This is a genomic window from Nostoc sp., assembly GCF_036917375.1.
GTDB lineage: Bacteria > Cyanobacteriota > Cyanobacteriia > Cyanobacteriales > Nostocaceae > Nostoc.
The window spans coordinates 1-57,671 of sequence record NZ_JBALDN010000031.1; the positions used below are offsets into that span (position 1 = coordinate 1).

Annotated in this window: 13 protein-coding genes and 2 pseudogenes (1 of these 15 running past the window's edge); 6 read left to right on the forward strand and 9 right to left on the reverse strand. The window is 45.3% G+C overall.

The annotated features are described in order from the left end of the window. Positions 1 to 317: 317 nt before the first annotated feature. On the reverse strand, positions 318 to 2,207 hold the full coding sequence (locus V7K45_RS08065) for a glycoside hydrolase family 15 protein (protein ID WP_335002134.1): 1,890 nt from the start codon (positions 2,205 to 2,207) through the stop codon (positions 318 to 320). Positions 2,208 to 2,564: 357 nt separating this feature from the next. On the opposite strand from V7K45_RS08065, the gene V7K45_RS08070 reads away from it, so the two are divergent. Further along, positions 2,565 to 2,786 (forward strand): hypothetical protein, encoded by a 222-nt coding sequence (locus V7K45_RS08070; protein WP_335002136.1) that lies wholly within the window; start codon positions 2,565 to 2,567, stop codon positions 2,784 to 2,786. A gap of 94 nt (positions 2,787 to 2,880) precedes the next feature. On the opposite strand, the pseudogene V7K45_RS32920 reads toward V7K45_RS08070, so the two are convergent. The 8 genes and pseudogenes from V7K45_RS32920 to V7K45_RS08100 form a co-directional block, all read right to left on the reverse strand. Continuing rightward, positions 2,881 to 2,970 (reverse strand): annotated as a pseudogene (locus V7K45_RS32920) (IS1 family transposase); the annotation flags it as partial. A 21-nt stretch (positions 2,971 to 2,991) separates the two neighbouring features. After that, a pseudogene (locus V7K45_RS32925) lies at positions 2,992 to 3,060 on the reverse strand (transposase-like zinc-binding domain-containing protein); the annotation flags it as partial. Between the two features lie 289 nt (positions 3,061 to 3,349). Further along, the gene (locus V7K45_RS08075) at positions 3,350 to 5,077 is read right to left on the reverse strand and encodes an alpha/beta fold hydrolase (RefSeq protein WP_335002138.1); all 1,728 of its coding nucleotides are present in this window, start codon (positions 5,075 to 5,077) and stop codon (positions 3,350 to 3,352) included. Beyond that, positions 5,064 to 6,338 (reverse strand): diaminobutyrate--2-oxoglutarate transaminase, encoded by a 1,275-nt coding sequence (gene ectB / locus V7K45_RS08080; RefSeq protein ID WP_335002141.1) that lies wholly within the window; start codon positions 6,336 to 6,338, stop codon positions 5,064 to 5,066. The genes V7K45_RS08075 and ectB overlap by 14 nt, the downstream gene beginning before the upstream one ends. A gap of 222 nt (positions 6,339 to 6,560) precedes the next feature. Beyond that, on the reverse strand, positions 6,561 to 7,907 hold the full coding sequence (locus V7K45_RS08085) for an ATP-binding cassette domain-containing protein (RefSeq protein ID WP_335002143.1): 1,347 nt from the start codon (positions 7,905 to 7,907) through the stop codon (positions 6,561 to 6,563). A 27-nt stretch (positions 7,908 to 7,934) separates the two neighbouring features. Beyond that, positions 7,935 to 9,107 carry an ABC transporter permease DevC gene (gene devC / locus V7K45_RS08090; protein ID WP_335002145.1) on the reverse strand — a complete coding sequence of 391 codons (1,173 nt, stop codon included), beginning with the start codon at positions 9,105 to 9,107 and terminating at the stop codon, positions 7,935 to 7,937. A gap of 275 nt (positions 9,108 to 9,382) precedes the next feature. Further along, positions 9,383 to 10,678 (reverse strand): HlyD family efflux transporter periplasmic adaptor subunit, encoded by a 1,296-nt coding sequence (locus tag V7K45_RS08095; RefSeq protein ID WP_335002148.1) that lies wholly within the window; start codon positions 10,676 to 10,678, stop codon positions 9,383 to 9,385. Positions 10,679 to 10,695: 17 nt separating this feature from the next. After that, positions 10,696 to 12,456, reverse strand: a complete 1,761-nt coding sequence (locus V7K45_RS08100) for a carbamoyltransferase family protein (protein ID WP_335002150.1) — start codon at positions 12,454 to 12,456, stop codon at positions 10,696 to 10,698. Between the two features lie 434 nt (positions 12,457 to 12,890). On the opposite strand from V7K45_RS08100, the gene V7K45_RS08105 reads away from it, so the two are divergent. The 5 genes from V7K45_RS08105 to V7K45_RS08125 form a co-directional block, all read left to right on the forward strand. Beyond that, complete coding sequence (locus V7K45_RS08105; RefSeq protein WP_335002152.1) at positions 12,891 to 22,931, forward strand: SDR family NAD(P)-dependent oxidoreductase; 10,041 nt, start codon at positions 12,891 to 12,893, stop codon at positions 22,929 to 22,931. Then, positions 22,924 to 28,707, forward strand: coding sequence for a type I polyketide synthase (locus tag V7K45_RS08110; RefSeq protein WP_335002154.1), 5,784 nt, complete (start codon positions 22,924 to 22,926; stop codon positions 28,705 to 28,707). The genes V7K45_RS08105 and V7K45_RS08110 overlap by 8 nt, the downstream gene beginning before the upstream one ends. A gap of 19 nt (positions 28,708 to 28,726) precedes the next feature. After that, positions 28,727 to 41,575 carry an SDR family NAD(P)-dependent oxidoreductase gene (locus V7K45_RS08115; RefSeq protein ID WP_335002157.1) on the forward strand — a complete coding sequence of 4,283 codons (12,849 nt, stop codon included), beginning with the start codon at positions 28,727 to 28,729 and terminating at the stop codon, positions 41,573 to 41,575. Further along, positions 41,562 to 47,228, forward strand: a complete 5,667-nt coding sequence (locus tag V7K45_RS08120; RefSeq protein WP_335002159.1) for a type I polyketide synthase — start codon at positions 41,562 to 41,564, stop codon at positions 47,226 to 47,228. Before V7K45_RS08115 ends, V7K45_RS08120 begins: the two co-directional genes overlap by 14 nt. A gap of 94 nt (positions 47,229 to 47,322) precedes the next feature. Further along, positions 47,323 to 57,671: the 5' portion of a type I polyketide synthase gene (locus V7K45_RS08125; protein ID WP_335002161.1), read on the forward strand. Its footprint extends 2,038 nt past the window's final position; only the first 10,349 of its 12,387 coding nucleotides appear in the window; it begins with the start codon at positions 47,323 to 47,325; its stop codon lies beyond the right edge, outside the window.

Here is a 57,671-nt window from a genome sequence, read left to right on the forward strand (position 1 = left end):
GATCAACTTACACTTGAGCAGGTAATTTCTGTCTCTTCTTACAACTTTATCCTGGAAGCTTTATTTTATGCAGCTTCATATTAAATTGGTATTAGGCTGAAAACAAGGGAACCAGGTGTGGCACGATTAGCTCCAAAAGTATTAAATTTGAACGAGAGCGATCTTCCGTAGCGATCGCACGCAAAAAGGACTTATTCCTGCGATCGCAATAAAATTTAGAGTTTTTAGAAGATTACTAACATTTATAAACCCGACCATTATTAATATCTCTTTCAGGTGGAAAAATATTTTCAAAAACAATAGCATTGAAAATTGTCTTATGTTCTCGATCCACCGCCACCTCTTGATGCAGCATTTGCTGCATCAATATGCACCCGTTCAACTGTTCCGATATTACCTGTATGTGCTAAGGAAACGGCAACGTTAATTACGCCAATATGCGAAAAGGCTTGGGGAAAGTTACCAAGATGCGCCCCTGTCTCAAAGTCAATTTCTTCTGCAAATAGTCCCAACGAACTGCTTCGTGCCAGCATTTGCTCAAACCAAATACTAGCCTCTGTAGCCCTTTGAGCCAAGATAAGTGCGTTGATCAGCCAGAAGGTGCAAAGAACAAAGGATGCCTCTTTACCACTCACGCCTTCTGGTGCATCTCGGTAACGGTAACACAGTCCATTCTCAACTAAATGTTCCATAGTCGCATCAATTGTTGACACCATGCGCGGGTCAGTTCCATCAATGAAGCCAACACTAGACATTAGTAAATTAGAGGCATCAAGAGTTTCATCCTCGTAGGATTGCTTGAAGGCACCAAGTTTTTCGCTCCACCCTTTTTCAAACACTTCATTGCGGATTAGTTGCCGCTCCTGTCGCCAACGAGTAGTATCACCAGTTAGCTCAAGCGCCTCAGCCATTTCAATGCCACAGTCTAATGCCACCCACAGCATCACTTTCCCGTAAACAAAATGTCGCAAACCCCCACGCACTTCCCAGATGCCGCTATCTGGTTCGTGCCAGTGTTCAGCAGCCCAATCTACTAGTGGGCAGATGTGTTCCCAAATTGCAGTTGGATCGTACTTTCCAACCTTCCAGGCGAAATGTAAAGCACTAACCACCTCACCATAGACATCAAGTTGAACTTGTCCTGCTGCACCATTGCCGATCCGAACTGGCTGCGAGTCTCGATATCCCCGCAAGTGATCTAAGGTTTGCTCAACAACCTGTCCACTTGATGTAATCGGGTAAAGGATTTTGATTCCAGTTCCTTCCATCTTCACAGTCTCGGCGATCCAATTGAAAAACTGACACTCATCATCAAGATAACCTGCTAATAGCAATGCATAAAGAGTAAATGATGAGTCCCGAATCCAGGTAAAGCGATAATCCCAGTTCCGCTCTCCACCAATTTCTTCTGGCAACGAAGTTGTCGGTGCAGCTACAATTGCTCCTGAAGGAGCATAAGTCATCAATTGTAAGGTCAGCGCACTGCGAACAACCGCGTCTCGATACGCTCCTTGATAAGTACACTTATTCGCCCAACCCCGCCATTTGGCGCAAGTTGATGCCAAGGCATCCATTGGGTCTAGATTTGGCAGTTGTGCGTCCTCCTCAGTCAAAAGCGTGAACACCGCTCTTTCTCCAGCATGGAGGATTATGTGACACATAAATGTATTGCTTGTTGTGTCCAGATGCCATTCAACAGGTCCAGTAACGGTAAATGAATCAAACCTGACTTCGTTGCCAGATTTGACTAATTTGGGAATTGTGTGCCCATAGTCAGGGCGAGGAGAGCAAGTACTCATAATTTCAACTGTTCCTTCACTAACCTCGACAATTCGGATTAGCCTGCCAGGTGCTATTCGGCTTTGCTGCTGCTCCTGGTTGCTAATATCCATAAAATCCAGCACCGAAATTCGTCCTGACTCACACCTAAAAATTGTTTCTAGTACATTGGTTTCATTTAGGTACTGATGACTACTTGACCAAGCAGTGGCTGGCTGAATACTCCAGCTTCCACCACGTTCTAGATCCAAAATCCGAGCAAACAAAGACGGTGAATCGAAGCGAGGTAAGCAAAGCCAGTCAATCGAACCACAACTACTGACAAGAGCTGCTGTATGGCAATTGCCAATCACCCCATAATCTTCTATCGGGGGAAAGGATCGGGTTGGAGGCGTTGGGTGATTATTGGAAGCAGATGTAATACTCATTACCGTCTTTAGCTGCTGATAACCTTTTACGAACATCTTATTTGGAATTAGTAATTTTTTACAGAAATTACCATTGGGTTAAAGCTAAAACTCTTTGTCACAGTTAATTTTTTGAACGTAAGCTCTCCTGCGGCTTAAGGCATGGTACCGCAAAGAACTTTAGTTAAACTTTTATTATTTCATGTCAGGTTGACAGCGTTATGACAAATTTATGACGAAAGATTGGCTATTTTAACACATTGAAACTAGTGATTTGACACTGACTTCTTTATATGCCTGACGATAGAAGATTTGAGAACAAGAGTTAAGCTACTTTTTATATATGAAAAGCAAACAAATTAGAAAAATTAACGTCAAATGAATATCCAATTCCAAAAGTTGTTAATTCCATTAATGGCAACATCAATAGATGATTCATTAATTGATTGGCAATCAGAAAATATTTTAAAAATATTAACTTTTATATTTATATTTTTGATTGCAATGGCGATAAATATTATTAGTAGTAAAGTGGAACATGCAGTTATATTCGCTTTGGTATGCACGCTCATTTCTGGAGCTTTTCTGATAATTAAATAACAACCAATTTCAATATCCGGCGTTGCTGAATCAAAATATGAATCAGTGCGTAGGCGTAGCCCGTCGTAGACATCGCTGGAATAAGACTTGTACCTCACATCGTGAGCAGCACTGAACCATACTTGAGATAATGTATGACCAGTCGAATAGAGTGTCTCAGCATTTCTTCTGACTTAGAATAACAAAAACCAAATTTCACACAGATGTAATTTTGCTTACCTCTTTGTTTACCATTTTTGCGAATGTGGGTTGATGTACACCTTGGACATTCCATAGCGATGTCTACGACGGGCTACGCCTACGCACTAATTCATATTTCTATTCTGCAACGCCTAAATATTGTGCACGTCCCAATTCTCGCTTGAGGTTTGTCTCGTAGAATTCGGGTAGCATTATCATTAAATAGAGCTTGTTGCGAATGAATGCTCTTTTTCTTTTACCACAAATTGCTACACTCTTTGCAATATAAGCATTCTAAACCATTTTGTCCCCCCGCAAGCGTTTCTACAGGCGCTGAACCCTCGTAAATTGGCTACGGTATTGATTCCATCATCTATTTTCCTTTAATCAAGCAGTATTGAGATAGTTCCACAATCGCAATCGCCATTGTTGATTGCTGATTTTTCTTGCGGTGTTTCCAGAACTGTTTCTAGTGCTTGAACCAGATTTTTGACTAAAGGAGTTTGGACTATAGCGTAATGATTACTAGGAATTGTACAGATTTTCAGATGATTGATAATATTGTTCCAACCGTAATTTGCATCTTGAATCGGACGCTGATTGTTTTCGCTAGCACATATTAATAAAGCTTTGCCAGGGTAAGTTTTTAGTTGGTAATGACGGCAAGCCCTAAAATTTGCACAGAAAACATTCCATAATCTTTGTGCTTGCTGTATTTCGATCTCACTGGGTAGAATGCCGAGTTGTTGCCCCTTTTCAAGTAAGAGGTTTAATTGTTCGAGAGGGTCTAGTTGATGGAGTTCTTCCAAGGCGATCGCTAATTCTTTGCCATAAAGTCCACTTAACTCTTCGATCAGCATAGCCATGAGCCTATCCTCACCGATGTCCTCGTGTTGATCGGCCGCTGTTGGTGGATAACTATCAATTAACACTAAGGAAGCAACTTGATGCCCACTAGCTAATAACTGCTGCGCCATCTCAAAAGCGATGATGCCGCCGCTGCACCAACCAGCCAGATAGTAAGGTTCTTGGGGCTGAACTTGCCGTATAGCCTTGATATATTCATCCGCCATCTCTTCTACACTGGTTAATGGTTGGCGATCGCTCTCAAGACCAAGTGCTTGCAATCCATATACCGGACGAGTGGGAGATAGTTGCCGAGCGATTTCCACATAGCAAAAGACGTGACCGCCGCCAGGATGAATACAGAATAGGGGAGGAAGAGAACCTTGGGGCTGAATAGGGATTAGGGGGGAACCACTAGAAACTGTGATTGAAGCTTGCAGAAGGCTAGCTAGCTGTTCAATGGTTGGCGATTGAAAAAGTGTTGCTAAAGGCAGGTTTTTTTGGAACTTTTGCCCAATTTTGGTCATGAGGCGAACTGCAAGCAGAGAATGCCCACCCAAGTCAAAGAAATTATCCTTGATACCAAGGCGATCGACATCTAGCACCTCTGACCAAATCTGGGCAAGTTGGAATTCCACAACATTACGGGGAGGAATAAACTCACCCACCTGTTTAGTAGAATGGCTTGGAGATGGTAATGCTTGTCGATTAATTTTTCCGTTGGGAGTTAAAGGCATTTCTTCTAACATGATAAAGCTCGATGGCACCATGTAATCAGGTAGTTTTTGTTTGAGAAATTGGCGCAGTTGCGATTCCTTCAAGCAAGATTTTTTTGAAACTACATAAGCCACAAGTTGCTCTAGCTCCGATGAAGTTTGCCAGACGATCGTTAAAGCTTGTTGAATTTGAGGATGGGAAACAAGAGTTGCTTCAATTTCTGCCAATTCAATCCGAAAACCCCGAATTTTTACTTGATGATCGCACCGACCTACATATTCAATATTGCCATCAGGAAGGTAGCGAGCTAGATCGCCTGTTTTGTAGAGACGCTCATCTGTTTTTTTGCTAAAAGGGTTAAGAATAAACTTCTCTTGGGTCAGTTCGGGACGATTATGATAGCCTCTGCCTACACCATCTCCACCGACATAAAGTTCGCCAATAACGCCAATTGGAACTGGTTGTAAATATTGGTTGAGAATATAAATTTGAGTATTAGCGATCGGTCGTCCAATTGGAACAGTTTTAGCTCTGCTAGTGCTTTTCATATCCTGATAATTTAAGATTACTTGCTAGAGAAGAATCAATTGATTCTTCTATAATGGCTAATCCTTTATATAAAGCCTCATAACTGATTGTCAGAGGTGGCAACAGTTTGAGTACTTCATTATGCGAACCAGCAGTTTCGAGAATCAATCCTCGCTGAAAAGCTGTTTGCCTAATTTTGGAGGCAATTCCAGTTGACTGACAAGCAATTCCTTGAATCATGCCTCGACCCCGATGCTTGCCATGAAGCGCCGGAAATAAGTCTACTATTTGTTGGAGATTTTGGGTTAATATGCTGGACTTTTGGTTAATTTCTCCTAATAATTCATTATCTTGCCAATATTCAAGAATAGCAGCCCTAGCTGTTACAAAAGCTAGATTGTTACCGCGAAAAGTACCGTTATGTTCTCCAGGTTCCCAACAATCCAATTCAGGGCGAATCAGGAGTAAAGACATTGGGGTTCCATAACCACTAATTGACTTTGATAAGCAGACTAAATCTGGCTTTAATCCAAACTGTTCAAAGCTGAAAAAAGTTCCAGTTCTTCCACATCCTACTTGAATATCATCAACAATGAGTAAAATATCTTGCTTTTGAGTTTGTTGCCAAAGCTGTTTTAGCCATGATGCACTAGCAACATTAATACCACCTTCGGCTTGAACGATTTCTAAAATGACTGCGGCAGGTTTTTCACCAAGGAAGTTTAATTGCTCGAAAAATTTATCTAATTCTTGCCCATGTTCATGATGTTGGTTATTAAACGGAATTGAGTAAGAATTTCTGAGCGGAACACCTGAAGCATTTCTATATTTTTGATTGTCAGTAACTGAAAGTGAGCCTAGTGTCATCCCGTGAAAACTATTTTTACAATGAACAATGGTTGGTCTTCCTTTAACCTTGCGTGCTAGTTTTAACGCTGCTTCAACAGCGTTTGTACCTGTTGGCCCTGGAAACATTACTTTATAGTCTAGGTTTCTCGGTTTAAGAATCAGTTTTTCAAAAGCTTCGAGAAACTGACCTTTAGCTTGGGTATACATATCTAAACTATGGGTAATACCGTCCCCTTGAATATAGTCGAGCAGATATTGTTTAAATTTAGGGTTGTTATGTCCGTAATTCAACGCTCCAGCGCCACAGAAAAAGTCAATATAGCTATTGCCTTTGTCATCAAATATCTCATGCTCTATAGCTTTCACAAAAACAGTTGGAAAGTCTCTACAATAACTCCTAACATTTGATTCAATACGTGTAAAAATATCCATATTTTATTCTTTAAACTGTGGCATATTTAGAGGTTATTTGAAAAGCGTTTGCTGTTACCTTAGAAACTTTGAGATCCTCCCTAATATCGTTAAAAAGGGGGAAGAGTCAAAGTCCCCCAATTTATCGATGGATTTCGGGGTATCTCGAACGTTTTACTACTAAGAAGAGGACTTTTAAAATATTCTCTTAACTTACATATTTTTGATTTTGAGGAAAAAGCGTTAATCTTTCTCTCCTCCCGACGAGGATATTTGTTGGATATATAAAATACTGGTTTCCAGAATAACTCCTAAGGATTTAGTCAATAAAAAAAAATTTTGCTCATCTTCCCGATCAAAAGGTATATCATCAATTTTATTGAGGATTTGAGCTACAGCGAATACCTCCTGCTGAGAATTAAATATTGGTAAACATAAAATATTTTTTGTTCTAAAACCAGTTTCCAGATCAATTTTGCGATTAAATCTAGGATCGTTGTAAGGATCGGGAATATTAACACTTCTTCCTGTTGATGCTACATATCCAGCAATTCCGGTATTAAAAGGAATTCTGATACTAATTAATTCTTGGTTTAAACCTATAGCATTTTTAGACCAAAGTTCTTGGCGTTCGCTATCTACAATAAAAAATGTTACTTGTTCTGCCTTGAGAACTTGAGCAATCTTAAGTGATATAACTTTAATAATTTTATCTATTTTATTATTAAAAGAATGGTCTTGGAAAAGATGAACTGTTTGTAACAACTGTTTGAATTCTCGATTTAACTTATTCAGAAAATCCGCAAATTCTTGATTATTTAAATTTTCAATCATGCTATTGATTTGATTACTTTCGATATCATTAATTGCTGACATGAAATTACTGATATCAAGTAATAGTTCTCCCTTGGAGACGGATAAACGACCATCCTCTAAACTAATAATGCGATCGGCAATATTAAGAATGCGATTATCGTGAGTTACTAAAACTACAGTACATCCTCGCTGTTTCGCTAATCTTTGTATGATATCAACAACATCACGCCCACTGTTTTTATCCAAGGATGCTGTTGGTTCATCTGCTAAAACTATTTTGGGTTCTGTAACTAAGGCTCTGGCGATCGCGACTCTTTGTTTTTGTCCTCCAGAAAGTTGATTTGGATTTCGATACATGTGTTGTCCCAATCCAACTTCTTCTAAAATCATTTCTGCTTTTCGGCGAACTTCTTTTTTAGAAAGCTCTTTATTTAGTGATAGAGAAATTTCCACATTTTGAACAGCGTTTAAAAAAGGAACTAGATTATGATCTTGAAAAATATAACCAAGTTGACGACGTAGTTGTAAAAGTTTGTGATTACTTGCTTTGAATATCTCTGTCCCTAAAATTTTAATGCTTCCTTGTTGAATAGAACGTAATCCTGCTATCAATGTCAGCAAGGTTGTTTTACCTGAACCTGACGGCCCAGCCAGAATAATTATTTCTCCTGATTTAACTGTCAGATTTATATCAAATAAAGTCTGCTTGCGTAATGAACCTCTACCATAATAGTGGTTAACATTATCAATTTCAATAACATAAGGAGGTTCCATTTTCCGGTTCTTTAGCTTCTAAATAATTCATTGAAACAATTCTGCTGGATCTGCATCTTTTAGTTTGAATACACTCATCAATGCTGCAAAAAAACACATAAATATTGTTAAAGATATGATTACAATTACTTTCTCAATGGTTAATATCATTGGCAATCGAGTATGAAATTGAATATATTTATATAAGCCTAAACTGACCAGCAATCCGGGGATATAACCGATGATAGACATCAAAAATGATTGTTGTAAAACTAGAGCTATTATATAAAAATTTGTATATCCAATGGCTTTAAACGTTGCATATATAGATATGTAATCCGAAATTTGCGTGAAGATAATTTGGTAGACTATTACTGCTCCAAAGATAAAACCAACTAATGATAAAATATTGAATATTATACCTATGGGAGTTGCCTTTTGCCAATACAACTTTTCAGTTTTTATGAACTCTGCTTTAGTTATTACTTTAACTTGGTAAGGTAGCTTTTGATTAATTTTATTAATAATCTCTTCTGGAGATGCTCCTGGTGTTATGCTTATCAAGCCCAAATGTACTTTTTCTATAGGTCTTTTAAAAATACTGGCATAATTCAAGTCGCTAGTAATTAATAATCCATCGGCAGAAAATACTCCTCCTCCAATCGAAAAGAAACCGCCAATTTTAATTTGATTATCCAATAATTCAGTTACAACTGAACCTGGTTTTTTAAGTGCTTTAAATTTATCTACAATTCCACCATATTCAGGACGAGAAAGGCGATCGAATAAGAAACTTTCATTATTTCTAATAACTGATGTTTGCTGATTAATTTCAGCTAGATTAAAAGTCGGTTTGTCAGGGTTAAAAGCAACAACACCTATATTTTTTTTAGTCTTTAAGTCGGGATTTTTAAATCCGGCAAAAGCCACATAAAAAGGATTGATAGAAACTATACCATTAATGGCTGATAAACTATACATAATCCGGCGAGGAAATGGATTTGTATGTATTGTCCAAAATGACTGAAAATCAGCAGAAAGAATAATTAAATCAGCTTGGAGAGTTTTATGTATAGTGACAGAATCTTCAAAAAGTGCATCTTTTAATCCTGTAGTTGTAAACATCAAGGCTACAGAAAAAGCTACACCAATAATACTGATTATTAAGCGGGACTTTTTATGAATTAACTGAAGCCAAGCTAAAGAAATTGGTGGAAACATTAAAGGTTGTTTGAAAAGTGTTTTTCTGTGAATTTAGGCACTTTTAGATCCCCCCTAACCTCCCTTAAAAAAGGGGGAATCGGAATAGAAATACCCCAATTTATCGCGGTATTTAGGGGAATCTAAAACTTTTGATACCGACAAGAGGACTTTTCAAACATCCTCTTAAGCCTATATAGGAATCCGGTTTTATTCCCGAATTTACTTGTGTAAGAATGGAACAGGGATAGACACGTAGGGAGTCTTGTTAAAAAATAAAAGGTGAATCCTATATATTAAGAATTGGTATTGATGTTAACTTCTACTTGTAAATTAATTAAATGGGTAATTTTCTCAAGATAATCTGAATTTATTTTAATTTTAACCTCGAATATCCTAGCATCCATATCTAAACTAGGATCGTTATTGAAAACTGCTTTTTTGCCGACTTGTAAGCCAATTTGTTCTACTTGACCCTGTAATTCAAATGGTAAAGATTTACTAGAGATAGTAGCAATTTGTCCTAGCTTAATTTGTCCAATATCAGTTTCATAAACTTCTGCAACCACATACATTTCTTGAGTCTGTCCAAAATCAACAATTCCATTACTACCAATACTTTCTCCTGGCCAAGTGTGAATTTTGAGAATTTGACCTGGAAAAGGTGCTTTCACATACGCTAGTTCGAGTTCTGACTGAGCTTCACCGACTTCAGCGATCGCTTGCTTCAGTTGGGAGCGAGAAACTTCTATATCTACAGGACGAACTTCCTGAAGTTGGTCAAGAATAGCTTTAGCTTGGGCAATCTTTTGAGGGAAAGTTGACAAAATTTGTTTCATTGTGGACTCTGCTTCACTAATTTCTTGTGGCAAAGTTGTTACAACTTGCTCCTGGTTGGCTTCTGTTTCTTTAAGCTGTTGCAAAGCAGTTTTGGCTTCTAAACATTTACTATCACGAGTAGCATTACTGGTAGCCCCATCTTTAAATAGATTTTCATAACGTTGACAATCAATTTCTGCTTGATTCGAGTTTGCTTTTAAACGCATAATGGCTGCTGTGTCAACATTTTTTTGTTTCAGTAATTTAATTTTTAAACGAGCAATTTTAGTTTTTTGAGTAGCAATTTGACCTTGGAACTCAGCTTTTAAGCTAGCAACTGCTGCCTCTTGAGCAGCGATTTCCCCTTTTTTGGCTGTTCCAGCTAGCACTTGGTTAAGTTGCGATCGCGCAAGTTGAACTTTTTCCTTTGCTGCCTTTAAGGCTGCTTGCTGTTTATCAAAAATATCTAGAATGGCAATGACTTGTCCTTGCTTAACTTGCTCTTGTTCTTTAACTAAAATCTGAATTACCCGACCGCTATAAAGATAGGATGGCCCAGTTAATTTGATCACTGCATTCTTTGGTTCGATTCGTCCCAGCGCTGTCACACTGCTATCAGATGTCTTTTTGGCTGAGACATTTGCTAGGGTATTCTCTCTTTCCTTTGTGGTTTGGGTATTTAATTCCTTGGAGATGAATAAAGTAACACTAGCTAAAATTAATGTAGCGATCAAAGTAATAGTTAATGTGGATTTTAAATTTATTAATTTCATTAAGACTGACTATTGGGCTACTTTAAATAAATTTCATCTTCAATAACTAATACATCCATGCCTGTTGTCATAAAGACAGCGATCGCATCTTCCACAGTATGAATAATTGGTTTTCCCATCACATTGAAACTTGTGTTCAGAATTAGTGGAATTCCTGTTAGTTGAAAAAAAGCTGATATCAGATCGTAGAACCTGGGATTCCAATCTCGCTTAACCGTTTGAAGCCGACCTGTACCATCAACGTGAACTACACCTGGAACTTTTTCTGCTGCTTGTGGATGAAAGCGTAAAGCACGCTCCATATACGGAGTTTCTTGATAATTTTCAAAATATTCAGCACCATATTCATGCAAAATAGCTGGAGCAAATGGGCGAAATTCCTCCCGATATTTCACTTCTACATTCAACCGCAATTTAATATCAGGCAACCTGGGATCGGCAAGAATCGAACGGTTTCCTAAAGCTCTAGGGCCAAATTCTGCCCTACCTTGCATCCAGCCAATAATCTTACCCTCGGTTAAAAATTGTGCCGCCTTTTGGAAGACTGTTTCGCCACATTCCAACGGAACTTTTTTGAGTCGGCTATATTGCTCTAAATTACTCAAGGTTTTCACTGATATTGTTGAACCCAGGTAAGGTGATTGGAGCTTGGCAGGTTTATTCTGGGGAGGGCGATCGCTATAGTAAGCAAGTAGAGCTGCACCAATGGCATTACCGTCATCTCCGGGCGCAGAAAAAACATAACAACTCTTAAACTCAGGCACTAATTCTAGTACCTGACCATTAAAAGCTGAATTGAGCGCACATCCACCAGATAGCACAAGACGATCGGATGGACAAATCTTATATGCGCTTTTGAGCAAATCTGTCATTAATTCTGAGAAAACAAGTTGACCTGTATAGGCAAGATCGGCAGCATCGTAGGGATTTTTCCAATGCTTTGATATGTAATGATTTAATGTTGATTCATATTCTTGAATTAACTGTTTATTCTTGTATATAAATCCCCCATCTTTTACTTCCATTAGCCCTTTGAGTGAATGATAGAAAGCCTGATTCAGCTTGCCATAGGGTGCTAGCCCCATTACTTTCCATTCTTCCCCTCTGATAGAATCGAATCCACAAGCGTTACAAAGTTTAGCAAAGAAGATTCCTAAACTGGGTATGGAAGGCTTTATCCCTGGAATCGGCTTGAGAGTGCCGCGATCGTAGTGGAATATAGCAGTAGATGAACCTTCACCATAGCCATCAGCAATAACACATAATGCTTCTTCAAAAGGGCTGCTGTAACAAGCTGCCGCAGCATGGGTCAGATGATGATCGAATGCCTTCCGAGTCACCTGCAAATGAGAATTAATTTGAGGATTTGTTTGATTTTTTAAGAATAATACAAATTCTGTATTTAAGCCAGTATTTTTGGCAGTACCAGAAATTAATAACTTTAAAAGTGGTGCAGGTAAAGGTGTTTCACTAGTTAGTAAACCCAATAAAAATTGAATAACTGGATTTTGTATTAACGAATTAAAGTAAAAAAATTCTGCTTTACGGAGAGTAGATGGCTGCCACGTACTTGCTAAGACTAGATCGGCATCTTTGTCACAATAGGTGTTAAGCAACTCACCCATCCGGATCAGATCGTCTGGAGGGCTATACCATGCCCGTTTATTTTGCAGGTATCTTTCCGCAGCTTCGGCAAATACTACCTCTCCATCAGAGTTAACAATTGCCAAACTTGGATCGTGGCAACTACACGATAACCCAATATAGTTTCTAGGCATATAAATTTGCTTATAAACTCAGTATATTCGCGGATGCTTGAAAAGTTCGGAGGCTTGTAAAAAAGTTTTCCCAACATACTCTGTGAATAGACTTTCCGACCTAACTATTACAAAAATTTACTAAGTTTATAAATAAATATAGCCAAATATTTAGAGATTTATCTAAGTATTACGTTTGAGCAAAGTTCCTACTGATGAATAGAAAAGCAGAATATAACGAGGTTTGTGAATCTTAAGTTACTAATAATACACTTGTAACAATCTATATGACAGTAGTAACTCTGTTTTTAGGATGTAGTCAAGAAGCTTTTGCAGACAAAAATATTTATCCGAAAAAACAGCCTATTTATTACCATTAACCAAACAAGGTTAATGGTAATAAATAAGCTCGCTGCTAATTTAATGGTTTAATGGTTGCCTGGTGAACAGACTCAATGGCTTTTATCTCAGATGGCTTAAGCAGTTCTGAGCGTAAATCTTCTACTTTAGTCGATCTATTACGCTACAGAGCAGACGATCGCCCTAACCAAACAGCCTACACCTTTCTCGTGGATGGGGAAGCTGAAGAAGTTAGTATTACTTATGAAGAGTTAGATATAAAAGCACGGGCGATCGCGCAAGTGCTAATTTGTCATTTTGCAGACAAGCTCAAATCCTTGGTAGATACTAGAGAGCGGGTTTTGCTGCTGTATCCACCAGGATGGGAATTTATCGCCGCATTTTTTGGGTGTTTGTATGCAGGAGTCATCGCTATCCCCGCTTATCCACCCCGGCGCAACCAACACCTAACTCGGTTAAAAGCTATTATCCAAGATGCCCAAGTATCTCTAGCCCTTACCACTACATCGATTGCAGCTAACTGGGAAAGCTACCAAGCAGAACTCAAACCATTAAATTTACACTACTTAGTTACTGATAATATCTCTAACAATCTTGCAGATGATTGGGTTCCTCCCCAAATCAAAAGTGAATCACTAGCATTTCTGCAATATACTTCTGGTTCTACAGGCTTACCAAAAGGAGTGATGGTGAGTCATGGGAATTTGCTCTACAACGAAGAAATGATTAAGAGAGCAACCCAACATACAGAAAAAAGCATAATTCTAGGTTGGTTGCCACTGTATCACGACTTGGGACTGATTGGGAACGTACTCCAGCCATTATATATAGGTGTACCTGGCATTCTCATGTCACCTGTCGCATTCTTAGAGAAACCCGTTCGTTGGCTCTTGGCAATTTCCCGTTACAAAGCAACCACTAGCGGCGCTCCTAATTTTGCTTACGATCTGTGTGTTAACAAAATTACTCCCCAACAGAGAGAAAACCTGGATTTGAGTAGTTGGGAAGTGGCTTTTAACGGTGCTGAACCCATCCGTGCAGAAACACTAGACCGATTTGGACAAACTTTTGCGCCTTATGGCTTTCGCCCTGAAGCATTTTACCCTTGCTACGGTATGGCAGAAACAACTTTATTGGTTTCTGGGGGTCTGAAAAATGCTGCTCCGCTCGTCGTTACTATTGATACGACTGAATTAGCAAAAAATACTGTAAAAATTACCAATGAGGCAGAAAAAGCCAAAAAAATTGTTAGTTGCGGTCAGAGTTGGTTAGAGGAAAAAATAGCGATCGCTAACCCGGAAACGTTAACCTTGTGCCCACCTGGAACAGTTGGAGAAATTTGGGTAGCGGGGCAAAATGTCGCTGGGGGCTATTGGGATCGACCCGAAGAAACAGCAAAAATTTTCCATGCTTACACAGCAGATACTAATGAAGGGCCATTTCTGCGGACGGGGGATTTAGGATTTTTGCAGGACGGGGAATTATTTGTCACAGGTCGGATTAAAGATATCATTATCATCCTGGGACGCAACCATTATCCTCAAGATATTGAACAGACAGTTGAGCAAAGCCATCCAGCGTTGCGACCAACTTGTGGGGCAACATTTACAGTTGAAATTAACAGTGAAGAACAGTTAGTTATTGTTCAAGAAATAGAGCGAACTTATCTTCGTAAACTCGATCAAAATGAAGTTATCGGTGCAATTCGTCAAGCCGTATCCGAGCAACACGATTTACAGGTTCATGCAGTGTTGCTGTTAAAAACAGGCAGCATTCTCAAAACTTCTAGTGGTAAGATTCAGCGCAGTGCTTGTCGGTTGGCATTTCTAAATCATAGCTTAGATGTCGTAGCAGAATGGAGAGCAAATCTTGATCAGCCAAAAACATCTTCAGCAAATTATTCAAAACATTACAGCCAAAAAGATATCGAAGCTTGGTTAATTTTAAAAGTTGCAGAACAACTAAAAATTGCTCCCGAACAAATTGATATTCAGCAACCCTTAGCTTACTACGGTCTGAGTTCATTAGTAGCTGTAAGTATTGCCAGTGAATTACAAGAATTGTTGGAGCGACAACTTTCTCCTACCTTATTGTACGATTACCCCAGCATTGAAACCCTATCTCAACATTTAGCTTTGGACTTTCAAAGCGAAACCAATCCAAAATCTAAAATCGTTCGACTGAGCGTAGCCGAAGTCCAAAATCCAAAATCGGATGATAGTAATGCCATCGCTATTATTGGTATGGGTTGCCGTTTTCCAAAAGCTGAAAACCCAGAAGCTTTTTGGCAGTTACTACATCAGGGAATTGATGCTATTTCCGAAGTTCCGCGATCGCGTTGGAATGCCAATAACTTCCAAGTCCATTGGGGTGGTTTTCTCGAACAAGTCGATCGCTTCGATCCGCAATTTTTTGGGATTTCTCCACGAGAAGCCGAGAGCATTGACCCCCAACAACGGCTACTGCTAGAAGTAACTTGGGAAGCCCTAGAAAACGCATCTCAAGCACCAGAGCGACTTGCAGGAAGTCATACAGGGGTATTCATTGGCATCAGCAATAACGATTACTCCCAGTTAATATCAAATTACGGTGCAGATGGAAATACCTATTCTGCCACTGGTAATGCTTTGAGTATTGCTGCTAACCGCATTTCCTATCTATTAGATTTGCGCGGGCCTAGCTGGGCAGTAGATACAGCTTGTTCATCATCATTAGTAGCTGTTCATCAAGCTTGCCAAAGTTTAAATCAAGGGGAATGCCAGATGGCGATCGCTGGAGGAGTAAATTTAATCTTGACTCCCCAATTAGCGATCGCATTTGCTCAGGCAAACATGATGGCAAGAGATGGTCGTTGCAAAACCTTCGATGCTCAAGCTGATGGTTATGTTCGGGGCGAAGGTTGCGGAATCGTCATTCTCAAACGCCTTAGTGATGCCTTGCGAGATGGAGACAATATCCTAGCCACGATTCGAGGTTCAGCAGTCAATCAAGATGGTCGTAGCAATGGCATAACCGCACCTAATGGACTTGCTCAACAAGCAGTCATCCAGCAAGCTTTAGCTAACGCAGGGGTTTTGCCATCAGAAATTAGCTATGTAGAAGCTCATGGCACAGGGACATCTTTGGGAGATCCCATAGAGGTTAATGCTTTAAAAGCAGCACTGATGTTAGAGCGATTGCCAGATCGGGCCTGTTGGATTGGCTCGGTGAAAACTAATATTGGACATCTAGAAGCTGCGGCGGGAATTGCTGGTCTGATCAAGGTCGTATTATGCTTGCAGCACCAGGAAATTCCACCCCATCTGCATCTTAATCAGATTAATCCCCTGATTGCCCTAGCAGAAACACCCTTATCAATTCCACTCCAGCCTCAACAATGGGTGGAAGAGAAGCAGCCACGTTTTGCCGGTGTATCTTCATTTGGCTTCGGCGGTACGAATGCCCATGTGATTTTAGCAGCAGCACCATTAAAGGAGCAGGGGAGCAGGGGAGCAGGGGAGCAGGGGAGGAGTGACAATAATATTTCCCCTCTGCCCCTCTGCCCCCCATCCCCTCTGCCCCCCATCCCCTCTGCCCCCCATCCCCTCTGCCCCCCTGCCTCTTCTGAGCGTCCCCTTCATCTATTCACCCTCTCCGCCAAAAATGAACAAGCTTTGCGGGAACTGGTAGAAAGTTATCAAGTATTTCTCTGCTCAAATTCCCAGATATCCCTGGCAGATATTTGCTTGACAGCGAACAGTGGGCGATCGCATTTCGACTATCGTTTAGCTGTTATTGCTGAATCTGTGGTGCAGTTACAAGAGAAACTAAAAACGACGGAATTCGTAAACATCAAAGTACACAGTAAAAAGTCAGCCAAAATCGCTTTTCTCTTCACAGGACAAGGCTCTCAGTATATCGGTATGGGGCGCGAACTTTACGAAACCCAGCCAACTTTCCGCCAAAACCTTGATCGCTGCGATCAAATTCTGCGCCCCTATTTAGAAAAATCCCTACTCAGCGTCCTTTATTCTTCTCCAGATGAAACTTCTTTATTAGATCAAACCGCTTATTCCCAACCTGCTTTATTTGCCTTGGAATATTCCTTAGCCCAATTATGGCGATCGTGGGGGATTATTCCAGATGTCGTTATGGGGCATAGCGTGGGTGAGTATGTCGCTGCTTGTGTAGCTGGTGTTTTCAGTTTAGAAGCTGGTTTACAGTTGATTGCTCACAGATCCCGCCTCATGCAAGCATTACCTGATGCTGGAGAGATGGTTGCAGTGTTGGCTGATGAGAAATTAGTTCGCACAGTTATTCAACCTTATTTAGAAGAGGTGGCAATTGCCGCCATTAACAGCCCGAATAATATTGTTATTTCTGGAAATACCTCAGCAATTAGAGCAATATCTACCAAACTACACACACAAGGCATTGAGACTAGAAAGTTAAATGTTTCTCATGCCTTTCACTCCCCCTTAATGTCACCGATGTTGGCGGAGTTTGCACGGGTAGCCGCAGAGGTTAACTACTCACCACCAAGCATCAACTTAATTTCCAACCTCACAGGCATTTTCGTCACTGAAGAAATCCAAACTCCTGATTATTGGGTAAATCATATCTGTCAACCCGTCAGATTTGCCCAGAGTATGAACACTCTGCATCAACAGGGTTATGAAGTGTTTGTGGAAATAGGAGCCAAGCCCATTTTACTAGGGATGGGACAAGAGTGCTTACCAGCAGGAGTGGGAGTTTGGCTGCCTAGTCTGCGTTCAGGGCGATCGAACTGGCAACAGATGCTCGCCAGTTTAGCCGAACTTTATCTTCGGGGTGTAAAAGTAGACTGGCATAGCTTTGAGAGAGACTATCCACAGCGACGGAAAGTAGCTTTGCCGACTTATCCTTTTCAACGGCAAAGGTTTTGGTTGGGGTCAGTCTCCCAGCCAGCGACCCAAAATCAGGTTATTCACCCACTCCTGGGTCGAAGACTGCGCTCTGCGTCGAAAGACATTCAATTTGAATCCCAACTGAGTGCTGCTGCTCCAAATTACCTGGGCGACCATCGCGTTTTTAGCCAGCCACTTTTCCCAGCCACCGCCTATTTAGAAATGGCCTTGGCTGCTGGTGCTACTCTGTTTCAAACCCATCAGTTGATGCTTGAGGATGTGGTTATCCTGCAAGTGTTGGTGTTGCCAGAAACAGATTTGAAAACACTGCAAACTAGCAAGAAGGCAGAGGGCAGGAGGCAGGAGGCAGAAGGAAACTTACCACAAACAGATTTTAAAACACTGCAAACCATCCTCACTCCTTTAGAAACTGACGCTTATCAGTTTCAGATTTTTAGTCTAGAGTCTGAAGAAAATCCCGAATGGCTCCTCCACGCTCAGGGGAAAATTTGCCGAGCCACTGTTAAGGTTAGTGAATACATAAATATTGAAAAATGTCAAGCAAATTGTCAGCGATCGCTTGCAGTCGATCGCTTTTATGAAAATTTTCACCAGCGAGGGATTGATTATGGTGCTAGCTTCCGAGCCATCAAAGAGTTAGGTTGCGATGGCCAGCAAGCTTTGGGCGAAATTCAATTATCAGCAGAACAATTTGTAGAAGCAACCGATTATCAAATACATCCGGTACTATTAGATGCCAGTCTGCAAGTTATTGCTGTTTTTGGGCATGGGGAATGGGGCATTGGGCATGGGAATGAGGGAGATCGGGGAGATGAGGAGAGAATTTCACCCCACCATCCCAATGCCCAATACTTCGACTTCGCTCAGTACAAGTGCCCAATGCCCAATGCCCAATCCTCAAAAACTTATCTTCCAGTCGGTATCGATCGCTTGCAGGTTTTCCATCGTCCTAGTCAGCGCCTCTGGGCAATGGGATCGCTTACTTCAGAACAAACTGGTCAAGTCACCTTGTTTAGTGCTGAAGGAGAAACCATTGCGACTGTAGAAGGTTTGCGAGTCAAAGCCTTAGCACGGCTTGATACTCCACAAGAGGATATTACAGATTGGCTCTATCAAGTGGAATGGCGAGTCAGAGCCAGATTTGGCCAATGGCGATCGCTTAAGTCCTTACTTCCTCCAACATCTATTCAACAAAAACTGCAACCTAGCATCCCTCAATTAACAGCTAGAACTAACTGGGAGGATTATGGTAACTTCCTCAACCAGCTAGAGAACCTCAGCATTGACTTTGTGCTGCAAGCCTTTGAGGAGATGGGCTGGCTATGGCATCTAGGCGATAACTTTTCTACAGAAGCGATCGCCAAACGCTTAGGAGTAGTTTCGCAGCATCGGTTACTTTTACAACGCCTGTTGCAAATGCTCGCTGAAGTTGAAGTTCTACAGTTAGTTGCAGAGCGATGGCAAGTCATCCGCATCCCGGAAAAAGTCACTCTTCAAAATGCGATCGCCACATTACGCGATCGCTTCCCTGATACTGATGCAGAACTGACACTAATGGAACGCTGTGCTTCTCAATTAAGTGCCGTACTGCGAGGTGCTACCGATCCGGTGCAATTAGTGTTTCCAGGTGGAGATACGACAGCAGCGACTCGACTTTACCAGGATTCGCCTGGGGCAAAAGTAATGAATGGTTTGGTGGCAGAGGCGATCGCGATCGCTCTAAAACAGCTACCTAGTGATCGAGGAGTGCGGCTGTTAGAAATTGGTGCAGGTACGGGAGGCACAACCCACTATATTCTGCCGCAGCTTCATCCCGGACAAACCGAGTACGTGTTTACAGATATAGGGGCATTATTTACCAGTCAAGCCCAAGAGAAGTTTCGAGATTATCCTTTTATCCGCTATCAAAACCTCGACATCGAGCAGTTGCCATCTGAGCAAGGATTTGCCTCTCATCAATATGATGTCGTCATTGCTGCCAACGTCCTACACGCGACAACATCCCTTCGCCAAACCTTAGAACATATACGGCAGTTGTTGGCCCCAGGAGGGCAGTTAGTGTTATTGGAAGGGACTCGCCGCCAGCGATGGCTAGATTTAATCTTTGGACTTTTGGAAGGGTGGTGGAAATTTCAAGATTTTAATATTCGCCCCGACTATCCTTTAATCAATGCGAAACAGTGGCAACAATTGCTTGTTGAAAGTGGTTTTTCGCAGGTAGCAGTTCTTTCTGATATGGGAACTGCTGAAGTGTTTTCACAACAAGCTTTAATTGTGGCTCAAGTTTCAGAATCTCCCATATCTCAGGTTCGTTTCAAGCATCACAATTGGCTGATTTTCGCGGATCGAGGAGGTGTAGCTGAACATTTAGCCGCGCAACTGAAAGCGCAGGGAGACATCTGTACCTTAGTCTTTCCTGGAGAAAAATATCAGGAAATTGCACCAGCCACATTTGTAATCAATTGCGATCGCCCAGAGGAATTTGTGCAACTCATCAGCAGTCAGTCACAAGATATTTACGGTATTATCCAATGTTGGAGTTTGGATGAATCTGAAACACTAGCTTCCGAAAAGGGATGCAAAACGACTTTGTTCTTAATGCAAGCGTTAGGGAAAGCTGGATTAGCACAGTGCAGATTGTGGCTTGTGACTTGTGGAGCGCAACCAGTACCCACAGGTGATTCTCAAGATTATCCAGAAGTTTTGGCAGTCAGTCAATCTTCTGTGTGGGGGATGGGGAAAGTCATTACCCTAGAGCATCCAGAATTAAAGTGTGTATGTATCGATCTCGATCCCAAAGCACCCTCAGAACTGCAAGCACAAGCATTACAGGCGGAAATTTGCTCGGAAGATGTCGAAGATCGAGTAGCATTTCGGCGGGGATTACGTCATGTCACCAGACTAGCGCGATATCAGCAGTCAACAGTCAGCAGTCAACAGTTAGGGAAAATTTTCCGACTGACAATGCAGGAGCGAGGAATCCTCGAAAACTTAAAGTGGGAACCAACAAATCGCCGTCCTCCAAAATCAGGAGAGGTAGAAATTTGCGTACAAGCCGCAGGTTTGAATTTTTTGGATGTCATTGCTGCATTAGGATTGCTCCCTGAGCAAGTAGATGGTGTGTCTCAACAGCATTTGCTGGAAACAACAGGTTTTGGTGGAGAGTGCGCGGGTGAAATTGTTGCCATTAGCGATCGCGTTACCGACTTGGCAATTGGAGATCCAGTAATAGCGATCGCTCATGGTAGTTTCAGCCGCTTTGTTACGGTTGATGCAGCTTATGTGGTTGCCAAACCAAAGAACCTTAGCTTTGAGGCTGCTGCTGCCATTCCGGTTAATTTTTTGACCGCCTACTATGCGTTCCATCATGCCGGGAAAATTGGTAAAGGCGATCGCATTCTCATCCACGCCGCCGCCGGAGGTACTGGGATGGCTGCCGTGCAAATTGCCCAACAATTAGGAGCCGAAGTATTTGCCACTGCCAGCCTTCCCAAATGGCAAGCTCTCAGAAATATGGGCGTGCAGCACATTATGAACTCCCGTAGCAGCGAGTTTGTAGAGACAGTGCAGCAAATCACCCAAGGGCAAGGCGTTAATTTGGTACTTAATTCTCTTACTTCTGGGGATGCTATTGCCCATAGCCTAACGGTAATTCATCCCCACGGTCAATTTTTGGAAATTGGCAAACGGGGAGTTTGGGACTCTCAGCAGGTGGCACAAGTCAGACCTGATGTGGCTTACAAGGTGGTCGATTTGGTAAGTGTTTGTCAGGAGCAACCAGAATTAGTCCAGTCCATGCTGCGGGAATTAGTCGAGCAATTTGAAAGCGAGTTACTCCAACCTCCCCCAATCAAAATATTTCCGATTCAGGAAGTGGTGGATGCTTTTCGTTACATGCAGCAAGCCAAGCATATTGGCAAGATTGTTGTCAGGGTTGGGGGAATGGGGAATGGGGAATGGGGAACGGGGAACAGTGAGGATTTTGCTGATTCCTTCCTTCGATCCACTATTGCTTCGGAAGCTCCGTTACCTTTAAAAGAAATTCGGGTTGATAGCACTTATCTAATTACTGGGGGATTAGGAGGTTTAGGATTACTTGTAGCCCGTTGGCTGGTAGAGCAGGGAGCGAAAAACCTAGTATTAGTGGGGCGTAGCGGTGTTCGGGATGTGAATCAGATCGAGGCGTTGGAACAAGCGGGAGCTAAAGTTGTTGTTGCTCAAGCTGATGTGTCTGATATAACTGCTATGCAGCAATTGTTCTCAGAAATTGAACAGTCACTTCCCCCGTTGCGGGGTGTGATTCATTCCGCAGGTGTGTTGGCGGATGGAGTATTGCAACAGCTTTCTTGGGAACGGTTTGAATCGGTAATGGCTCCTAAAGTGCAAGGGGCATGGAATTTACATCAGTTGACTAAGCATCAACCATTGGACTTTTTCGTGTTATTTTCTTCTGCCGCTGCTTTACTGGGTTCTCCAGGTCAAAGCAACCACGCAGCCGCCAATGCTTTTTTAGATGCCTTAGCTGCTTACCGTCGGGCAAATGCACTGCCTGGATTGAGTATTAACTGGGGCGTGGTGGCAGAAATTGGCTCTGCTGCCCAACGGCAGGTAAACGAACGAGCGCAGCAGCGAGGAATTGGCACGATCGCTCCACAAAAAGTTTTAGCAGTGTTGGAACAACTCTTGCTGAATAGCTCCCGTGCCACGGTTGGGGTAGTGCCGATACACTGGCAAAAATTTTTAGAGCAGTCGCCTGATTCACCATTTTTTGCAGATTGGCGAGAAATATCTGAATTGCAACCGCATCTTACCTCTGCATTTCGTCAACAGTTAGAAGCAGCCGCTCCTAGCGATCGCCGAGAACTATTAGTTGCTCATATCCAGCGACAGGTAGCTCAGGTACTAGGTTTCCCATCATCCGCACCGATAGGCGTAGAGCAAGGTTTTGCGGAGTTAGGAATTGATTCTCTTACTGCTGTGGAATTGCGAAATCGTCTGCAAACTAGCTTAGAGTGCGCGATCGCCTCAACTGTAATGTTTGATTATCCCACGGTGGGAGCATTAGTTGATTATCTCATGGGGGAAGTTTTGCAATTAGAAACTGCTGATATTGTTCTTGACGAAGAACTCGAAGAGACTACAATGGAGCGGTCGCTTTTGGCTAGAACCCAAGAACTTTCGGAGGCGCAATTAGAAGAGTTCATCAACCAAAAGCTAGATCGGTTGATTCAGGAGAATGCCAATGGCTAAGATTTCATCCCAGAACATTGAAAATCTGACTCCCCTGCAACGGTCTTTTTTAGTAATTGAGCAGTTGCAAGGCAAACTTGACGCGCTAGCAGCCTCTCAAAAGGAACCGATCGCGATTATCGGTATGGGTTGCCGCTTTCCGGGTGGTGCCGATACTCCTGAGCTATTCTGGCAGTTATTACGCCAAGGTATCGATGCGATCGCCGAAGTTCCGCGCGATCGCTGGGATGTGGCAGCTTACTACGACCCCAACCCAGAAGCGCCAGGGAAAATGTCTACGCGCTACGGCGGCTTTATCGAAAATTTAAAGGCATTTGACCCCCAGTTCTTCGGCATTTCCCCTCGTGAAGCCCTCACCCTCGACCCTCAGCAACGGTTACTGTTAGAAGTAAGTTGGGAAGCTTTGGAAAATGCCGGATTAAATCCTCAAAACCTAGCTAAAACTCAAACAGGGGTATTTGTAGGCATTTCTACGAATGACAATTACCAGCGTTTATTGAGCCAAGATGTTACCGAGATAGATAGCTATCTAGCTACGGGCAATGCCCACAGTGTAGCCGCCGGCAGAATATCTTACCTTTTAGGCTTGACTGGTCAGAGCCTTGCTGTCGATACGGCCTGTTCTTCCTCGTTAGTGGCGACTCATTTAGCTTACCAAAGTCTGCGACAGCGAGAGAGCAATTTAGCGATCGTTGGCGGGGTCAATTGCTTGATTTCGCCAGAATTTACCATCAACCTTTCTCAAGCGCGGATGCTCTCAGGCGATGGTCGCTGCAAGACCTTTGATGCGCGTGCTAATGGCTTTGTCCGCAGTGAGGGGTGCGGCGTAATTATCCTCAAGCGATTCTGCGATGCAGTGACAGATGGCGATAATATTTTGGCAGTGATTCGTGGTTCAGCCGTCAACCAAGATGGTCATACTAGCGGATTAACTGTCCCTAACGGCCCTTCTCAGCAAGCAGTTATCCGTCAGGCACTAAACAACGCTGGAATCAAACCAGACCAGATCGGCTACATCGAAGCACACGGAACGGGAACTTCTCTTGGCGATCCGATTGAAGTAACAGCACTAGGAGCAGTTTTTGGCGTTAGTCGCTCTCAGCAACAACCTTTGATAGTTGGCTCAGTTAAAACTAACATTGGTCATCTGGAAGCCGCCGCCGGGATTGCTGGACTGATTAAGTCGGTTCTACAACTGCAACATGAAGAAATTGCTCCGCACCTACATCTAAAACAACCCAATCCTTATATTAACTGGGCAGAATTGCCAATCCAGGTGCCAACCGAAATCGTGCCTTGGAGTAGGGCAGGCCAGCCACGCATAGCAGGTGTCAGTTCCTTTGGGTTCAGTGGTACAAATGCCCATGTCATTATCGAAGAAGCACCATTAAAGGAGCAGGGGAGCAGTGACAATGGTATTTCCCCTCTGCCCCTCCGCCCCTCTGCCCCCCATCCCCTCTGCCCCCCTGCCTCTTCTGAGCGTCCCTATCATCTCCTGACTTTATCCGCTAAAAGTGAGATAGCATTCCGGCAGCTTGTTTCTCGTTATCGCGATCGCATTACCAACAATTTTGATGATGATTTAGGCGACCTCTGTTTTACAACTAATACCGGGCGATCGCACTTTGATTATCGGCTGGCAATTGTGACTAGCGACCTGACCGACTTGGGCGAAAAATTGGCATATCTAGAGGCAGGAGGCAAGGGGCAGGTGGTCACTGAGCGTAGTCGAAGTGAGGCAGGGAGCAGGGAGCAGGGGTCTGGATTTCCCTCTAGTGAGGTCTTATCAAGGACAGCAGGAGTGCCGAAAGTGGCTTTTTTGTTCGCAGGTCAGGGGTCAGAATATGTAAACATGGGACGGCAGCTTTACGAAACCCAGCTAAAGTTTCGAGAAGTTTTACAGCAATGCGACACTATCCTGCAACCTTATCTTCACAAATCACTGTTATCTGTAATCTATCCAGAGGTAGAAGATTCGCTTTTAGATCAAACGAGCTACGCACAACCAGCACTTTTTGCCTTGGGATATGCGATCGCTCAAGTGTGGCAATCTTGGGGCATCAAACCCGATGTAGTCATGGGTCACGGTGTTGGTGAGTATGTTGCCGCTTGTGTAGCTGGGGTTTTTTCTCTAGAAGATGGTCTCAAGTTAGTTGCAACTCGCGGACGGCTGATGCCACAGTTAGCGTCCGGCAGCGTGGCAGAATTCGAGCAAGTTGCTTGCCAAGTCAGTTACGCCCAACCGCGCGTGAAGTTCATCTCTAGCATCACAGGAGCGATGTCTACGACGGGCTACGCCTACGCCACATCTGAAGTCACGACACCTGAATATTGGTGTCGCCACATTCTCTCACCTGTGAACTTTGCCGCCGGTATGGCAACTTTAGCTCAACAAGGTTATGAAGTCTTTCTAGAATGCAGTCCCAAGCCTGTGCTGTTGGATATGGAGTGTGAGTGTTTCCCACTAGAGCAGGGGACTTGGCTACCATCCTTATGTAATGAACAAGAAGATTGGCAACAGATGCTCTCCAGTTTGGGCGAATTGTATGTGCGGGGAGCAAAAGTTGATTGGCATGGATTAGAGTGCAACCACCGCCGCCGCAAAGTTGTGTTGCCCAACTATCCGTTCCAACGCCAAAACTATTGGATTGAAACCAAACCCACCAAGGCAGAGGGCAGTGGTTCGGCTCCGCTCACCAACCAGGCAGAGGGGCAGAGGAGTGGAGGGGCAGAAGGAAGTTCTGACTTTTTCCATCCGTTGCTAGGGCGAAAATTGCAGGTGGCAAGAATTAAAGAAATTGTTTTTGAATCTTTCTTAAGTTCTGAAAACCCAGCTTATTTGGGACATCATCGAGTTTTTGGGCAGGTTATATTGCCAGGTGCAGTTTATGTAGAAATGGCGATCGCTGCTGGTGCTGCTGTTTTCCAATCTGATTGTGTAGTACTAGAAAATGTGGCGATCGAACAACCCCTGATTTTGTCCAGAGAAGAAAATCAAACCCTGCAATTGATTTTGACTCCCAACGCCGGACAAAGTTACCATTTTGAAATTTGCAGCCTGAATCGAACGCCAGCAGCACAGGAATCTTCGTGGATTGTTCATGCTACAGGCACAGTCATGTACGGTGAAGCTGCATTCTTGACTGTTGACTTGGCAAATTGGTCAAATCGAGTCGAATCAGCATTAGAGGTCGTTGACGGCGAAAAATTTTACCAGCGTTCCCAACAGCAAGGAATGGAATATGGCTCTTGTTTTCAAGCCCTAAAGCAAGGATGGGTGGAAGCAGAACAGGGTTATGCTCAACTGCAATTACCAGCAAATCTGGAAACTGAGGGCTATCAAATTCATCCAGTTCTCCTTGATGCTAGTTTCCAATGGGGGAGTGCGGCTTTCACAGAGGCACTCTTAGCAGGCGATGAAACATCCCTGTATTTGCCTGTAGGTATTGAGCGTCTGTACTTTTACAGACAATCTGGGCATCAACTTTGGGTACACGCTAAAAAAGCATCCGCTAGCCAAAGTGCGACCGGTTACGCTGCGCCAGAAGCGATCGCCACCGATCTCCAGTTGGTCGATTCAAGTGGGGCGGTGGTAGTTCAAGTTGATGGACTTTCAATGTGCCGGACAACGCCCCAATCCCTACAGCGTATGCTGAAAAAAGATTTCAGCGATTGGCTCTATCAAATTCGCTGGCAAGCTAAAGTCCTGCCTAAAAATCTCATACCTGAAAAAATGGGAGATTATTGGTTGATCTTTGCAGATGGCTCTGGATTAGGAGAGCAACTGGCGCAACAGTTAGCCCAGCAAGGAAAGGACTATGCGATCGCCATACCTGGAAAAACCTATCAACAACTTGATGACAAACACTACCAAATCAATCCTTTAAAACCGACTGATTTTCATAGTCTGTTGCTAGCACTTCCCAAACCTCTGCAAGGAGTGATTCATCTTTGGTCTTTAGTAGGCGATCCAGTTGAGCAAATCGATCTGGATGGGTTGAGGCGATCGCAAGAACTGAGTTGTGCTAGTGTGTTACATCTGGTTCAATCCCTAACTGAAAATCATCAATCTGACTCTATTCAACTTTGGTTAGTTACCAAGGGATCTCAGGTAGTCGAACCATTCAAGGGAATAGGGAACGGGGAACAGGGAACTGTTAAAGTTCAAGTTCAGCAAGCACCATTATGGGGATTGGGACGAGTAATTGCCTTGGAGTATCCCGATCTACCTTGCTATCGGCTTGACCTCGATCTAATGGCAACAAGTGCAGCAGATGCAACGGCGATCGCCCAAGAAATCTTTGACTCAGATGGAGAAGACCAAATTGCCCAACACCAAGGTCAGCGTTATGTAGCGCGGTTAGTTCGTCATCGCACGGTTGAAAAATCAGAGCAAATAACGATTCGAGTAGAAGGAAGTTACCTAATTACAGGCGGATTGGGAGCCTTGGGTTTACAAGTAGCTCATTGGTTAGTGGAGCGAGGAGTCCGCCATTTAGTTCTCATCAGTCGTCAGTCACCAAGGCCAACTGTGAGAAATGCGTTCAGCTACGCTGCGCCGGAGGCGATCGCCAGGCTGGAGCAAGCTGGAGCAAAGGTAATGGTTGAACAAGCAGATGTTTCTAGCCGGGAGGAAATGACCAGGATATTTACCAAGATACAGGCACAACTACCACCTTTGCGGGGGGTAATCCACGCTGCCGGAGTTTTGGATGATGGGATTCTGCAACAGCAAAGTTGGGAAAGCTTTGTGAAAGTTATGACTCCAAAAGTTCAGGGAGCATGGCTGTTGCATGAACTCACCCAAGATATGTCTCTAGACTGGTTTGTTTGTTTCTCATCAATGGTTGCCTGGATGGGAGCAGCAGGACAGGGGAATTATGCTGCTGCTAATGCCTTTCTGGATGCCCTGAGCCAATACCGTCAGGCACTTGGTCTGCCCGGACTGAGTGTGCAGTGGGGGCCCTGGTCTGAGTCTCACGGTCGAATTACCCCCCTTAATCCCCCCTTGGAAAGGGGGGAAACCGGAAAATCTAGTTCCCTCCCCTTTACAAGCGATGCCCTGAGCTTGTCGAAGGGGGGAGGGTTAGGGTGGGGTAATTCAAGGACTGCTAATGATTCGATAACGTCTGTATACACAGTAGGATCTGAGTCAAAGGGAATGGCAAGCCGTTTGAGTCAGCAACTCCAACAACGGTTTATGGAGTCAGGATTTAGTTTCATCTCCGAACCAGAAGGGTTACAGATATTAGAACAGTTAATGGTTGGAGCTATCGCTCCGGTGGGAGTGATACCAATTAATTGGCCGCGATTTTTTCAACAAAATTCCGCAGCAACAACATCACCATTTCTAAAAGTGTTTCAGCAACAGTTTGGACAGCAAACTACGGAGCGATCGCCATTTCTCGAAGAGTGGGAAGCAACACCCATACCTGAGCGACGAGCTTTGTTAATGAGTTACGTGCGATCGCTCTTAGCTAGAGTCTTGGGTATCAGCGACCCGCAACAAATCAAACCCCAGCAACCTTTGTTCGATTTAGGAATCGACTCGTTGATGGTACTCGATTTAAGGAATCAGCTACAGATGAGTGTTGGTAAGACCCTGCGCTCAACGCTGTTGTTTGACTATCCGACATTAGATGCTTTGGTGGGATACCTGGAAGGGGAAATGTTAGAACAGCCCTCTGAAACTGAGTCAGCAGCAAGTCAGATGGATAAACTAGCAGACTTATCGGAAGACGAAGTTTTTGCATTACTGGCCAGTGAATTAGAGTAGCCAAGAGGGGTAAAAGCAAGTGGTTTCATCATCAGATGAGCGATCGCGGATAGCCAAAGAAGCACTAGTCAAGCTGCGGGAGACAAAAGCAAAACTCACAGAGCTAGAACAAGCTCAAACTGAGCCGTTAGCAATTATCGGTATGAGTTGTCGGCTTCCTGGTGGTGCTAATTCACCGGAGGAGTTTTGGCAACTCCTCAGAGCAGGAGCCGATCTGGTTTCAGAGGTACCTCTTAGTCGCTGGGATATTCAAGCCTTCTACGATCGCAACCCTGGCACACCAGGCAAAATTTACACCCGCCAGGGGGCATTTCTCAATCTACCCATCGATCGCTTTGATGCCCAGTTCTTCGGCATTTCCCCAAGAGAAGCCAATTTTTTAGATCCTCAACAAAGGCTGCTGCTAGAAGTTTGTTGGGAAAGTTTAGAGTCCGCTGGCGTACCTTCTAAGTCGCTGCTAGGAAGCAAAACGGGTGTTTTTGTCGGGCTGATGAACCTAGAGTATCCCACCATAGCTTTTCCCAACTACGAAGCTATCAATGCCCACTCAGCCTCCGGCTCGGCTCCTAGCACTGCGGCGGGACGAATCGCCTTTACCTTTGGTTTGCAAGGTCCAACTCTTACTGTAGACACCGCTTGCTCTTCATCGCTGGTAGCAGTTCATTTAGCTTGCCAAAGTTTGCGGCTTGGGGAATCTAACTTGGCGCTAGCTTGTGGCATTAACCTGATGCTAGTTCCAGAAAGCTACATTGCTGAATGTCAGGCGCATACACTTTCTCCCGACGGTCATTGCAAGACCTTTGACGCCGCAGCCGATGGTTACGGACGTGGAGAAGGATGTGGTGTGGTGGTTCTGAAACGTCTCTCGGATGCCCAACGAGATGGTGACAATATCTTAGCGCTGATTCGAGGCAGTGCTGTCAATCAAGATGGTCGCAGTGGTGGTTTGACAGTGCCTAACGGGCCTGCCCAAGAACAAGTAATTCGTCAAGCGCTGAACAATGGCAAGATCGATCCGGCTCAGATTAGCTATATCGAAGCTCATGGTACAGGCACATCTCTGGGAGATCCCATCGAAATTGTTGCTTTGGATGGAGTGTTTGGGAAAAATCACACCCTAGAAACACCCTTGATTGTTGGTTCTGCGAAGACGAATATCGGGCATACAGAATCAACTGCGGGTATTGCGGGATTAATCAAGTTAGTTTTGCAACTGCAACATGAAGAAATTGCCCCCCATCTACATTTAAAACAACTTAATCCCCACATTAACTGGTCAGAATTGCCGATTCATGTACCAACCCAACTCATGCCCTGGTCGAAGGGGAATCAGCCCCGGCTGGCAGGAATTAGTTCTTTCGGATTCAGTGGCACTAATGCTCATGTAATTGTCGAAGAAGCACCATTAAAGGAGCAGGGGAGCAGGGGAGCAGGGGAGCAGGGGAGGAGTGACAATGGTATTTCCCCTCTGCCCCTTTACCCCTCTGCCCCTCTGCCTCTCTGCCCCTCTGCCTCTCTACCCCTCTGCCCCCCTGCCTCTTCTGAGCGTCCCTATCATCTCCTCACTTTATCTGCTAAAAGTCAGCAGGCGCTAATCGATCTCAGCCAGTCTTATCAAACCTACTTGGAAAGTCATCCAGAGATATTGCTTGCAGATATTTGTTTTAGTGCCAATACAGGGCGCGATCGCTTTGACTACTGCCTTGGACTTGTTGCTGTTACAACCACCGATCTGATTCAAAAGCTGAAAAATTGGCAAGATACTGGCAAAACTAATTCTAACAATCCACCGAAAATTGCTTTTCTTTTTACAGGTCAAGGTTCACAATACACGGGCATGGGTCGGCAGCTATATACAACCGAACCTACGTTCAAAAATTGCCTTGATCGCTGTAATGAAATTCTGCGTTCTGAACTAGAAATCCCTTTATTAGAAATACTCTATCCTCAAACAGACAATTCACCTTTAAACCAAACAGCTTACACTCAACCCGCCTTATTTGCCCTAGAATACGCCCTTTATCAACTCTGGCGATCGTGGGGAATTACACCCAGCGCCGTCGTCGGTCACAGTGTTGGCGAATATGTAGCAGCTTGTGTAGCGGGAGTCTTTAGCCTAGAAGATGGACTCAAACTAATTGCTGCACGGGGTCGCCTTATGCAGCAGTTAGTGACTGAGGGCATCATGGTATCGTTACTTGCACCTGTCGAACAAGTCCAACAAGTAATTGCCCCGTATTCAAATCAGGTATCAATTGCTGCTATTAATAGCCCTGAAAGCACAGTAATTTCCGGTCAAACAGACGCAGTGCAAGCTATTGTTAGTCAACTAGAAAAACTTGGGGTAAAAAGCAAACAACTAGAGGTTTCTCACGCTTTTCACTCACCAATGATGAAACCTATGCTGCCAGAATTCGAGCTAATCGCTCGTCAAATTACTTATCATCAGCCGCAGCTAAAATTCATCTCTAATATCACAGGTACAATTGCCACTTCCGAGGTAACAACACCGGAATATTGGTGTCGCCACATTCTCGCACCTGTGAACTTTGCAGCGAGTATGCAGACATTACACCAGCAAGGTTATGAAGTATTTCTTGAATGTGGTTCGCAACCGATTTTATTAGGTATAGGTCGCCAATGCTTATCTGATGAACGCTTTACATGGTTGCCATCCTTGCGAGGAGGAGAAGAAGACTGGCAGCAAATCCTCTCCAGTTTGGCAGATTTGTATATGCGTGGAGTAGCGATCGCTTGGGCTGGATTTTATCAAAATCTTCATTATCGTAAAGTAGTTTTGCCTACTTATCCTTTCCAGAGAAAACCCTATTGGGCAGAAGTTACTCCAGGAAACAAACACAAACCTACTTCTGAGCAACAAACCCAGGTAATAGCACTGCTCAAAGCGGGGCAAACTGAGCAGTTGTCCCAACTTTTAAGCAGAACCGATCGCCAATTAAATGTTGCTCAAGTTGAAATTTTAGAGCGGCTGATTCAAGAACATCAACAGCAACAAGCGATCGCTTCAATTCAGGATTGGCTGTATGAGGTGCAATGGCAACCCAGTTCTGACCCTGTTTCTGCTCCTGAAAATTCCACACCTGGTCATTGGCTTATTCTTGCCAACTCAGGGACTTTAGCTTCTACCCTAGCTCTAGTTTTAGAGCAACAGGGACAAACCTGTTCTCTGGTAACTTCAGGAAAGGCAGAAGGTTTTACGCTTGGCGAAAGCCCGTTAATGGGAATTATTCACCTGTGGAGTTTGGATTTACCTGCGACGGAAACGCTAACCACTGCTACCTTGACAGCTAGCGTAAATACCAATTGCGGGCAACTACTGGATGTCATGCAAACTGTGGTATCCCAGCCTTGGAGTAGCACTGCTAAACTTTGGGTAATCACAGAGAACGCGATCGCTTTAGGTGAAGATTTACCAGCCATTTCTCAAGCGCCTGTGTGGGGTCAAAGTCGAGTTTTTGGGCTGGAGTATCCGCAACATTGGGGCGGGTTAATAGATTTGGATCGACAAGCTGCCATTCAGGAACAAGCTCAGGCGATCGCAATGGAGTTATTGGGAACTTCAGGAGAGGAACACATAGCCTATCGCTCAGGAACCCGGTATGTTGCTCGACTAGTTAAAAGCTACCCAGAAACTACCTCTAAATTTTCTATTAAGAGCGATCGCTCTTATCTAATTAGCGGCGGATTAGGAGGCTTAGGATTAAGTGTCGCTCAGTGGCTAGTGGAGCAAGGCGCTCGACATTTGATTTTACTCAGTCGCAGTGGCATTAATACCAGGGAAAAACAAGAAGCTGTCAAACGACTCCGGGCAGCAGGAGTAGAAATTGTTACGCCTATAGCTGATGTGAGTGACGATGAAAGTCTCAAAAATGCTTTAGGGGAGCTATTAAGAAAACTACCTACTATCAGTGGAATTATTCATGCAGCAGGTAGCGATGGTGGTATGTATCGGATTGCCGAGCTAGAGCATTCAATACTAGAGCAAACGCTAGAACCCAAAGTAGCTGGTACTTGGAATTTACACCAAATTAGTCAGGACTGGGAATTAGACTTTTTTATCAACTTCTCTTCCATCGCTGCTGTGTGGGGATCGGCAAACCAATCTCACTATGCTGCTGCTAATGAGTTTCAAAATCTATTTGCAGCTTACCGCCAGTCTCAAGGATTACCAGCCTTAACCGTGAATTGGTCTGCCGTTATCGGCGCAGGTATGGTAAATCAACCTGGGGCTGAAGCCTTAACCCAAAGATTGCAAAAAATCGGCGTAGGGAGTTTGAATTTGACTCAGGTTAAAGCCGCGATGGGGTTACTGCTGAACGCCAAAACCCGCCAAATTGTCGTCGCGCCCGTAGATTGGGAACGCTTTGGGGCAATTTATGCAGTAGGTCGAACTCGGCGATTGCTGGAACAACTTGTACCGCAAACTCAACTTGAGCAAGCAATCGAGACAGCAGCACCAACACAGCTACGCGAACAACTAGCATCAGTCCCAGCCGCAGAAGGTCTAGAGATATTGCGCCGCACCTTGCAGAAAGAAGTGGCGCGGGTATTGGGCTTACCGACAGAGGAATTACCAGCGCTTGAGCAAGGATTTTTTGAGTTGGGAATGGATTCGCTCATGGCAGTGGAATTACGCGATCGCCTCAACCAGCTTTTGGGGGTCAATTTACCCAGCACATTAAGTTTTGACTTTCCCAACATTGAACGGTTGACTCACTATCTCGCTACAGAAGTACTAGCACTGGCCCAAGCAAAAGCAAACCAACCAACTGACCCAATTAGTGATATTTATGAACCCATAGCGATCGTTGGCATGAGTTGCCGCTTCCCTGGGGGTGCTACAGATCCCGAAAGCTTCTGGCAATTGCTGGCATCGGGAACTAATGCTAGAGCAGAAATTCCCCAAAATCGCTGGAATGTTGAAACTTATTATGACCCCACTCCCGGAATCCCAGGCAAAATTTACACTCGCTACGGTAACTTTATCAACAGTATCGATCGCTTCGACCCTGCCTTTTTCGGTATTTCTCCCCGCGAAGCTGTAGCAATCGATCCACAACACCGATTGTTGCTGGAAGTCAGTTGGGAAGCTCTAGAACAAGCTGCGATCGCTCCTGATCGGCTGGCTGGCGCGTCTGTAGGAATTTTTGTCGGCAACGACGGACACGACTACGAGCAATTAATCGCCCGACATTTACAGCAAAACCCTGATAGTCCTGTTTGCACTTTCGCTGGAACTGGTAATGCTTTTTCTAGTGCAGCTGGTCGCCTTGCCTACACCTTTGGTTTCACAGGGCCAACCCTGGCTATTGATACCGCTTGCTCGTCATCGTTAGTCGCTATTCACCAAGCTTGTAACAGTTTGCACTTACGCGAATGTCAAATGGCGATCGCTGGCGGTGTCAAACTCCATCTTACTCCTGCCTCTTACATCTGGGCTTCCAGTGTGCGGATGATTTCTGGTGATGGTTTGTGCAAAACTTTTGATGCCTCAGCCGATGGTTATGCCCGTGGTGAAGGCTGCGGTATGGTAGTCTTGAAACGCCTCAGTGAAGCTCAACGCGATGGGGACAGGATTCTAGCTCTAATTCGGGGCAGTGCAGTCAACCACGATGGTTCCAGCAGTGGTTTAACTGTCCCTAACGGGCAGGCTCAACAGCAACTTATTTCTCAAGCACTTGCTTGGGCGCAACTCCAGCCTCATCAAATTAGTTACCTAGAGGCTCATGGAACTGGCACATCCTTAGGAGATCCAATCGAACTCAATGCCGCCGCCGCAATTTTCGGGCAAGAACGCACTCCAGAATCTCCGTTATTTGTTGGCTCAGTTAAGACAAACATCGGTCACTTAGAAGCAGCAGCAGGGGTTTCAGGGCTGATTAAAGTTGTTTTAGCAATGCAACATCAGCTGATTCCACCCCACTTGCACCTACAGCACCCTAATCCCAAAATTGATTGGAAAAATTTGCCCATCCAAATACCGACCAAGTTAACCCCTTGGATTGCATCCGATCGCCGCCGGGCTGGAATAAGTTCTTTTGGGTTTACCGGAACTAATGCTCATCTAGTGCTTGAAGAAGCACCACCGTTACCGGATGCAGTAGAGACGAAATGGGAACGCCCCCTGCATCTGCTAAACTTATCTGCCAAAAATGCAGCAGCATTGAAGCAATTAGCGCTTAATTACTGCGAATACTTGCGCTCAGATGGTATATCGCAACCACTCGCTGACATCTGTTTCACCGCTCACACAGGACGTTTACACTTTAGCGATCGCTTGAGTGTAGTAGGGGCAACAGTCGCCGAGATAACAACAAAACTTACTGCTTTCTGTCACCATGAAGAGTTGCCTGGACTCAGTAGCGGGATAGTTGGAAGTGAACTTCCTAAAATCGCCTTCCTATTTACAGGACAAGGTTCTCAATATGTGGGGATGGGGCAACAACTCTATCAAACCCAACCAACTTTTAGAAAAGCAATTCAGCAATGCGATGAAATTCTGCGTTCGGAACTAGAAATTCCTTTATTAGAAATACTCTATCCTCAAACAGATTCACCTTTAAACCAAACAGCTTATACCCAACCCGCCTTATTTGCCCTAGAATACGCTCTATCTCAACTTTGGCAGTCTTGGGGAATTACAGCTAGTGCCGCGATCGGTCACAGCGTCGGCGAGTATGTAGCGGCTTGTGTAGCTGGAGTCTTTAGCCTAGAAGATGGACTAAAACTGATTGCTGCCAGGGGTCGCTTCATGCAGCAGTTGCCGACTGAGGGCATGATGGTATCTTTACTCGCCCCAGTTGCACAAGTCATAGAAGCAATTGCTCCCTATTTACAACAAGTATCAATTGCTGCTATTAATAGTCCTCAAAGTACAGTAATTTCCGGTCAAACAGCCGCAGTGCAAGCCATTGTTACCGAACTGGAAAAACTGGGAGTCAAAACCAAGCAACTACAAGTTTCTCATGCCTTTCACTCACCACTGATGAAACCAATGGTGGGGCAATTTGAGCAAGTTGCACGCCAGATTACTTATCATCAGCCGCAGCTAAAATTTATCTCTAATATTACAGGCACATTTGCCACTTCTGAGGTAACAACACCTGAATATTGGTGTCACCATATTCTCGCACCCGTGAATTTTGCTGCCAGTATGCAGACATTACACCAGCAAGGCTATAAAGTGTTTGTCGAATGTGGTTCGCAACCGATTTTATTAGGTATAGGTCGCCAATGCGCATCTGATGAAGGCTGTACATGGTTGCCATCGTTGCGAATTGGACAAGAAGATTGGCAGCAAATGCTCTCTAGCTTGGGAAAATTGTATGTTTTGGGAGCAAAGGTAAATTGGGTGGGATTTGAGAGCGACTATCCCCGTCGCAAGGTGAAATTGCCTACTTATCCTTTTCAAAGACAGAGTTACTGGGTAGAAACTCCATCTCAGCCCACAACAAAGCCAAGCTACAACCTGCATCCCTTGCTTGGTGAAAGATTACAACTTGCCAGCCGTACCAAAGAGATTTTCTTTGAATCTATTATTAGTGGATCATCTCCAGCTTACCTAGCTGACCATCGGATATTTGAGCAGGTAATATTTCCAGGTGCAGCTTATTTAGAAATGGCGATCGCAGCAGCAGCTAATGTTTTCCAATCTGACTGCATTGTGTTAGAAAACGTAGCGATCGCTCAACCTTTAATTTTAGAAACACACCAGGAAAAGATTATCCAAGTAATCTTGAGTCCTTTAGAAAATCAGGGTTATGGCTTCGAGATTTGCAGCCGTGACTCTCAGAGAGAAAATAGTGAAAACCCTTGGACTGTCCATACTACAGGTACAGTTTTAGCAAACGAGACAAACACAATCCCCGCAGAATTAGATTTAGACACTTGGGCAAATCAGGAGTCAATCGAAATTAAGGCATTTTACCAGCAGTTACAACAGGAGGGCATTCATTACGGTATCGGTTTCCAGGGATTACAAAAGTTACAGCGAGGACAAAATCAAGCTTTGGGGCAGATTCAACTTCCTGCCAAATTCAATAAATATCCTAACCAAAAACCAAAAAGGTCTCAAACTCACAACGAGCGTTTGGGGGAAAATCCAAAATCCAAAATCCAAAATCCAAAATCGAATGATTATTGGCTCCATCCTGCATTATTAGATGCAGCGATGCAGGTTGTGGGTGGTCTTGTGGAAATAGATCGAGTTGGCACTTACGTTCCCGTTGCTCTTGAACGTTTGATAGTGTACCGCCGTCCCAGCTTAGAAATATGGGCAGTTGCTTCTTTGCAAGAGCAGTCAAGTTTTGCCCTCAAAGCTCAGGTTACATTGTTTGATAGCGCTCGCCAAGTTGTAGCAGTGCTGGATGGTTTGCGATTCCAAGCAGTCACATCTCAAACACTTCTAAATCAAGGTAAAGACTCTTTACAGGATTGCCTTTATGAAGTGGAATGGCGATCGCGAGCTAGGTTTGGCAAATTAGAACCTCCCTATTTTATTCCATCTCCAGAGGCGATCGCTAACCAACTCCAACCGCATCTAGAGGGTTTGATTAGTGGCGATGACATCAAGATTTACAGTACCCTTCTGCCTCAACTTGAGCAGTTAAGTTTAGAGTATATTATCCAGGCATTAAGTCAACTGGGATGGTCTTTCTCAGTCGAAGATAAATTCTCGCTCCTAGTTGCTGCTCAACGTTTGGGTGTCGTACCCCAACACCACCAACTCTTACAACACCTATTACAGATTCTCACCGCAGAGCAAATTTTAACGGCAATTTCCGGTCAGTGGCAAGTCCGCCAACCTCTACCTGCTGCTAACCCAGATATTTATCTCCAAAGTTTGCAACCATACACTACTCTTATTCAAGGCGAACTAACATTGGTGCAGCGCTGTGGAGAGAACCTGTGTGCAGTCTTGCGCGGTGCTATGGAGCCAACCGAAGTAGTTTTTCCCACCGCAGATATTGATTCAGCTACTCAGCTTTACCAAGACTCTCCCGCCGCGCAAATTTACAACACCCTAGTGCAACAGGTTGTGAAAATGGCAATAGCTGATGCACCACCCCAACGGGGAATTCGGATTTTAGAAATTGGTGCAGGTACGGGAGGAACGACCAGCTATTTATTGCCAGAACTACAGGCTAGTCAAACTCACTATTGTTTTACCGATATTGGTCAACTGTTCCTCAGTAAAGCCCAAAACCGATTTGAAAATTATAAATTTGTCGATTACAAAACTCTCGACATCGAGCAAGAGCCAACAGCCCAAGGGTTTGATGTCCATGAATACGATGTAGTCATAGCAGCCAACGTTTTACACGCCACTCAGGATATCAACCAAACCCTACAGCATGTCAAACAGTTACTAGCTCCGGGAGGGTTGCTCGTGTTGCTAGAAGGAACCGATCGCCAACGTTGGATAGATTTGATTTTCGGTTTGCTACCAGGCTGGTGGCGTTTCCAAGACCGAGAATTACGACCCGATTACCCTTTACTCAATGTTTGCCAATGGCAACAAGTCTTACAAACTAATGGGTTGAGTCCTGTTGCTGTGCTACCGCCACCAGCAGCAGGGGCAAAACAGTCGGTAATTATCGCTCAAAATATTCAGCAACCTGTAGAGAAATCAACAGTTAAGCGGGGTTGGCTGATTCTCGCAGATCGGCAGGGAGTCGGTCGCCAACTGGCTGAACATCTGCAAGCGCAAGGGGAAACTTGCTCTGTGGTATTCATCGATAATAAGGGAATGAGGAACAGGCTTGCCGTGAGCGTAGCCGAACGGGAACAGGGAACAGAGGGGAATGACCTGTTCCTTGAACAGACACTACAACTAGAACAATTTGCCTCTCTCCCAGAATACGGACAGTTAATCAAAGAGATTGCCGCCCAAACGCCTGTACTGCACGGCATCATTCATTGTTGGACACTCGATAGCCCTGAAGCTTCAGCGATTAATGCTCAAAATCTGGAAGCGATCGCTCACTTAGGATGCGGTACAGTCTTATCCCTTGTACAAGCAGCGATCGCCGCTAACCTTTCTTTGCAACCCCGACTATGGATAGTAACTTGTGGTACACAACCCGCCGATCGCTCAGAACTGAACCTATCTGGAGTGGGGCAGTCATCTTTATGGGGTATGGGGAAAGCGATCGCCCTAGAGCATCCAGAATTACGATGTACGCGCATAGATTTAGATCCCAGCGAGAGTATTGAAGAACAAGCCGCTAGTCTGTGGGTTGAAGTGTGGGCGGAAGACCAGGAAGACCAAATTGCTCTACGGCGCAACGCTCGGTATCTTCCTCGGTTAATTGCCAGTTCTCAGATTTTGGCACAGCAATCATCATTGTCCATTCCATCCAGTCCCTTTCAACTGACAATGACGAGTCGAGGTTCTTTAGATAACCTCATCCTAGCATCGACAACTCGCCGTTCTCCAAATCCAGGCGAAGTAGAAATTCAAGTCAAGGCCACTGGACTTAATTTTCTGGATATCATCGCTGCTCTAGATTTGATTCCAGAACAAGTGGATGGTGTTTCTCAGTCACATCTCAAACAGATGGTGAGTTTTGGCGGCGAATGTGCCGGGACAATCGCTGCTTTAGGAACAGGAGTTGAGGGATTTGCTATTGGCGATCCGATAATTGCCGTAGTTGAAGGTGCATTTAGCCAATATGTTACCGTCAAGGCTACCCAAGTCGTTGCCAAACCCCAACGCCTGAGCTTTGCCGAAGCTGCCTCGATTCCCAGCAACTTTTTAACTGCTTACTATGCCCTGAAGCATTTAGCAGAGGAGCAGGGGAGCAGCACTTCGGCTTCGCTCAGTGACCGGGGAGCAGGGGAGCAGGGTATCGCCCACAAGGGGCAAGGCTTTGAGCCTTATCTTTTTGGTAAACGGGTGTTAATTCATGCTGCTGCTGGCGGAACTGGGATTGCCGCAGTCCAAATTGCCCAAAAAGCCGGAGCAGAAGTTTTTGCTACCGCCAGTCCCTCCAAGTGGAAAACCCTGGCAGGAATGGGTGTGCGACATATTATGAATTCTCGTACAACCGAATTTGGCGATCGGGTGCTGCAACTAACCCAAGGACAAGGGGTAGATATTGTTCTCAACTCCTTAACTTCTGGTGATTTTGTTGCCAAGAGTCTCTCTGTTGTGAAAGAAGGTGGACACTTCATCGAAATTGCTAAGCGTGGAGTGTGGACAAGCGCCCAAGTTGCGGCTGTGCGTCCAGATATTAATTACACAACTTTCGATTTGGTACGTACTGCTCAAGAGCAACCAGATTTAATACATTCATTGCTCAAAGAAATTACTCAGAAGTTTGCCAGTGGTCATTTTCAACCCTCACCATTAACAATATTCCCCATTCAGCAGACTGTACAAGCTTTTCGCTATATGCAACAAGCCAAGCATATTGGCAAAATTGTTGTTACTCAGGAAGATGAGCCAGGAAGGGAACTCCAAAAAATAAATTATCCTAATTTTTGGACTCAACAAACCTGTTCCTCTCCCCTGCTCCCGTTCGGCTACGCTCACGGCAAGCCTGCTCCCGTTCGGCTACGCTCACGGCAAGCCTGCCCCCCAGCCTTATCCTTTTCTGGCGACGGCACTTATTTAATTACAGGTGGCTTGGGTGGGCTGGGATTATTAGTCGCTCAATGGTTAGTAGACAAAGGCGGCAAACATCTAGTATTAGTCAGTCGTAGCCCAGCTAATGAAGCGGCGCAAAAACAAATTAACGCGATCGCACAAACTGGCGTTGGGGTAACAGTCATCCAAGCTGATGTTGCCGATTATGAAGCCATGAGCCGTGTATTTAGTCATATTCACCAATCTCTGCCAACCTTAAAAGGTATTATTCACTCAGCCGGAATGCTCGATGATGCCACATTGCAGCATCAGAGTTGGGAAAAATTTTCTCGTGTGATGGCTCCCAAGGTGCAAGGAGCTTGGAATTTGCATCAATTAACGCAAGGGGATACTTTAGATTTCTTTATCTTGTTTTCCTCGGTTTCTTCATTGCTCGGTGTCCCTGGACAAGCCAATCATGCCGCAGCGAATGCGTTCCTAGATGGATTTGCCCACTATCGGCGATCGCTCGGTTTACCTGGTCAAAGTCTGCACTTGGGAACAGTGTCCAGAATCGGAGAAGCGGCAAAACAAGGGGCTGACGTGCGTGGGCAACAGCTAGGAATAAAACCGATTCAACCGCAACAGGTCTTACTAGCCCTAGAACAATTGCTGAAGCAACCAGAAGCCGTAGAAGTCGGGTTAGTTGCTATTGATTGGTCTAATAAACAGGGCTTGTCCCATTGGTTAAACTACCGTTTCTTAGCAGATTGGCAAGAGAAAACCGACTCTGCATCTGTCAAAATCGAGTCGGAATTTCTGCAACAATGGCGGACAGCATTGCCTAGCGATCGACGACGGTTGCTGTTAAACCACGTACAACAGCAAGTAGCTCATATATTGGGTATGGCTTCAGCAAATACCATTAATGAAAAGGCAGGCTTTTTTGACTTGGGAATGGACTCACTAACTGCTGTGGAGTTAAAAAACCGATTACAAGGGAGTTTAGGATACTCACTGCCAGCAACAGCGATTATGGACTATCCCACAATCGAGACTCTGGTTAATTACCTAGTGCAGCAAACTTCGGCTTACCTCGACTTCGCTCGGCACAAGTCGCTCAGTGACCATCTATTACCCGATGACCAGTCAGCTGCACCGGAAACAACGGAAATACCTCAAACCAGCGATGCAGATTTAGCTGATTTGTCCCAAGAGGAGTTGGCAGCATTACTTGCTGATGAACTATACGGAGGTGGAGTTAATGAGTCAGAGTAATCCTCAACCGGACTATGCCAAACTTCTCAAAGACGCTTTGCTCGAAATTCGGGAGCAGAAGGCCAAGCTGAACGCCCTCTTGAGTGCCAAGACTGAACCGATCGCGATTATCGGTATTGGTTGCCGCTTTCCAGGTGGCGCAAACGATCCGGAAATGTTCTGGCAACTACTCCAACAGGGTAAAGATGCGATCGCTGAAGTTCCTGGCGATCGGTGGGATATCAACGCCTACTATGACCCCGATCCCGATGCGCCAGCGAAGATGAATACACGCTATGGGGGTTTTGTCAATAACCCGCAAGAATTTGACCCCCATTTCTTTGGCATCTCTGCCCGCGAAGCCATATCCCTCGATCCGCAACAACGCCTCCTGTTGGAAGTTACTTGGGAAACCCTAGAAGCAGCCGCAGTTACCCCTGAAGCTTTGGGGAAAGTTTTAACGGGTGTTTTCATTGGCATTTGTAGCAATGACTATACCCAGAATCTCTTTAACCAAGGAGAGGAGCGGATTGATGCCTACCTAGCAACTGGAAACTCTCACAGTATTGCCTCTGGGCGATTGTCTTACCTGCTAGGATTAACTGGCCCCTGTCTATCTGTAGATACAGCCTGTTCTTCTTCCTTAGTAGCTGTGCATTTGGCTTGTACAAGTCTGCGTAATCAAGAGTGTGATGTGGCGATCGCTGGCGGAGTCCAACGACTCTTATCGCCAGTATTCAATATTAACTTTACAAAAGCACGAATGCTGTCTGCCGATGGACGCTGCAAAACCTTCGATGCTAGTGCTGATGGCTTTGTCCGCTCTGAAGGTTGCGGCGTTATTTTGCTCAAACGTTTATCTGATGCGATCGCTGCTGGAGATAATATTCTGGCCTTAATTCGCGGTTCTGCTATCAACCAGGACGGGCATACTAGTGGGCTGACAGTTCCTAATGGCCCTTCGCAACAAGCTGTAATTCGTCGTGCCCTAGCAGCAAGCGGTATCGAGCCAGCCCAAGTCAGCTATATTGAAGCTCATGGCACAGGCACATCTTTGGGCGATCCGATTGAGATGGGAGCGCTAGGAGCAGTATTTAGCAGCAGTCATTCACCCGATCGCCCTTTGATAGTTGGTTCTGTAAAAACTAATATCGGACATCTAGAAGGAGCAGCCGGAATTGCTGGACTAATAAAAGTCGTGCTACAGCTTCAGCATGACAGCATCGCTCCCCACTTACACCTCAAGCGACCTAATCCCTACATTGACTGGAGCAAACTAGCGATCGCCATACCGACAAATGGCATGGCTTGGGTTCGGGGAGAAAAGCCTCGATTGGCAGGGGTTAGCTCATTTGGCTTTAGCGGTACAAATGCTCATGTGGTGCTGGAAGAAGCACCATTAAAGGAGCAGGGGAGCAGGGGAGCAGCACTTCGGCTACGCTCAGTGACCGAGGAGCAGAGGAGTAATAAAGAATTTTTCTCCTCTGCCCCCCGTCCCCTCTGCCCTGCTGCCTCTTCTGAGCGTCCCCTGCATCTTTTTAGCCTGTCAGCGAAGAGTGAAACGGCTTTATTGCAGTTGGCTTTAGCGTATCGAACTTACCTGGAAACTACGCCGGAATTAAAGTTAGCTGATGTTTGTTTTAGTGCGAATACTGGGCGATCGCACTTTGACTATCGAATGGCGATCGTTGCAGGTTCAACGAACGAGCTAGTCGAACAGCTGAACTCTATTCAATCTGGAAACAAAGGACGAACAGCGATCGCGATTAGTTCAGGTAGGGTATGCGATCGAGAAATCGCCTTCCTATTCACAGGACAAGGTTCCCAGTATGCGGGGATGGGGCAAAAACTCTATCAAACCCAACCAACTTTTAGAAAAGCACTTCAGCAATGCGACGAAATTCTACGTTCGGAACTAGAAATTCCTTTATTAGAAATACTGTATCCTCAAACAGATTCACTTTTAAATCAAACAGCTTATACTCAACCCGCCTTATTTGCCATAGAATACGCCCTTTATCAACTTTGGCGATCTTGGGGAATTACACCTAGTGCAGTAATAGGTCATAGTGCGGGTGAGTATGTAGCCGCTTGTATTGCTGGAGTCTTTAGCCTAGAAGATGCACTGAAACTAATTGCTGCCAGGGGGCGGTTGATGCAGCAATTAGCGACTGAGGGCATGATGGTATCGTTATTTATGCCAGTCGCACAAGTCAGAGAAATAATTGCCCCATATTCAGAACAAGTATCAATTGCAGCTATTAACAGTCCTCAAAGTACAGTCATTTCCGGTCAAACAGCCACAGTACAAGCCATTGTTGCCGAATTAGAAAAACTTGGGGTAAAAAGCAAACAATTACAAGTTTCCCATGCTTTTCACTCGCCACTGATGAAACCGATGCTGCCAGAATTTGAGCAAGTCGCTCGACAAATTACTTATCATTCACCGCAGCTAAAATTCATCTCTAATATCACAGGCACAATTGCCATCGAGGAAGTAATGACATCGGAATATTGGTGTCGCCACATTCTCGCACCTGTGAACTTTGCAGCCAGTATGCAGACATTACACCAACAGGGTTATGAAGTATTTCTTGAATGTGGTTCGCAACCGATTTTATTAAGTATGGGTCGTCAGTGTTTACCTGATGATAGGGGCGTGTGGTTGCCATCGTTGCGAATTGGACAAGAAGAATGGCAACAAATACTCTCCAGCTTAGGACAATTGTATGTTTTAGGCGCAAAGATAGATTGGATGGGATTTGAGAGCGACTACCACCACCGTAAGGTGAAATTGCCAACTTATCCTTTTCAAAGGCAGCGATATTGGGTAGAAACTCCACCCCAGAAAACAAGGAAGCCAAGTTATAACCTGCATCCCTTACTTGGTGAGAGATTACAACTAGCCAGCCGTACTAAAGAGATTTTCTTTGAATCTATGATTAGTGCATCATCTCCTGCTTATTTAGCTGACCATCGGATATTTGAGCAGGTAATATTTCCAGGTGCAGCTTATTTAGAAATGGCGATCGCCGCAGCAACTAATATTTTTCAATCGGATTGTATCGTGCTGGAAAATGTAGCGATCGCCCAACCTCTAATTTTAGAAACACACCAGCAAAAGATTGTCCAAGTAGTTTTACAGCCCTTAGAAAATCAGGGTTATGGCTTCGAGATTTGCAGCCGTGATTCCTCCCTAACAAATCCCTGGACTATCCATGCTACAGGGACAATGTTTGCGGGTAAAGTCGGGGCTGTACCAAAAACTATTGATTTGACAGAATGGCTATCTCATGATAAGTATATTGACCCTGAAGCTTTTTATCAGCGATCGCAAGAACAAGGTATTTCATTTGGGCCCTGTTTCCATTCCCTACAGCAGTTACGGAGCAAAGCCGGACAAGGTTATGCCCAAATCGAACTGCCAAAAGAGACGGGTATGAATGCTACACAAGGATACCAAATCCATCCCATTCTGCTGGATGCTGGACTTCAGTTGGCTGGTGCGGCTACACTCCAAGAAGCGGATCGCTCTTTCCCCTACCTGCCAGTTGGCATTGAGCGTCTGCAAGTTTATCGACGAGCTAACCGTCAGTTATGGGGACAAGCCCAAGCTAGAAATGCGATCGCTTCAGAGAATGAAATTTTGAGTAGTGATATCCAGTTAGTCGATCCTAGTGGAGTGGTGGTAGTTGAAATAGAAGGTTTTGCCATGCGTCGCACCACTAAGCAATCTTTAGAGCGCATGATCAAGCCAGATATTAGCAACTGGTTGTATGAACTTGACTGGCAGATTAAGTCTCTTCCTGCCAAAATTACAGATGCAACAGAGAAGTTTGCAGTCGGGCATTGGCTGATTTTTGCAGACTCTGAACTTGGCGAACAACTCAGCCAGCAGTTAACCCAGCACGGAGGAAGTTGTACAGTTGTCACAGTCGGGGAAAACTATCAGCAGCTAGATGAGAGACATTTCCAGATTAATCCTCTAGCACCAGATGACTTTAATCGGTTACTACAGGCAAGTTGCGATCGACAAACAAAATTGCAAGGTGTAATTCATCTGTGGTCTTTAGAGAGTGCTTCCTCACCAGAACTGGATCTAGATGAATTAGAGAGATCGCAAATCCTTGGCTGTGCCAGTGTTTTACACCTAGTCCAAGCACTAGAGCCGCACGAAAACACGGAAAAAATTCAACTGTGGCTAGTTACAAAAGGTACTCAAGCAGTAGGCACAGAAACTATAACTCAACTACAGCAAACACCATTATGGGGATTAGGACGGGCGATCGCTGTGGAGTATCCTTACCTGAACTGTCGCCGATTAGACCTTGACCTAAATGGCTCTATTTCATTGAATCTGAATGCGATCGTGGATGAACTCTTCTCCCCAGACGGTGAAGACCAAATTGCCCACCGTCAGGGACAGCGCCATGTACTTAGATTAGTTCGCTCTCGACAACAGATGAGAAACGATCGAGTTTCTATTGCAGAGTCAGCGAGTTATCTTATTGTCGGTGGATTGGGAACATTAGGTCTACAAGTTGCCCAGTGGTTGGCAGACAAAGGCGCTCGCCACCTCATACTATCTGGTCGTCGGGAGCCATCACTAATAGCCCTAGCAGCGATCGCCAAGTTGGAACAAGCGGGAGTGCAAGTACTTGTAGAGCAAGCCGACGTTTCTAGCCAGTCCGATGTCACTGCACTCCTGAAGAAGATAGAGGCATTGCCAACATTGCGAGGAATTATCCATGCAGCTGGGATTTTGGATGATGGCATTCTCCAACAGCAAAGTTGGGAGCGGTTTACTAGGGTTATGGCTGCAAAGGTGCGAGGAGCTTGGCTTTTGCATCAGCTTACTCAAGCCTTACCCCTAGACTTTTTTGTTTGCTTCTCATCAGCAGCATCCCTTCTCGGCTCACCAGGGCAGGGCAACTATGCTGCCGCCAATGCCTTTCTTGATGGGTTGTCTCACTATCGCCGACAGCAAGGACTGGCAGGATTGAGCATTAACTGGGGGCCTTGGGAGCAAGGGGGGATGGTAGCACAATTAGAAAACCAACATCAGAGCCGAATGCAGAGTCATGGTCTAGGAACGATTTCACCAGAGCGGGGTTTACAAGCATTAGAAGCGTTATTGGTGCAGGATGTAACTCAGGTTGGGGTTATGTTTGTGAACTGGCAGCAGTTGCTAGCTCAAATAGCACCAGGAGTAAAAGTGCCAATGTTGCAGAGTTTCAAAGTTGTTGAAGCCGACCAACAGTACAAAGATGAACTACTCCAGCAGTTGCAAGCCGCTCCAATTGAAGAACGCCGGGAGTTACTCAGAGCTTACCTGCAAAGCGAGATTGCCAAAGTCTTGGGTCTGTCCAACCCTCAACAAGTAGAGCCGCAGCAAAGACTTTTTGACCTGGGGCTAGATTCGTTAACGGCGGTAGAGTTGAAAAATCGTTTGCAGACAAGCTTGGGCTATGCCATGCGTTCAACGCTGCTGTTCGATTATCCGACGCTCGCAGCACTGCTCGACTATCTGGCTGAAAACGTGATTCCGCTTCAGCCATTAGAACTATCAGAGGAGGTAGATGCTGTAGCGGCTCAGAGGCAACAGATATTAGCAGTTTCAGAAGATGAGGCAGAAGCACTGCTGCTGAAAAAGCTAGAAGACCTTAAGTTCTAATTCCTAAAATTTCCCAGTTAAGTACTTAGACAAAATTAATACACATACTCTTTCCCCATTCCTCATTCCCCATTCCCCATTCCCCATTTTTAAGATGGCTACAAATCAAGAACCAACCCTCTCTCCCACAAAACGAGCATTACTAGCACTAGAGCAACTCCAAAGCAAGCTGGATGCCCTAGAGTATGCCAAGGCTGAACCGATCGCCATCATCGGTATGGGTTGTCGATTTCCCGGCGGTGTTAAAGATCCTGAGTCTTTTTGGCAGATGCTACACAATGGCACTGATGCTATTACCAAAGTACCGCTATCGCGTTGGCGCATTGACGATTACTATGACCCCAGACCGCAAACACCTGGGAAAATTTCCGTTGCTGATGGTGGTTTTCTTGAGGACGAGATTGGCAGTTTTGACCCCCAATTCTTCGGTCTTTCCCCTCGTGAAGCCACCTACTTAGACCCCCAGCAACGTTTGTTACTCGAAGTTAGCTGGGAAACTCTCGAACAGGCTCATATTGTTCCCCAAAAATTATTTAACAGTCTGACGGGCGTTTTTGTGGGGATTGGGGCCAATGATTACGCTCGGCACTTAGAACAAGCCGGAGTGTCAGATGCCTATATAGGTACTGGCAATGCCCTCAGTGTGGCGGCAGGCCGGATTTCCTATGTGTTGGGTTTAACAGGCCCCAGTTTAGCTGTAGATACCTCCTGTTCCTCTTCATTGGTCGCTGTTCATTTAGCTTGCCAAAGTTTACGTTTGCAGGAGTGCCATCTTGCTTTGGCGGGGGGTGTAAATCTCATGCTATCTCCAGCCACCAGTGTCATTTTCTCCCAAGCGGGGATGCTTGCCCCTGACGGTCGCTGTAAAACATTTGATGCTCAGGCTAACGGTTACGTCCGGTCTGAAGGCTGTGGAATGATTGCCCTGAAGCGGCTATCTGATGCCCAGCGTGATGGCGATCGCATCCTCGCCTTAATTCGGGGTTCTGCGGTTAACCAAGATGGGCCAAGTGGGGGACTCACCGTACCTAATGGCCCCTCTCAAGAGGCGGTGATTCGTCAGGCGCTAAAAAATGGTGGCGTTGAACCTGCACAAGTGAGCTACATTGAGGCTCACGGTACAGGTACTTCTTTAGGAGATCCCATTGAAGTGGGGGCGTTAGGTGCTGTTTTTGGCTCTAGTCATTCCCAAAGCCAACCCCTGAATTTAGGCTCAGTCAAAACCAACATTGGACACGCAGAATTTGCCGCAGGTATCGCTGGATTAATCAAGATTGTCTTGCAGTTGCAACACCAAGCGATCGCCCCCCACCTACATTTCCATCAACCCAACCCACACATCAACTGGGCAGATTTACCTGTGGTGATTCCGACACAGATAAAGGACTGGTTGCGGGGCAATACGCCAAGAATAGCCGGGGTTAGTTCCTTCGGTTTCAGTGGCACAAATGCCCATGTGGTGCTGGAAGAAGCGCCATTAAAGGAGCAGGGGAGCAGGGGAGCAGCACTTCGGCTACGCTCAGTGACCGAGGAGCAGAGGAGTAATAAAGAATCTTTCTCCTTTGCCCCCCATCCCCTCTCCCCCCCTGCCTCTTCTGAGCGTCCCCTCCATCTTTTGGGCTTGTCAGCAAAGAGTGAAACGGCTTTATTGCAGTTGGCTTTAGCGTATCGAGCTTACCTGGAAAATACGCCAGAATTAGAGTTAGCTGATGTTTGTTTTAGCGCCAATACTGGGCGATCGCATTTTAAGCACCGTTTAGCTGTTGTAAGCAGTTCCTCAAACGAACTGAGGCAAAAACTAGGGCAATTGATAGCTCAAAAACAAGTTTCAGGTGTTTACTCTGGGCAAACTAGTACAACATCACCCAAAGTTGCTTTTCTATTTACTGGACAAGGATCGCAATACATCGGTATAGGTCAGCAACTATATCAAACTCAGCCGACATTCCGCCAAACCTTAGATAGGTGCGCGAACATCTTACATTCCTTGGGGAATAAAAATCTGCTAGAGATACTTTATCCATTCACAAGCACACAGGAAACGGCTGATAGCGAAGTGGCAATATTTGCTTTTGAGTTTGCCTTAGCACAAATGTGGCAATCTTGGGGTGTCAAGCCAAGTATTCTTATGGGAGATGGTGTAGGTGAATATGTTGCTGCTTGTTTGGCAGGAGTTTTCAGTTTAGAAGATGGACTGAGGCTGATTGTTGCCCGTAGTCAATTATCTGAAAAATTTGCAACCATAGCAGAGGCGATCGCCTACCATTCACCAAGATTACCCATTGTCAGTAACGTTACTGGTGAAATTGTGAATGCAGACATCGCCTGTGGGCAATATTGGGTTAATCACCTGCGCCAACCGGAAACGGTTGTTCAAAGCATACAGACACTCCACACAGAAGGTTACAAAATTTTTCTGGAAATTGGACTACAGCCAATGCTGTCGGATATGGGAGTTAGCCTTCCTGAAAGCGAAGTGCTATGGCTGGCTAGTTTACAGCCAGGGGAAGATGAATGGCAGCAATTGTTAGCAAATTTGGCACAGTTGTATGTGCGAGGGGTCGCAATTGATTGGTCAGGCTTTGAGCGCGACTATGCCCACCAAAAGGTCACTTTGCCCACCTATCCCTTTCAAAGACAACGCTATTGGATTGAACGAAACGAAATTTTTCCTCATTCCAATTCCCAGACTGAAGTAAGGCAGACAATCCAAAATCCAAAACTTGTACTGAGCGAAGTCGAAGTATCCAAAATCCAAAATCGAACGCATCCATTGCTAGGACGGCAGGTGTATTTAGCGGGTTCTCAAGAAATCCGGTTTGAATCGGAAATTAGCAGCGATCGCCCAGCCTACATTCAGTACCATCGAGTTTATGACCAGGTAATTTTACCAGCAGCCAGTTTTTTTGAGATGGCTCTCTTTGCAGGCATAGCTGTTTTCGGTACATCGGCGTTAGTTTTAGAAGATGTGTTGGTGCAGCAACCGTTAATCTTACCAGCAGGTGAAAACAAAGCACTCCAGCTAGTCGTAACACTAGAAACGGCAACTGCGGCAGCTTTTAAAATTTTTAGTTTAACAAAGGTTGGCGAAGCAGCTAAACCGATGGAAACCTTGCATGTATCGGGTAAAGTTGCTGTCGATACCCAACCCCAATCTCCTCTCCAGGTTGACATAGCAGCCATTCAAGGGCGACTGTCTACAGAACTATTGGCTGACGACTTTTACCAGCTTTTAGAATCTCTCGGCATCGACATCGATCCGCCTTTGAGAGCCTTGCAACAAATCCACTATGGAGACAGCGATGCTCTCTATTCTTACCAATTACCCCAGGAATGGATGGGCGAAAGCATTCCCTATACGATTCATCCGATTTTACTCGATGGTTGCGTTCAGGTAGGTGGTTTCAGTGCTGCGTTGTTTCAAAAGGTTGAGCGCGAAACCTATTTGCCGTTTGGAGTAGATCGATTGCGCTTTTACCGCAGTCCGAGCGATCGCTGTTTGTGCTACAGCCAAAAACTAATCCCAGAAAATGCCGAAAGGTCTCAAGCCACCAACGACAATCTAGAGGACAATCCAAAATCCAAAATCCAAAATCCAAAATCGAACGACGCAACTCTAAAAGCCAATTTGGTACTTCTAGACTCTGATGGCACGGTTTTTGCCACATTAGAAGGATTGCGATCTAGGCGAGCTACTGTCCTGGCTGTGGGCGAGAGCGATCGCCAAACCCTAGCCGATTGGCTTTATGAGGTGGAATGGCGGCTGCAAGCTAGGTTTGGGCAGCCATTAGCACCAGAATTTTTGGCAACGCCTGGAGAAATTGCTGAGAAACTCACTCCAGATTTGTTGAATCTAATTGCTCAGGTCAATCTCGAACCTTATGGGCAGTTTTTACAGCAGTTAGAAAGTCTCAGCGTCAGGTATATTTGGCAAGCTCTACAAACTTTGGGGTGGCAATTCCAGCTTGGAGATGCGATTTCAGAAGCGGCGCTCATCCAACACCTTGGAATTATACCTCAACAACAGCGGCTTTTTCATCGGCTCTTGCAAATCTTAGCAGAGGAAAATATTTTGCAAGACAGTGGCGATCGCTGGCAAGTCCGGCAATGTCCAGTTTGGGAAACGCCAGAGGAAATCAGCTATGCCGATGCAGAAGTGGAACTGACGCTGTTGACTCGATGCGGCGAGCAATTGAGTGCTGTGCTGCGGGGTGATTGCGATCCCCTACAATTAATTTTTCCCAATGGCGACTTAGCTTCAGCTACGTACCTTTATCAAGATGCCCCTGGTGCAACAGTAGCGAACACCCTCGTTGAGAAAGCGATCGCTCACGCCTTGGCAGCACTACCCAGCGAGCGAGGGGTGAGATTGATAGAAATTGGGGCTGGTACTGGGGGAACTACTAGTTACCTCTTGCCTCAACTTCATCCCCAGCAAACAGAATACGTCTTTACTGACTTGGGATCTTTATTTCTGAGTCAGGCAAAGGAGAAGTTCCGAGATTACCCCTTTGTGCGCTATCAAACCCTAGATATTGAACGCGATCCTGCATCCCAAGGATTTGCATCTCATCAATTTGATGTTGCGATCGCGGTGAATGTCCTCCATGCCACAACCAATCTGCACCAAAGTTTGCAGCACGTCCGGCAGTTACTAGCTCCAGGGGGACTGCTGCTGCTGTTAGAGGGTACTGCAAGCCAACGTTGGCTAGACCTGACTTTCGGCTTGCTGGAGGGGTGGTGGAAGTTTCAGGATCGTGACATTCGACCGGACTATCCCTTGGTCAGTCAAACTCAATGGAGTCAACTGCTCAGAGAAAATGGATTTGAGCAAGTGGCCACTTTTCCAGGCGATCGCTCTCCAGAAAATGCCTTTTCCCAGCAAAATTTGATTGTTGGGCGTGCGTCCGCAGTTGCGGTTGCTCAGTCCACCCCGAAAAGTTGGATTATACTGGGCGATCGCACTGGTATCGGTCAGCAACTAGCTCAACGCTGCCGAGATGCAGGAGACATTTGTAAGTTGGTCGTTCCCAAATCAGGATTCCAGCCATGCCAACCGGATGATGTGGCGATCGACCCCACCGACCCGAAAGCTTTTGTTGAACTCATTGCCCAAGTTGCGGCGCAGGCTCCCTTACAAGGCGTAATCCAGTGCTGGAGTTTAGAGAATGGGGAAACGCTAGCAGCAGCCTCAGAAATCGGATGCGGGACAACCCTGCATTTAGTCCAAGGTTTACTGAAAGCAGGGTTATCTACACTGCCCCGTCTGTGGATTGTCACTCAAGGAACTCAACCAGTACCGGGGAATGCTCCTTTGATGTCATCTATTGCCCAATCTGCTGTTTGGGGTTTGGGTAAGGTGATTACTCTAGAACATCCAGAATTAGAATGCACCTGCATCGATCTCGATCCCAATGCGGATGTAGAAGTCCAAACAACAGCACTTTGGGCAGAAATTTGCGATCGCACCGCAGAAAATGGGGTGGCGTTTCGAGAAGGCAAGCGTTATGTGGCACGGTTAGCCCGTAGCCAATTTGCTCCCAATCAAAGGGTACAGGGAACGGGGAACAGGCTTGCCGTGAGCGTAGCCGAACGGGAACAGGGAACTGTTCTTTCTTTCTCAGACGAGGGAACTTACTTAATTACTGGGGGGCTGGGAGGCTTAGGATTGCTAGTGGCACGCTGGATGGTAGAGCGGGGAGCTAAACACTTAGTTCTGTTGAGCCGCAGTAGCCCTCAAGCAGAAGCTCAAGCTCAGGTTGCAGCATTAGTAGATGCAGGGGCTACCGTGACGATTGCCACAGCCGATGTGATTAACTTTGAAGCCATATCCAATGTCATTGCCGATATCGATCGCTTTCTCTTTCCGCTCAAAGGGATAATTCATGCCGTTGGCGTTCTGGATGACGGGGTACTGTTGCAGCAAAGTTGGCAACGATTTATGCCTGTCATGGCTCCCAAGGTGCAAGGAGCCTGGAATTTACATCAGTTGACCCAAGCTCACCAACTTGACTTCTTTGTGCTGTTTTCATCCATAGCTGCTTTGTTTGGCTCTCCTGGTCAAGGCAATCATGCGGCAGCGAATGCTTTTTTGGATGCCTTGGTACATTATCGCCGCACCTTGGGGCTGCCTGGCTTGAGCATCAACTGGGGTGCTGTCTCCCAAGTCGGAGCTGCGGCAAAACAACAAGCCGATATTCGCGGACAAAATCTGGGATTGGGGGCGATCGCTCCAGAGCAAGTGCTGGAAATTCTGGAACACTTGATGTCAACAGCCGCAGTAAATGTTGGGGCTGCGCCGTTGCAATGGTCTCCAGAACTGCGACGGTGGTTGTCTCAGCCCTTTTATCAGGATTGGCAAGGGGCTGCTGAACTTAGCACTCGCCCTGTTGAGGGTGACTTCCTCCAGAAATTGGCTGCGGTTGCGAACAGTCAACGGCGAGAACTACTGGTGAATCATGTCCAAACCCAAGTTGCTCAGGTGCTAGGTCTAGAGTCGGGGCAGGCGATCGCTCTTGGGCAAGGCTTTTTTGAACTGGGTATGGATTCTCTGACCTCTGTGGAACTGAGAAATCGCTTGCAGACGAGTTTGGGAGTATCCATCCCCTCAACGGCTGCCTTTGACTATCCCACTGTGGGCGAGTTGGTGGATTATCTTGCCAACTTAGTCATAAATGAAAGGGAACAGGGAATAGGGAACAGGAGAGATGGGGAGATAGAGAAGTCTGGGGAGAGAGGAGGGCAGGGAAAGATTTCCTCTCCATCTTCTTCATCCTCCCCTGCCTCCCCTGCCTCCCCTGCCCCTCTGCCCCCCTGCCCCCCTGCCCCCCTGCCCTCTCCCTCAAATGAGCCAATCGCTATTATTGGCATGGGTTGCCGATTTCCCGGTGGTGCGGATAGTCCCGATGCCTTTTGGGAGCTTTTATGCCAAGAGGTTGATGCCATTACCGAAGTACCGAGCGATCGCTGGCATCTGGATGAGTATTATGACCCTAACCCCGACACTCCAGGGAAAATGTACGCCCGTTATGGGGGATTTGTCGGCAATTTAAAGGAATTCGATCCCCACTTTTTTGGGATTTCTCCCAGAGAAGCGATCGCCCTCGATCCTCAACAGCGATTACTTTTAGAAGTCAGTTGGGAAGCACTGGAAAATGCCACTGTGAATCCTCAACAGTTAGCAAAAACTAAAACTGGCGTATTTCTTGGCATTTGTAATGATGACTATACCCGTCGTCTTGGCAAACTCGATTTGGCAGAAATGGATGCCTACATCAGTACGGGTAACGCTCATAGTATCGCATCGGGTCGTCTTGCTTATATTTTGGGGTTGACAGGCCCTTGCTTATCTGTTGATACAGCCTGTTCTTCCTCCTTAGTGACTGTACATTTGGCTTGTAAAAGTCTGCGCGATCGCGAGAGCAATCTGGCAATAGCCGGGGGAGTGAACCGTATTTTTTCGCCTGAAGTCTCCATTAGCTTCTCCAAGGCGCGAATGCTTTCTGTGGACGGTCGCTGTAAAACTTTTGACGCTGCTGCCAACGGCTTTGTTCGCTCTGAAGGGTGCGGTATGGTGATACTCAAGCGATTGAGCGATGCAGTTGCCGATGGCGATCGGATTTTGGCTGTGATTCGTGGTTCTGCGATTAATCAGGATGGGCGCACTAGCGGGTTAACGGTTCCTAGCGGGCCATCCCAGCAAGGAGTCATCCGTCAAGCTTTGGAGAATGCCCAATTAACATCAGCTGATATTAGCTATATCGAAGCTCATGGTACTGGTACAACATTAGGCGATCCCATCGAAATAGGAGCTTTGGGCGCTGTGTTTGCAGCTAGTCATGCCCAAACGCAACCTTTAGTTGTGGGTTCTGTGAAAACGAACCTGGGGCATCTGGAAGCGGCGGCGGGAATTGCTGGTTTAATCAAAGTAGTCTTGCAGTTACAACATCAGCAAATTGCGCCTCACCTGCATCTGCGGCAACTGAATCCATATATAGATTGGGAATCATTACCCATCAAGATTCCTATACAACTGATGCCTTGGCAACCTGCGACTGACAGTCGCATCGCTGGGGTAAGTTCCTTTGGCTTTAGCGGCACTAATGCCCATGTGGTGTTGGAAGAAGCCCCATTAGAGGAGCAGGGGAGCAGGGGAGCAGAGGAGCAGAGGAGTAATAAAGAATCTTTCTCCTCTGCCCCCCATCCCCTCTGCCCCCCTGCCTCTTCTGGGCGCCCCATTCATCTATTTACCTTATCTGCCCAAAGCGAACGCGCATTGCAGGATTTATCTCAGCAATATCAAGATTACTTATTGCGTCACCCACAACTTGCAGTATCAGATATTTGCTTTAGTGTCAATACCGGACGTGGACAATTTGACCATCGCGTGGCGATCGCTGTCACCTCGACCACTGAATTAGGGGAAAAATTGGCTCATATTGGTGTTGAAGGGAACAGGAAACAGGGAATAGGGAATAGGGAAGAGCTTGGAGGGATTTTCCGAGGCTACCTGCCCAACCAGCGCCGGAATCCCAAAATCGCATTTTTGTTTACAGGTCAAGGTTCTCAGTATGTAAGTATGGGAAAGACCTTATATCAAACTGAACCTAAGTTTCGCCAAGCACTACAGGAATGTGAGGCGATTTTACGCACTGAGTTAGAAATTCCCTTGTTGGAGATTTTATACCCAACAACAGAGAAAGAAAAGGCGACAGGATTACTGCAACAAACAGCTTATACGCAACCTGCCCTGTTTGCTCTAGAATATGCTTTAGCTCAACTCTGGCAATCCTGGGGAATTCAGCCAGATGTAGTTTTGGGGCATAGTGTTGGGGAGTATGTAGCCGCTTGTATTGCGGGAGTTTTTAGTTTAAAAGAGGGACTGAAATTAATTGCCGCACGGGGACGACTGATGCAAGCTGTACCTGGTGGCAAAATGGTGGCAGTTTTTGCTTCCGAGTCTCAGATTCGACCGTTTTTAGATCCATACAGCGATCGCGTCGCTATTGCGGCGGTGAACAGCCCACAAAATGTGGTAATTTCTGGTGAGACAGAGGCCATCAAAGCGATCGCGCAAACCCTAGAAGCCAACGGCATAGTCTGCAAACCTCTGCTCGTGTCCCACGCTTTCCACTCGCCGTTGATGGCACCGATGCAAGCAGCGTTTGCCCAAGTAGCAAATCGAGTGAATTATCAACCGCCTCAGCTAACTTTGATTTCTAACGTTAGCGGACGAGTAGAAAATGAAGTGTTAGCTACTGCCCAACATTGGGTTAATCATATCCAACAGCCAGTTCGGTTTCTGGAAAGTCTCCAGACCTTAGTACAACAAGGAGTTACCCATTGCCTGGAGATTGGCCCAAGCCCAATTTTAATTGGTATGGGGCGGCAAAGCTTACCGGAAAGTGCGATCGCTTGGCTGCCTTCCTTACGGTTTAGTCAACCAGATTTACCCCAGATGTTCCAGAGTTTAGCCCAGCTTTATACTCAAGGTGTAAAAGTTGATTGGCAGGAGTTTGAGCGCCCCTATCCCAGAAAGAAAGTAGTTTTGCCCACATACCCATTCCAACGAGAACCTTATTGGGTAGATGAAAGCAAAGTCAGCACCGCCTTACAACAGAAAACACCAGAGTCCAAATCCAGCCAATCCCCACTTCATCATCCTCTGTTGGGTCAAAGATTGCGGTTAGCAAGTTCCACTCAAATCGTTTGTTTTGAATCCCAACTCAGTGCCAAAAATCCTAGCTATCTGAACCATCATCGCGTTTTCGGCAGGATTGTACTGCCAGGCGTGGCTTATGCGGAAATCATTTTTGCGGCTGGTGTGAATGTTCTCAAATGCGACCATTTAATTATTGAGGATGTCACCATTCATCAGGCTTTGATTTTGCAAGAAGATGAAGTGCGGACAGTTCAGACAATTCTTAGAGCAGAAACAGCCAATGTTTACCGTTTTGAAATTCTCAGCACTCGCTTGGATACTGCCGAGTCAGACGATCTTCAAAGCGAAATTGTCTGGCATCTCCATACTTCTGGCAAGTTATCGAAACCCGAACAGACAAAGCCGCCTGAAGTTATCGACATAGCACTTTTACAGCAGCAGTATACCAATCCAGGCAACAGCATTGAGAGTAATTATCAACGACTTGATGCGATCGGGTTCAACTATGGCTCAGACTTCCATGCTGTACAAGCATTTTGGTTAGATGCTGACCAAAACGCCTCTCTTTCTTCTTTACAATTACCGCCCCAACTGGCAGATGAAGCAAACCAATATATTATCCATCCAGTGCTAATGGATGCCAGCGCCCATACTATTAATGCTGTACTTTCCTACAATATTGGTGAAGATGATATCTATCTACCGATTGGATTTAAGCGGGCAGAACTTTACCGCCGTCCAGCGAATCCTCAACGTTTGTGGAGCTACACGCAACTGGATAA

Excerpts from the sequence above, each read along its gene's own strand:
- V7K45_RS08065 (WP_335002134.1), bottom strand. The coding sequence starts at position 2,207 with ATGAGTATTACATCTGCTTCCAATAATCACCCAACGCCTCCAACCCGA.
- V7K45_RS08070 (WP_335002136.1), top strand. The coding sequence starts at position 2,565 with ATGAATATCCAATTCCAAAAGTTGTTAATTCCATTAATGGCAACATCA.
- V7K45_RS08075 (WP_335002138.1), bottom strand. The coding sequence starts at position 5,077 with ATGAAAAGCACTAGCAGAGCTAAAACTGTTCCAATTGGACGACCGATC.
- ectB (WP_335002141.1), bottom strand. The coding sequence starts at position 6,338 with ATGGATATTTTTACACGTATTGAATCAAATGTTAGGAGTTATTGTAGA.
- V7K45_RS08085 (WP_335002143.1), bottom strand. The coding sequence starts at position 7,907 with ATGGAACCTCCTTATGTTATTGAAATTGATAATGTTAACCACTATTAT.
- devC (WP_335002145.1), bottom strand. The coding sequence starts at position 9,107 with ATGTTTCCACCAATTTCTTTAGCTTGGCTTCAGTTAATTCATAAAAAG.
- V7K45_RS08095 (WP_335002148.1), bottom strand. The coding sequence starts at position 10,678 with ATGAAATTAATAAATTTAAAATCCACATTAACTATTACTTTGATCGCT.
- V7K45_RS08100 (WP_335002150.1), bottom strand. The coding sequence starts at position 12,456 with ATGCCTAGAAACTATATTGGGTTATCGTGTAGTTGCCACGATCCAAGT.
- V7K45_RS08105 (WP_335002152.1), top strand. The coding sequence starts at position 12,891 with ATGGCTTTTATCTCAGATGGCTTAAGCAGTTCTGAGCGTAAATCTTCT.
- V7K45_RS08110 (WP_335002154.1), top strand. The coding sequence starts at position 22,924 with ATGGCTAAGATTTCATCCCAGAACATTGAAAATCTGACTCCCCTGCAA.
- V7K45_RS08120 (WP_335002159.1), top strand. The coding sequence starts at position 41,562 with ATGAGTCAGAGTAATCCTCAACCGGACTATGCCAAACTTCTCAAAGAC.